General features: G+C 61.0%; 45 protein-coding genes (2 of these 45 only partly in view). 25 read left to right on the forward strand and 20 right to left on the reverse strand.

All coding sequences use genetic code 11. The annotated features are described in order from the left end of the window. The 11 genes from dnaE to ACX9NZ_RS02740 all read left to right on the forward strand — a co-directional run. Nucleotides 1–2,509 carry the 3' portion of a DNA polymerase III subunit alpha gene (dnaE, locus tag ACX9NZ_RS02690; protein WP_407495813.1) on the forward strand. Its footprint begins 1,295 nt before the window's first position, so 2,509 of the gene's 3,804 nt are visible here — the last part of the coding sequence; its start codon lies off the left edge, out of view; the stop codon is at nucleotides 2,507–2,509. 304 nt (nucleotides 2,510–2,813) lie between these two features. After that, on the forward strand, nucleotides 2,814–3,179 hold the full coding sequence (locus tag ACX9NZ_RS02695; protein WP_294159771.1) for a desulfoferrodoxin family protein: 366 nt from the start codon (nucleotides 2,814–2,816) through the stop codon (nucleotides 3,177–3,179). A gap of 196 nt (nucleotides 3,180–3,375) precedes the next feature. Then, nucleotides 3,376–5,343 (forward strand): hypothetical protein, encoded by a 1,968-nt coding sequence (locus ACX9NZ_RS02700; protein ID WP_407495816.1) that lies wholly within the window; start codon nucleotides 3,376–3,378, stop codon nucleotides 5,341–5,343. Nucleotides 5,344–5,422: 79 nt separating this feature from the next. Beyond that, nucleotides 5,423–5,947 (forward strand): crossover junction endodeoxyribonuclease RuvC, encoded by a 525-nt coding sequence (gene ruvC, locus ACX9NZ_RS02705; RefSeq protein ID WP_118653069.1) that lies wholly within the window; start codon nucleotides 5,423–5,425, stop codon nucleotides 5,945–5,947. After that, nucleotides 5,944–6,570 (forward strand): Holliday junction branch migration protein RuvA, encoded by a 627-nt coding sequence (ruvA, locus tag ACX9NZ_RS02710; RefSeq protein WP_294159775.1) that lies wholly within the window; start codon nucleotides 5,944–5,946, stop codon nucleotides 6,568–6,570. Before ruvC ends, ruvA begins: the two co-directional genes overlap by 4 nt. Beyond that, on the forward strand, nucleotides 6,570–7,637 hold the full coding sequence (gene ruvB / locus ACX9NZ_RS02715; RefSeq protein WP_294159839.1) for a Holliday junction branch migration DNA helicase RuvB: 1,068 nt from the start codon (nucleotides 6,570–6,572) through the stop codon (nucleotides 7,635–7,637). Before ruvA ends, ruvB begins: the two co-directional genes overlap by 1 nt. A 65-nt stretch (nucleotides 7,638–7,702) precedes the next feature. Then, entirely contained in the window at nucleotides 7,703–9,370 is a 1,668-nt protein-coding gene (locus ACX9NZ_RS02720; RefSeq protein ID WP_294159776.1) for a formate--tetrahydrofolate ligase, read from the forward strand. A gap of 136 nt (nucleotides 9,371–9,506) precedes the next feature. After that, on the forward strand, nucleotides 9,507–10,370 hold the full coding sequence (gene folD / locus ACX9NZ_RS02725) for a bifunctional methylenetetrahydrofolate dehydrogenase/methenyltetrahydrofolate cyclohydrolase FolD (RefSeq protein WP_118653075.1): 864 nt from the start codon (nucleotides 9,507–9,509) through the stop codon (nucleotides 10,368–10,370). Beyond that, a complete protein-coding gene (locus ACX9NZ_RS02730) occupies nucleotides 10,370–12,022 on the forward strand; it encodes a C69 family dipeptidase (protein ID WP_407495822.1) in 1,653 nt (550 codons plus the stop codon). Before folD ends, ACX9NZ_RS02730 begins: the two co-directional genes overlap by 1 nt. A 101-nt stretch (nucleotides 12,023–12,123) precedes the next feature. After that, complete coding sequence (locus ACX9NZ_RS02735; RefSeq protein WP_118653079.1) at nucleotides 12,124–12,591, forward strand: hypothetical protein; 468 nt, start codon at nucleotides 12,124–12,126, stop codon at nucleotides 12,589–12,591. A 79-nt stretch (nucleotides 12,592–12,670) separates the two neighbouring features. Continuing rightward, on the forward strand, nucleotides 12,671–14,401 hold the full coding sequence (locus ACX9NZ_RS02740; RefSeq protein WP_407495825.1) for an ABC1 kinase family protein: 1,731 nt from the start codon (nucleotides 12,671–12,673) through the stop codon (nucleotides 14,399–14,401). A 209-nt stretch (nucleotides 14,402–14,610) separates the two neighbouring features. On the opposite strand, the gene ACX9NZ_RS02745 is transcribed toward ACX9NZ_RS02740, so the two are convergent. The 3 genes from ACX9NZ_RS02745 to ACX9NZ_RS02755 are packed head-to-tail and all read right to left on the reverse strand — an operon-like array spanning nucleotide 14,611 to nucleotide 18,210. Continuing rightward, complete coding sequence (locus tag ACX9NZ_RS02745; protein ID WP_294159781.1) at nucleotides 14,611–15,465, reverse strand: methyltransferase domain-containing protein; 855 nt, start codon at nucleotides 15,463–15,465, stop codon at nucleotides 14,611–14,613. Nucleotides 15,466–15,468: 3 nt separating this feature from the next. Then, nucleotides 15,469–16,005, reverse strand: coding sequence for a GNAT family N-acetyltransferase (locus tag ACX9NZ_RS02750; RefSeq protein ID WP_118653085.1), 537 nt, complete (start codon nucleotides 16,003–16,005; stop codon nucleotides 15,469–15,471). Nucleotides 16,006–16,053: 48 nt separating this feature from the next. Continuing rightward, nucleotides 16,054–18,210 (reverse strand): methionine--tRNA ligase, encoded by a 2,157-nt coding sequence (locus ACX9NZ_RS02755; protein WP_317440594.1) that lies wholly within the window; start codon nucleotides 18,208–18,210, stop codon nucleotides 16,054–16,056. A 150-nt stretch (nucleotides 18,211–18,360) separates the two neighbouring features. On the opposite strand from ACX9NZ_RS02755, the gene ACX9NZ_RS02760 reads away from it, so the two are divergent. The 5 genes from ACX9NZ_RS02760 to ACX9NZ_RS02780 all read left to right on the forward strand — a co-directional run bounded on the left by ACX9NZ_RS02760 (nucleotide 18,361) and on the right by ACX9NZ_RS02780 (nucleotide 24,824). Then, complete coding sequence (locus ACX9NZ_RS02760) at nucleotides 18,361–19,185, forward strand: DUF3267 domain-containing protein (RefSeq protein WP_118653089.1); 825 nt, start codon at nucleotides 18,361–18,363, stop codon at nucleotides 19,183–19,185. Next, nucleotides 19,182–19,778 (forward strand): epoxyqueuosine reductase QueH, encoded by a 597-nt coding sequence (locus ACX9NZ_RS02765; protein WP_294159789.1) that lies wholly within the window; start codon nucleotides 19,182–19,184, stop codon nucleotides 19,776–19,778. The genes ACX9NZ_RS02760 and ACX9NZ_RS02765 overlap by 4 nt, the downstream gene beginning before the upstream one ends. Nucleotides 19,779–19,867: 89 nt before the next feature. Then, complete coding sequence (gene queA / locus ACX9NZ_RS02770) at nucleotides 19,868–21,094, forward strand: tRNA preQ1(34) S-adenosylmethionine ribosyltransferase-isomerase QueA (protein ID WP_302741846.1); 1,227 nt, start codon at nucleotides 19,868–19,870, stop codon at nucleotides 21,092–21,094. A 639-nt stretch (nucleotides 21,095–21,733) separates the two neighbouring features. Then, nucleotides 21,734–22,996 carry a serine hydroxymethyltransferase gene (glyA, locus tag ACX9NZ_RS02775; protein ID WP_407495832.1) on the forward strand — a complete coding sequence of 421 codons (1,263 nt, stop codon included), beginning with the start codon at nucleotides 21,734–21,736 and terminating at the stop codon, nucleotides 22,994–22,996. A gap of 382 nt (nucleotides 22,997–23,378) precedes the next feature. Next, nucleotides 23,379–24,824 carry an MDR family MFS transporter gene (locus ACX9NZ_RS02780; RefSeq protein WP_118653095.1) on the forward strand — a complete coding sequence of 482 codons (1,446 nt, stop codon included), beginning with the start codon at nucleotides 23,379–23,381 and terminating at the stop codon, nucleotides 24,822–24,824. Between the two features lie 125 nt (nucleotides 24,825–24,949). On the opposite strand, the gene ACX9NZ_RS02785 is transcribed toward ACX9NZ_RS02780, so the two are convergent. The 8 genes from ACX9NZ_RS02785 to ACX9NZ_RS02820 all read right to left on the reverse strand — a co-directional run bounded on the left by ACX9NZ_RS02785 (nucleotide 24,950) and on the right by ACX9NZ_RS02820 (nucleotide 34,309). Next, a complete protein-coding gene (locus tag ACX9NZ_RS02785) occupies nucleotides 24,950–26,854 on the reverse strand; it encodes a heavy metal translocating P-type ATPase (RefSeq protein WP_407495834.1) in 1,905 nt (634 codons plus the stop codon). Between the two features lie 105 nt (nucleotides 26,855–26,959). Next, a complete protein-coding gene (locus ACX9NZ_RS02790; RefSeq protein ID WP_294159796.1) occupies nucleotides 26,960–27,178 on the reverse strand; it encodes a cation transporter in 219 nt (72 codons plus the stop codon). Nucleotides 27,179–27,280: 102 nt separating this feature from the next. Beyond that, nucleotides 27,281–27,616 carry an ArsR/SmtB family transcription factor gene (locus ACX9NZ_RS02795; protein ID WP_294159798.1) on the reverse strand — a complete coding sequence of 112 codons (336 nt, stop codon included), beginning with the start codon at nucleotides 27,614–27,616 and terminating at the stop codon, nucleotides 27,281–27,283. Between the two features lie 318 nt (nucleotides 27,617–27,934). Then, complete coding sequence (locus tag ACX9NZ_RS02800) at nucleotides 27,935–29,101, reverse strand: hypothetical protein (protein WP_407495838.1); 1,167 nt, start codon at nucleotides 29,099–29,101, stop codon at nucleotides 27,935–27,937. Nucleotides 29,102–29,430: 329 nt separating this feature from the next. Beyond that, nucleotides 29,431–29,721, reverse strand: coding sequence for a hypothetical protein (locus ACX9NZ_RS02805; RefSeq protein WP_294159803.1), 291 nt, complete (start codon nucleotides 29,719–29,721; stop codon nucleotides 29,431–29,433). A 219-nt stretch (nucleotides 29,722–29,940) separates the two neighbouring features. After that, nucleotides 29,941–30,672, reverse strand: coding sequence for a D/L-lactic acid transporter LarD (gene larD, locus ACX9NZ_RS02810; RefSeq protein ID WP_407495841.1), 732 nt, complete (start codon nucleotides 30,670–30,672; stop codon nucleotides 29,941–29,943). A 99-nt stretch (nucleotides 30,673–30,771) separates the two neighbouring features. Further along, a complete protein-coding gene (larA, locus tag ACX9NZ_RS02815; protein WP_407495844.1) occupies nucleotides 30,772–33,060 on the reverse strand; it encodes a nickel-dependent lactate racemase in 2,289 nt (762 codons plus the stop codon). A 283-nt stretch (nucleotides 33,061–33,343) separates the two neighbouring features. Then, nucleotides 33,344–34,309 (reverse strand): 3'-5' exonuclease, encoded by a 966-nt coding sequence (locus tag ACX9NZ_RS02820; RefSeq protein ID WP_407495846.1) that lies wholly within the window; start codon nucleotides 34,307–34,309, stop codon nucleotides 33,344–33,346. 446 nt (nucleotides 34,310–34,755) lie between these two features. Between ACX9NZ_RS02820 and ACX9NZ_RS02825 the strand changes: the two genes are divergently transcribed. After that, nucleotides 34,756–35,856: a putative manganese transporter gene (locus tag ACX9NZ_RS02825; protein WP_407495848.1), complete on the forward strand. Its 1,101-nt coding sequence runs from the start codon at nucleotides 34,756–34,758 to the stop codon at nucleotides 35,854–35,856. A gap of 91 nt (nucleotides 35,857–35,947) precedes the next feature. On the opposite strand, the gene ACX9NZ_RS02830 is transcribed toward ACX9NZ_RS02825, so the two are convergent. Further along, the gene (locus tag ACX9NZ_RS02830; protein WP_407495851.1) at nucleotides 35,948–36,535 is read right to left on the reverse strand and encodes a YaiI/YqxD family protein; all 588 of its coding nucleotides are present in this window, start codon (nucleotides 36,533–36,535) and stop codon (nucleotides 35,948–35,950) included. 129 nt (nucleotides 36,536–36,664) lie between these two features. Between ACX9NZ_RS02830 and ACX9NZ_RS02835 the strand changes: the two genes are divergently transcribed. From ACX9NZ_RS02835 to ACX9NZ_RS02855, 5 genes are all read left to right on the forward strand, one after another. Next, nucleotides 36,665–38,185 (forward strand): class I SAM-dependent DNA methyltransferase, encoded by a 1,521-nt coding sequence (locus ACX9NZ_RS02835; protein WP_407495853.1) that lies wholly within the window; start codon nucleotides 36,665–36,667, stop codon nucleotides 38,183–38,185. Then, the gene (locus ACX9NZ_RS02840; RefSeq protein WP_407495855.1) at nucleotides 38,185–39,390 is read left to right on the forward strand and encodes a restriction endonuclease subunit S; all 1,206 of its coding nucleotides are present in this window, start codon (nucleotides 38,185–38,187) and stop codon (nucleotides 39,388–39,390) included. Before ACX9NZ_RS02835 ends, ACX9NZ_RS02840 begins: the two co-directional genes overlap by 1 nt. A 56-nt stretch (nucleotides 39,391–39,446) precedes the next feature. After that, nucleotides 39,447–40,436 (forward strand): site-specific tyrosine recombinase/integron integrase, encoded by a 990-nt coding sequence (gene xerA, locus ACX9NZ_RS02845; protein ID WP_281657405.1) that lies wholly within the window; start codon nucleotides 39,447–39,449, stop codon nucleotides 40,434–40,436. A 181-nt stretch (nucleotides 40,437–40,617) separates the two neighbouring features. Beyond that, the gene (locus tag ACX9NZ_RS02850) at nucleotides 40,618–41,520 is read left to right on the forward strand and encodes a restriction endonuclease subunit S (protein WP_407495858.1); all 903 of its coding nucleotides are present in this window, start codon (nucleotides 40,618–40,620) and stop codon (nucleotides 41,518–41,520) included. Nucleotides 41,521–41,538: 18 nt separating this feature from the next. Further along, a complete protein-coding gene (locus ACX9NZ_RS02855; RefSeq protein ID WP_407495860.1) occupies nucleotides 41,539–44,922 on the forward strand; it encodes a DEAD/DEAH box helicase family protein in 3,384 nt (1,127 codons plus the stop codon). 112 nt (nucleotides 44,923–45,034) lie between these two features. Here ACX9NZ_RS02855 and ACX9NZ_RS02860 read toward each other — a convergent pair whose 3' ends face one another. The 4 genes from ACX9NZ_RS02860 to ACX9NZ_RS02875 all read right to left on the reverse strand — a co-directional run bounded on the left by ACX9NZ_RS02860 (nucleotide 45,035) and on the right by ACX9NZ_RS02875 (nucleotide 49,725). Then, entirely contained in the window at nucleotides 45,035–46,489 is a 1,455-nt protein-coding gene (locus ACX9NZ_RS02860; protein WP_407495863.1) for a family 1 glycosylhydrolase, read from the reverse strand. 126 nt (nucleotides 46,490–46,615) lie between these two features. Beyond that, the gene (locus ACX9NZ_RS02865; protein WP_302741858.1) at nucleotides 46,616–47,995 is read right to left on the reverse strand and encodes a PTS transporter subunit EIIC; all 1,380 of its coding nucleotides are present in this window, start codon (nucleotides 47,993–47,995) and stop codon (nucleotides 46,616–46,618) included. A 175-nt stretch (nucleotides 47,996–48,170) separates the two neighbouring features. Beyond that, complete coding sequence (locus ACX9NZ_RS02870; RefSeq protein ID WP_294122810.1) at nucleotides 48,171–48,998, reverse strand: PRD domain-containing protein; 828 nt, start codon at nucleotides 48,996–48,998, stop codon at nucleotides 48,171–48,173. Nucleotides 48,999–49,455: 457 nt separating this feature from the next. After that, a complete protein-coding gene (locus tag ACX9NZ_RS02875; protein ID WP_294122812.1) occupies nucleotides 49,456–49,725 on the reverse strand; it encodes a hypothetical protein in 270 nt (89 codons plus the stop codon). Nucleotides 49,726–49,983: 258 nt separating this feature from the next. On the opposite strand from ACX9NZ_RS02875, the gene ACX9NZ_RS02880 reads away from it, so the two are divergent. Next, nucleotides 49,984–50,730 (forward strand): DUF1287 domain-containing protein, encoded by a 747-nt coding sequence (locus ACX9NZ_RS02880; protein ID WP_294122814.1) that lies wholly within the window; start codon nucleotides 49,984–49,986, stop codon nucleotides 50,728–50,730. Nucleotides 50,731–50,865: 135 nt separating this feature from the next. On the opposite strand, the gene ACX9NZ_RS02885 is transcribed toward ACX9NZ_RS02880, so the two are convergent. Continuing rightward, nucleotides 50,866–51,633, reverse strand: a complete 768-nt coding sequence (locus tag ACX9NZ_RS02885) for a MerR family transcriptional regulator (protein ID WP_294122815.1) — start codon at nucleotides 51,631–51,633, stop codon at nucleotides 50,866–50,868. A 164-nt stretch (nucleotides 51,634–51,797) separates the two neighbouring features. Here ACX9NZ_RS02885 and ACX9NZ_RS02890 point away from each other — a divergent pair, with 164 nt between their 5' ends. Further along, nucleotides 51,798–52,388, forward strand: a complete 591-nt coding sequence (locus ACX9NZ_RS02890) for a histidine phosphatase family protein (RefSeq protein ID WP_294122816.1) — start codon at nucleotides 51,798–51,800, stop codon at nucleotides 52,386–52,388. 446 nt (nucleotides 52,389–52,834) lie between these two features. Here ACX9NZ_RS02890 and ACX9NZ_RS02895 read toward each other — a convergent pair whose 3' ends face one another. From ACX9NZ_RS02895 to serC, 3 genes are all read right to left on the reverse strand, one after another. Further along, complete coding sequence (locus tag ACX9NZ_RS02895) at nucleotides 52,835–54,076, reverse strand: DUF1015 domain-containing protein (protein WP_302741859.1); 1,242 nt, start codon at nucleotides 54,074–54,076, stop codon at nucleotides 52,835–52,837. Between the two features lie 95 nt (nucleotides 54,077–54,171). After that, nucleotides 54,172–55,335 (reverse strand): phosphoglycerate dehydrogenase, encoded by a 1,164-nt coding sequence (locus ACX9NZ_RS02900; RefSeq protein WP_118653149.1) that lies wholly within the window; start codon nucleotides 55,333–55,335, stop codon nucleotides 54,172–54,174. Nucleotides 55,336–55,513: 178 nt separating this feature from the next. Then, a complete protein-coding gene (gene serC, locus ACX9NZ_RS02905) occupies nucleotides 55,514–56,623 on the reverse strand; it encodes a 3-phosphoserine/phosphohydroxythreonine transaminase (RefSeq protein WP_294122935.1) in 1,110 nt (369 codons plus the stop codon). Nucleotides 56,624–56,805: 182 nt separating this feature from the next. On the opposite strand from serC, the gene ACX9NZ_RS02910 reads away from it, so the two are divergent. After that, nucleotides 56,806–57,671, forward strand: the 5' portion of a protein-coding gene (locus ACX9NZ_RS02910; RefSeq protein ID WP_294159833.1) for a metallophosphoesterase. The gene runs 4 nt beyond the window's last position; the window shows 866 of its 870 coding nt (coding positions 1–866); it begins with the start codon at nucleotides 56,806–56,808; its stop codon lies beyond the right edge, outside the window.

Below are 57,671 nucleotides of genomic sequence, written 5' to 3' on the forward strand. Positions count from 1 at the left end.
CGGCGCGCTCGTCGCCTACGCCATGGACATCACCACCTTCGACCCGCTATCGAACGGCCTCATGTTCGAGAGGTTCCTCTCTCCCGAACGTACCGAGATGCCCGATATCGATATGGACTTCGACGATGAGCGAAGGCTCGAGGTAATCGAGCACGTTCGCCAGCTCTACGGTCCCGAGAAGGTCACCCACGTCATCACGTACTCGACCATCAAGGCAAAGCAGGCCATCAACGACGCTGCGCGCGTGCTCGACTACCCGGTCTATATGGGCCAACGCCTGTCCAAGATGGTGTCGAGCGATCCCGGCGTCAAGCTCAAGCAGGTGCTTGAGAAGCAACCTGGCAAAGAGGACCTGTACAGCCCGGATTTCGTCGAGGCGTATCAGAAGGACGAGGACGCCCGCCGCATCATCGACACGGCGCTGTCCATCGAGGGCCTCACGCGCGGTGAGGGCGTTCATGCATGCGCGGTGCTCATCTGCCGCGACGCGGTGAACGAGCACGTGCCCACCAAGCTCGATACCAAGGGCGGTGTGGAGATCACCCAGTACGAGGGCCATACGGTTGCGGACATGGGCCTGCTCAAGATGGACTTCCTGGGCCTGCGCACCCTCACGGTCATCTCCAAGGCCAAGGCCAACATCAAGAAGAACTTCGGCATCGACATCGACGTGGACGCCATTCCCTTCGACGACCCCAAGATCTTCGAGCTCATGTGCGCGGGCCGCACCGCCGGCGTGTTCCAGGTCGAGTCCGCGGGCATGACCGCGACCATCAAGAACATGAAGCCGACCGAGTACAAGCACGTGGTCGCTCTAATCGCCCTGTACCGCCCGGGCCCTCTGGGCGCGGGCATGGTCGCGAGCTACATCAACCGCATGAACGGCAAGGAGGCGGCGGTCTCCTACGACCCTCGCCTTGACGGCATTTTGGGCGAGACCTACGGCACGATGGTCTACCAGGAGCAGGTCATGCTCATCTCGGTCGAGATGTGCGGCTTCTCCAAGGGCGAGAGTGACTCCCGTATCCGTAAACCCGTGGCCAAAAAGAAGATCAAGATGCTCACCGACCAGGTGTTCAAGTGGTCCGATGGCGAGGAGGAGACCATCTACGACCACTGGATGAACGGCGCGGTGCGCAACGATTACAAACGAGAGACAGCCCAAAAGATCTGGGACGACGTCCTTGAGTTCGCGTCCTACGCGTTCAACAAGTCCCACTCCGCGGGCTATGCCATCCTCGTCATGCAAACCGCCTGGCTCAAGGCCCATTACCCCAACGAGTACATGGCGGCGGTGCTCACCTCCTACACCGGCAAGACCGACAAGATTGTGCATTACGTCTCGGCGTGTCGCCACGACGGCATCGCGGTCCTGCCTCCGGACATCAACGAATCCGGCACCGAGTTCACGGCGACCGCCGAGGGAGTGCGCTTTGGCCTCGCGGGCATCCGCGGCGTGGGCGAGGGTGTGACCGAGGCGATCATCGCCGAGCGCGAGAAGGGTGGACCTTTCAAGAACCTGCACGATTTCGTCGAGCGCGTGGATTCGAGCCAGGCGAATCGCCGCGTGATCGAGGCCCTCATCAAGGGCGGCGCCTTCGATTCGACGGGGTATCCGCGCCGTCAGCTCATGCACTTCGTCGACCGCGAGAACCCCGAGAACATCATTGACGCCGCGGTGAAGCGCCAAAAGGACCGCGCGGCGGGTCAGACGTCGCTGTTCGATGTCTTCGGTGACGTCGAGGGGTCGGGCTTCGAGGTCATCGTCCCAGAGCCCGACGGACAGGAGTGGGACCGCCACATGAAGCTCTCCTTCGAGAGGGAAGTCTTGGGCATCTACGTTTCCGACCATCCGCTGCGTCCGTACGAGTACGCGTTGGCGAAGGCGCGCGAGTTCACCCTTTCGCAGATCGACACGGGTTTTGAGACCATGGGCCCCACGGGCAACGCCGTGAACCAGGAGATTCCCGAGGGTAAACCGTACTGGTGGGCGGGCATGGTGTCGAGCGTGGGCAAGCGTGTGACCAAGAACGGCGACCCCATGGCGATTGTTCAGCTCGAGGACATGGAGGGTGAGGCGACGGTCGTCATCTTCCCCAAGACGTACAAGCAATGCGAAGGGTATCTCTACGGCGAGGTGGACCCTGAGACGGGAGCGCAGCTCTCCGACGCCTTCATTCGTGTGAAGGGTAAGCTCGAACGCTCCGACCGCGGCGATCAAATCATCGCGCAGGAGATCGAGCCGCTCGTGCTGAACGACGAGAGCAATCGTCCCAAGGTGTTCGAGATCATGATTCCGAGTGCCCGGTTCTCGCAGTCCAACATGGCGCGTTTGGCGACAGTGCTGAGCACCAATCCCGGTGGAGACCGCGTCGAGCTCTTCATCGAGCAGGGCGACGGGCAGACCATGCGGGCCGAGATTCCCACGCGAGTCAATGCGCGCTCGATTCCGCTTATTGCCGAGGTCAAGGGCATCGTGGGCAACAAGGGCCGCGTAACGGTGATCTAGTCCCAGCCGCCGCCGGAGTCCGCGAGCGCCCGGCTCTTATCCGGCGCTCGGGCAGTCCTGCGCAAGACGGAGCGTCCACTGGACGCTCCTTTGCGTGCGGAACTCGCGGCGGACAAGAGCCGGGCGCTCGCGGACTCCGGCGGCCTGCGCTTTCGATGCGTTCGCACCTCTATTCTGAGTTGATTGTCCCGGGGGTGCGGGACGATATGCCCCGCACTCACGGGACGACGCGTTACGTTGGAGCATATTTGGGCATACTATCCTTTGATTGCATCTGCAACGAAGTCTGAAAGGATCTACTGATATGGCAACGTTTTTCAAGAATGATGAGACGGGCAAGTTCCTCGCCGCCATCGATGCCGACATGGTCGCGCCCGCGGGGTATACCGAGGTCGTCGCGAACTCGGTGGACGCCGCCACTGAGAAGCACGTCCCTGTAATCGATGTGCAGCGTGAGGGCCATGTCCTTAACGTGACCGTGGGCGAGGTCGAGCATCCCATGGAGGCCGAGCACTACATCGAGTGGATTGCGCTCGAGGCCGCCGGTCGCTTGGAGGTTCACTACCTCAAGCCCGGCCAGGCTCCCACCACCTTCTTCGCCGGCGGGGCCAAGACCGGTATCGCTTACGCCTATTGCAACCTTCACGGCCTGTGGAAGGCTGAGTTCTAAGGACTCGCTCTCTTAGTCGTCAGTTTGATGCAGGGGCCTGGCCCTCATGGTGCATCGCCGTCCGTCGGATGGGGGCACTGAGGGGGCCAGGTCCTTTGTCGTACGGCTGCGAACTTCCAAGAGGGTATACTCGGTTGCACGCAATGTCCCGACACGCAGTCGGGGAACTCACGAACAAGAAAGATGGATTTCGCAGATGAAACTCGCACTTGCGCAGATACACGCTCGTCTCGGCGACTTGGATGGCATCTGCGCGCGCGTTGAGCAACAGCTCGCCATCGCCCATGAGGCGGGCGCGGACCTGCTCTGCCTGCCTTCGCCGCTCTTTTGCGGCGTCACGCCTGGCACACTCGTCGAGAGCGCTGACTTCGAGCACGATCTGCTATGCGTCCTGCAACGCCTCGCCCGCGTCGCCGACGACTTGGGAATGGCGTGCCTGGCGCCCGCCGTTCTCGCACTCGAGTCGGGTCAGCTGTTCGAGATTTTCATGCTGAGGAAGGGCCGCGTCGTTCCCTTGCGCCTCACGATGGTACGGCATCAGGAGATTCTGCCCGTATCGCCATGGAGCCCCCCGATCTTCGAAGTTGCCGGCACGAGGATAGCCGCCACCTTCGATGCCGCGCGCGACCTCGATTCCATTCCAAACGGGTGCGATATGGTCATCTTCTTCCCGGTGAATGGCTTTGACATGACCGATCCATCTACCACGGCCGTCGCCTCGGTGTCGCAGGGCGGTTTTCGTTCCGAGGTCGAGCGGGCGGGTGTTTGGTTCGCCTGCATGGAGCCCCTGGGTGGCTATGATGACGCCGTGTACACCGGCGGTTCCTTCGTCATGGATGACGGTGGCCGTGTGGTCGCGCAGGCCCCCTGTTTCGAGGAAGCCCTCCTTGTCCAGGAGGTGCGGCGCGGGGTGATGGTGGATGCGGCGGCACTGCACGATTTGCCCATGTACCGCCGGGAGATCTGGTTATGGGAGGCCCTTCGCCTGCATGTGCGCGACGCCGTCGCCGCCCATGGGTTTGGACGCGTGATCGTGCCTCTTGCCGGCGATCTTCCGAGTAGCCTGCTCGCCGTTTTGGCGGTCGATGCGCTGGGGCCGCGCAACGTCCTCGGCTTGCTTGTTGGCCATGAAGACGCCCTGACCTCTGCACAGGAGGTGGCCGAAGCCGAGCGCTCTGCCCTTGCGCGCGAGGTCGCCACGGGACTCCACATGCGCCTTCTCGAACGGACCGCCCCGAGCGCGACGCTTCTTGTCGATCGTGACGTTCCGGCTCCTGACGACTCGGGCATGCGCCGCGGCATCGACGCCCTTTTGTTGGCGGATACGGCCCGTGAGCTCTCTGCCCTCGTGCTCGCTCCCTTCACCAAGACCGATTACGCCCTGCGCGCGAACACGCTCGCAACGCTTCAACCATGTTGCCTCGCGCCTTTTGGCGACGTATATCTCTCCGCGCTCGAGTGGGTTGCCAAATTCCATGCGCGGGTCTCATCTGCACTTCCCAATCGGCTGATGGGATCCGAGGCGGTCTCCCATGTCCAAGCCACGATTGTGCGCGACGCGATTGGCCAGCTCAACATAGACGAGGCACTTGATCAGCGTGCCCGGCATCTGCTGGAGTCGATCGATTCGGCTCAAATCGATGCGACGCTCGAGGCGCACGTCGATCGCAACGCGGCCATCGATGCCCTGCCCCTCTCGACGATTTCTCCCGAGGCATCCGCTCTGCTGCTTATGCTTGTGCGCCACAATGAATCCGGTCGCCGGATGCTGCCACCTGCGCCCATCGTCTCGGCACGTGGGTTCACCGAACGACTTTGGCCTGTGCAGCTTGCCTGGTCCGACATGGGTACGCGTGGTGAGGAGCGCCTGCGCGCCTCAGATTTTGCCGAAGCGGAGTACCGTCGTATGGAGTGGAAGGGCTCGGAGCGCAGCGAGCAGGCGCGTGGCGAGATTTTCGGAATGCTCGGCGAGATGTTGGGGCTCACGCCCGAGCAACAGGCAGAGCTCATGAGTGAGGAAAGCCAGGAGCGCATGCGCGAAGAGCTGCGTGAAATGGAGGGCAATCTGCGCGAGCTGTTCCGACGCATGGCGGAATCTGGAGAGGGCTCCGAAGGGCCCGGCGCGTCACCCACCAGCGGGTTCAGCTTCTTCTCCTTGAACTGAGGCTGCGCGAGTTTTTAGCGTACTGCCGTGTCTGCTCATGTTATAGTAGAACAAACGTTCGAACAGCGGGAGGGGGCGCATGGTCATCTTGGGGATCGATCCGGGCTTGGCGAATACCGGCTGGGGCATCATCGAGGAGCGCCGAGGTGAGGTGCGGTGTCGTGCCTATGGCTGCATCGAGACCTCTTCCGGGTCGGATTTGGCAGCCCGCCTCCGTCGCATCGCCGATGAGCTGACGGCCGTTGTCGACCGTTATCACCCCCAGCAGGCGGCTGTTGAGGGAATATACTTCGGGGCCAACGTCCGTTCCGCCATCCCGACCGCCCATGCACGCGGTGCCGCCCTCGTGGCCTGCTCGCTTTGCGGGGTTGAGGTGGGGGAGTACACCCCTATGCAAATCAAACAGGCGGTGGTTGGCACCGGATCGGCAGATAAAGCCCAGGTGACCTACATGGTCCGTACGCTTTTGCACCTCGATCACGATCCCAAGCCCGATCACGCCGCCGATGCACTCGCGTGCGCCGTGTGCCATGCGCATCTGCAACGCACTCAAGTGCTGACCGGCGGCGTGTTCGCTCAACAGAAGGGAAACCCGTACGCATGATTTCTCAACTTCATGGCAGCGTGCTCGAGGCCACGCCGAGCATGGTCGTCATCGATGTCAACGGCGTGGGATTCGAGCTCGGCATCTCCGGCACGACCGCCGCGGCTCTGCCCGGGGTGGGCGGGGACGTTCGCCTGTACACGCGCATGGTCGTGCGCGAAGACTCCTGCACGCTCTTCGGCTTTGCCTCCAAGGACGAGCGGACGATGTTCGACAAGCTCGTCGCGGTGAGCGGCGTGGGCGCTAAGCTCGCGCTCGCCGTGCTCTCCAAATTCAGCGTCCCGCAGTTGTACACACTGGTCATGACCGAGGACGACAAGGGCATGGCGACGGTGCCCGGCGTGGGGAAAAAGACCGCGCAACGACTGATTCTCGAGCTCAAGGGCGTGTTCTCCAAAGACCGTAGCCTCGCCGGCTCAGAGGTGCCCGGATCCATCCCACTTCCACTCGAGCTCGCCGCCCCGGCGGCCACCTCTCCTATGGACGACGCCACCTCTGCACTTCTATCGATGGGCTTTACGCCTTCGGAAGTCTCCTTGGCGTTAGGCGGGTATGATGGCAGGGATATGCGCGTCGAGGATCTGCTGGCCGCGGCGCTCAAACGCCTTGGAATGGATGCATGATGTGGGAAGTGGATGAATCGACCGATCTATGGGCCGATGCGCCGGCGGCGCGGAATGCCCATGGGGAGGGTGAGCGCTTCGTGACGGGTGAGCTCACCTCCGATGATCTCGATGTCGAGCGCAGCCTGCGTCCGCAGCGTCTCGATGACTATTGCGGGCAGGAGCACATCAAGCAGAGTCTGAAGATTCTCATCAAGGCGGCTCAAACACGCGGCGAGAGTCTTGACCACGTGATATTCTCCGGTCCCCCCGGCTTGGGAAAGACCACGTTGGCGGCGGTCGTCGCGAATGAGATGGGCGCGCAGATCAAGACGACTTCCGGACCCGCCATCGCCCGTACGGGTGATCTTGCGGCGATTCTCACCAACCTGCAGCCGGGTGACGTGCTGTTCATCGACGAGATCCATCGCCTTAACCGTCAGGTCGAGGAGATCTTGTATCCGGCGATGGAGGACTTCTCCCTCGATATCGTGATTGGCAAAGGTCCGGCAGCTCGGTCCATTCGTCTGGACATCCCGCACTTCACCCTCGTGGGCGCCACCACACGCTCGGGCATGCTCACGGGTCCCCTTCGCGACCGCTTTGGCATTTCGTTCAGGCTCGATTACTACGGCATTGAGGATCTTGCCGATATTGTGTGTCGCTCCGCGTCTATCTTGGCCGTGGACATCGACCGTGAGTCCGCAAAGGAGATCGCCTCACGCTCCCGCGGCACGCCGCGCTTGGCGAATCGCCTGCTCAAGCGCGTGCGCGATTACGCTCAGGTGCGGGGAGGCGGGAGCATCGACCTCGCTATTGCGCAAGAGGCCATGGCGTTTTTCGAGATTGACGAGCTCGGTCTCGACTGGATGGACATCCGCATTCTCGAGATGCTCTGCAAAACGTTTCGCGGTCGTGCCGTGGGCTTGTCCACTTTGGCGAGTGCCACGGGAGAGGACGCCAACACGCTTGAGGACGTCTATGAGCCTTATCTGCTGCAATGCGGCCTGATTGTCCGCACTCCGCAGGGACGCATGGCAACGCCCGTTGCCTTTGAGCATCTGGGCCTGGAGACGATTGCCTTGTGACGCTTCTGAGCTTCATGCCCGTGCTATGCTGAACAAGTTATTCCTCGTGCAGAAGGGACCTTGCCATGTTGACCGACATCGAGATTGCCCATTCCGTTGAACCGTGGCCCATCCAGCAGGTCGCCGAGGCCGCTGGGGTGGATCCTAAGCACCTCATCCCGTACGGCTTCGACAAGGCAAAGGTCGACTATTCGCTGCTGAACGAGCCTTCCGACCACGAGGCCAAGCTCGTGCTCGTGACCGCCATCAACCCCACGCCCGCGGGCGAGGGCAAGACCACCACGACCATCGGCCTGGCCGATGCCCTGCGCCGTCGCGGCGTCAAGAGCGCCATGGCCCTGCGAGAGCCCTCGCTCGGCCCCGTGTTCGGCGTGAAGGGCGGTGCCGCCGGCGGCGGTTACGCGCAGGTCGTTCCCATGGAGGACATCAACCTGCACTTCACGGGCGACTTCCACGCCATCGGCGCGGCCAACAACCTGCTCGCCGCCATGCTCGACAACCACATCCAGCAGGGCAACGCCCTTGGCATCGACGTCAAGCGCATCACCTGGAAACGCGCGGTCGACATGAACGACCGCCAGCTCCGCCACGTGATCGACGGCATCGGCGGTAAAGCCCAGGGTGTTCCGCGTGAGGATGGTTTCGATATCACCGTCGCGTCCGAGGTCATGGCGATCCTGTGCCTGTCCACCTCCATCTCCGACCTCAAGCAGCGCCTCGGCGAGATTGTGGTGGGCTACACCTACACCGGCGAGCCCGTGCGAGCCAGCCAGCTCAAGGCTCAGGGTGCCATGGCGGCCCTGCTCAAGGACGCGCTCAAACCCAACCTCGTGCAGACGCTCGAGCACACGCCCGCGTTCGTCCATGGTGGTCCGTTTGCCAACATCGCGCACGGTTGCAACTCCGTGATGGCCACCCGCATGGCCATGCGCTTCGGCGATATCGCCATTACCGAGGCGGGCTTTGGCGCCGATCTTGGCGCCGAGAAGTTCCTCGACATCAAGTGTCGCATGACGGGCATTCGTCCGAGTGCCGTTGTGGTGGTTGCCACTGCGCGTGCCCTCAAGTACAACGGCGGCGTTGCCAAGGCCGACCTCAACACCGAGAATCTCGATGCCCTGAGCGCCGGTATGCCCAACCTGCTGCGTCACGTCGACAACATCCAGAACGTCTATGGGCTGCCCTGCGTGGTCGCCATCAACCGCTTCCCGTCCGACACCGAGGCGGAGCTCGCGCTCATCGCGGAGGAGTGCGAGAAGCTCGGTGTGAACGTTCGCCTGTCCGAGGTGTGGGCCAAGGGCGGCGAGGGTGCCCTCGATCTCGCCGACGAGGTGCTGCGCCTGGTCGAGGAGCCGAGCGAGTTCCGCTTCGCCTACGAGGATGGCGCCGATGTCGCCGGTGCCCTCGAGGCGATCGCCACCAAGGTCTACCATGCCGACGGCGTTGACTTCACGCCCGCTGCCAAGCGCCAGCTCGCGGAACTGCGCGACAACGGCTTCGGCAACCTGCCGGTGTGCGTGGCCAAGACCCAGTATTCCTTCACCGATCAGGCGGCGATCCTCGGCGCGCCTGAGGGCTTCCGCATTACGGTGCGCGAGCTCAAGGTGAGCGCCGGTGCGCATTTCGTCGTGGCGCTTACGGGCAATGTCCTCACCATGCCCGGCCTGCCCAAGGTCCCTGCAGCCGAGAATATCGATGTTGACGACAACGGCGTGATTTCCGGCCTGTTCTAGTGGATGTATGAGGTGACGCGTGCCAAAGGGGGACGTATCCCTTTGGCACGCATGCCATTGGGGGACGTACCCTTTTGGCGCGCGCCCCTTGGCATGCGCGCGGTCCGATTATTCGATCTAAGAGAAAGCGACTTCATTGGCGACGATTATCGATGGTAAGAAACTTGCTGCCGACGTGCGCAACCGCGCGGCAGCCGAGGTTGAGGGCCTGACCAAGCAGGGGGTTGCCTGCGGTCTTGCCGTGGTGCTCGTGGGAGACGACCAAGGCTCCGCCACGTACGTACGTGCCAAGCTTCGCGACTGCGAGCAGTGCGGCATCCCGTCGCGGGACTTCAAGCTTCCCGAGCAAACGACGCAAGAGGAGCTCATGGATCTCGTCGTGCGCCTCAACGCCGATCCGGATATCGCCGGCATCCTCGTGCAGATGCCGCTGCCGAGTCACTTGGACGCGGAGGCGGTCGTCGCCGCAATCGATCCAAAAAAGGACGTCGACGGCTTTCATCCGGAGAACCTCGGCAGGCTCGTGCGCGGTCTTACCGGCTTGCGTCCTTGTACGCCCGCGGGCATCATGGAGATGCTCGAGGCATATGGCATAGACCCGTCGGGCAAGAACGCCGTGATCGTGGGCCGCTCGTCTATCGTTGGCAAGCCCATGTCGCTCATGCTGCTCGCCAAGAACGCCACCATCTCCGTGGCCCACTCGCACACCGACCCCCGCGAGCTCGCACGGATTTGCCAGAGCGCCGACATCTTGGTCGCCGCGTGCGGCATTCCCAAGATGATCAAGGGGCCGTGGATCAAACCCGGCGCCGCCGTCATTGACGTGGGTATGGACCGCGATGATGCCGGCAGGCTCTGCGGTGACGTCGATTTCGACTCCGCCGAGCTCGTGGCAGGTGCCATCACCCCCGTTCCGGGGGGCGTGGGCCCTATGACGCGCGCCATGCTCATGAGCAATGTGGTGCTCGCCGCAAAACTACAACATGGTTTGGAGGACTAATGGCTTGTACAACTATTCTGGTCGGCAAAAACGCGAGCTACGACGGTTCGACCATCATCGCACGTAACGAGGACTCGCCGAACGGACAGTTCGAGCCCAAGAAGATGAAGGTCGTGCATCCCGAGGAGCAGCCCAAGACGTATACGAGTGTGCTTTCCCACCTCAGCTTCGAACTCCCGGATAATCCGATGCGCTACTCGAGCGTCCCGGATGCGCTTCCGGGACATGGCATCTGGGCAGCTGCGGGCTTCAACACCGCCAACGTGGGCATGAGCGCCACCGAGACGATCACGAGTAACGAGCGCGTGCTCGGTGCCGATCCACTTGTCGAGTACATCCCCGCTCAGGGCACCGAGGGCGAGGAAGGCTACGTTCCCGCCGTTCCCGGTGGCCTGGGTGAAGAGGATTTCGTCACCGTGGTCCTGCCGTACGTTCGCACCGCCCGTGAGGGCGTGCAGCGTCTGGGTTCCCTGCTCGAGCAGTATGGCACCTACGAGATGAACGGTATCGCGTTTTCTGACGAGGATGAGATCTGGTGGCTCGAGACCATTGGTGGTCACCACTGGATCGCCAAGCGTGTGCCCGATGACGCCTACGTCACCATGCCCAACCAGCTCGGTATCGACTATTTCGATCTTCTCGATGCTGAGGGCGAGCAAGTCGAGCACATGGCCAGCCCCGACCTTCGCCAGTGGATGTCCGAGAACCACCTGAACCTCACGAACGCGAATCGCCTTGAGCCCGAGGACATTCTCGACGAGGAGTATTTCGATGAGGATCTCGAAGACTTGGATGAGGACGAGGCGGACGCCTATGAGGAGTACGTCGCCGACCTCATGGACCTCATCGCCGACGTGCGCGAAGGTATGATCTCCGGCGAGATCTTCAATCCACGCGAGGCTTTTGGCTCCCATTCAGATTCCGACCATGTCTACAACACGCCGCGCGCCTGGTACATGCAACGCTGCCTCAATCCTCGCGACGGCTGGGATGGTCCGGATGCGCCGTTCAGCCCGGAGTCGGATGATATTCCGTGGAGCCGCGTGCCCGAGCGCAAAGTCACTATAGAGGACGTCAAGTACGTTCTTTCCGCCCACTTCCAGGGCACGCCGTACGACTGCTACGGTTCCAAGGGAACTCCTGCGAGCCGCAACGCCTATCGTCCAATCGGCATCAATCGCAATAGCCAGCTTGCTGTCTTGCAGATTCGTCCGTACGTGGCGGAGCCTCTGCGCTGCATCCAATGGATGGCCTTCGGTTCGAACGTGTTTAATGCCCTGGTCGCGCTGTACGCAAATGTGGATGAGTTCCCCGCGTATCTCTCCAACACCACGGAGCGTGTGACCACGGAGAATTTCTACTGGGCAAATCGCGTTATCGCCGCCTTGGCCGACGCACGCTTCCACGAGACGTCCGCCAAGGTCGAGTCGTACCAAGAGAAGGTCGGCGCACTTGGTCACAGGATGCTTCGCGAGACAGACCGAGCCATGTCTGACCTCGCAAACGCCGATATCCCCGCCTCCCTTGCCCGTGCGAATGAGGACCTTTGTGAGACTCTCAAGGGCGAGACTGAGAAGCTCCTCGCGACCGTGCTCTATACCACGAGCTGTGCGATGAAGAACGGTTTCGCGATGTCCGACAACGAGCGTTAGCTTTTCGCACGCCAAAGGGTTTGTCCCCTTTGGCGTGTTTTGGGTACAAGGGATTCATCTGGATGCGTCCATGCGCACAAAAGAGGAGCAAGGAGGCTCTCATGGCTATCAAGTTCGAGGAGCTCATTAATGGAATGGTCAATGTCGGTTTTGGCGCCGCCGCCGTCACGGCCGAGAAGGGCAAGGAGATCTTCGAGGATCTGAACGCCCGTGGTGAAGAGGTGCTACGCGACCTTAACTCGCGCGGTGAGCACGTTCGCCATGATAGAGAGACTCCCGATTTCGCGCGCTCCATGTCCGATATTTTCGAGCAGGCCGGCGGCACCTTCTCCGATGTCACCGAGCGTCTGAGCGAGCGGGGTGCAACGGCAGCGGAGCGCGTGCTTGACGAGCTGATTCTCGCTCGCGTGCGTCTGTTGACCAAGACCGAGCGCGTCGAGTTCATGGCGCATGTGCGTGACCTCATCGACTCGGTCGACGACGATACGGTGACCGTCGAGGTCGAGGACGCTGTCGTCGTCGACGCCGACGAAGCCGATCTAGGCGCGGACGAGGCTCGAGACGCGTAATAGGCGAGAAACCGATATGGCGAGCGAAGTGGAACAAGAACGGGATGCCCGCGGGCCCGCTGCGACCAAGGCGGCGGGTATGCCGCTGAGTCCCGACGACACGGTCAACCTGGAGGGCGTTGAGGAGGCACTGAGGACTTCTTGGCGCGCCCCCCGTGCGGTCGACCTGTTCCCCGAGGAGCCTGAGGCCATGGCCCCCTCGGAGGAATTCAAGCTTTCCTCCGAGGGGCGTCGCAAGCGCATTGGCGAGATTCTCGGCATAGTGCGGAAATACGAGGCATGGCACAATATCACGCCGCGCCGTTTGCGCTGCATGCTCGAGGACCTTGGTCCCATGTTCGTCAAGATGGGGCAGATTCTGGCGAATCGCTCGGAGATCCTACCGCAGGAATACTGCGACGAGCTTCGCCGCTTGCGCTCGAATGTCGAGCCGGTGCCGTTTGCCGTGGTGCATGATTGCCTCGTCGCCGAGTACGGTCGCCCCCTTAACGAGGTCTTCTCCCATATCGACCGCAGGCCCCTGGGCAGTGCCTCGCTCGCACAGGTGCATCGTGCCACGCTCGTGACTGGCGAAGACGTTGCCATCAAGGTGCAGCGTCCCGGTGCCCAACAGGTGATGGCCCAAGATATCGACATCATGCGTTCGATTGTGCGCCATGCGTCGCGCTTTGTGAAAACCGACCAGTTCGTCGACCTCAAGGGCGTGGTCGAGGAGTTGTGGCAGTCGTTTCGCGAGGAGACGAATTTCCTCATGGAGGCCCGCAACCTCGATGACTTCCATCGCTTTCACGAGGGTTCGTCGTCCATATCCTGCCCGCGTTCCTACCTTTCGTACTGCACCGAGCACATCGTGGTCATGGATTATGTGGACGGCATCTCCATCGCCGATCCCGATCTCCTTGTCCGGGCGGGCTATAGCCTCGAAAAGGTCGGGGCGTCCATTGTGGACGATTACGCCACGCAGGTGCTCGAGGACGGTTTTTTCCATGCGGACCCCCATGCGGGGAACATCATCGTGAAAGACGGGGTCGTCTACTTCATCGACCTCGGCATGGTCGGTCGTATGTCGAGCCATGACCGCGGAATCGTCAAGGATATGATCTACGCCGTTGCGTCGGGTGACGTCCCTAAGCTCAAGGATTCGCTCATGCGTTTCGCGGTGACGCGCGGGGACTCATCGGAGCTCGATCACTCGACCTTCTTGACGGACCTCGATTTCATCGTCGCCGATTTCGCCAGTCTGGATTTGAAGGACCTGGACATCGGCGAGTTCCTCACGTCGCTCATCAGCTTGGCGCGCAAGAACGACGTGGAATTGCCCAGCGTGGTGACGATGTTCGCACGTGGCATGGTGACGCTTGAGGGGTTGCTCACCGAGTACATGCCCGATGTGAACATGATCGAGATCATCACCGACCACATTCGACATGAAAAGAGCTCGTACCGTCGTGCGCAGGAGGCTGCCGAGGAGCTCGCGGGAGCCTCCTATCGGGCACTCAAGGGTCATCTCGAAATGGCGGAGCAGCTCGGCTTGGCGTCGCGTATGCTCACCCGCGGCCAGCTCAAGATGAACATGCAGGTCCTTGGCAGTGAGCAGGTGCTGCGCCGTGTGGGCGGCATCGTCGACCGCATGTCGATGGCAATTGTGATCGCCGGACTGTTCATTGGCTCGTCGGTGGTTTATTACGCCAAGATCGAGCCGGTCATTTTCGGCATTCCCGTCATCGGCTTTTTTGGGTATACGAGCGCGTTGGTTTTGGCCCTCGGTTTGGGCCGCGAGATTTGGCGCAACGGCCACGCCAAGAAGTGATGCGCGGGACTGCCGCCCGGGGTGGCGGGCATACAGTTCCCTGCTCGGACAGTCCTGCTCGCGCGAAGGCCCCACTGGGGCCTTCGGCTCGTGCGGAACTCGCAAGGGACTGTATGCCCGCCACCCCGGGCGGCAGCAACCGACTTGACGGAAGGGGCGTTTGGGCTGCTAAACGCCTTTTGTATCCCCTAAGGTTGCGTTGTTGGGGCCTACCTCGTCTCCTGCCCATGTGGACGGGCGCAGAGGACTTCGGCATCGACGGTGATGTTCGTCAGCTTGTCGAGCTCGAGTTCATCGGGGTCCATGCCGAAGGTTACGGGGCTCATGCGAACGAGGTCACGCGCGAGTTCGGGTGAAACGTAGCTCGTTTGCGTTACGCGTGCGCGGGTTGTCAGTTCCATATGGCGGGACAGGTGCTCGGCGACACCATGGTCCTGCATTGCGGAGTGAGCAAGTCTATCGCAGGCGAGATCGCGCAGCTCGTGCATATGGTCTGGTCCGGGTATGACTTTTACGAGCATTCCGTCGTGTTTGAGAATGCGCTGGAATTCGGTGTAATTTGCCGGCGTGAACACATTCAGGACAACATCGACGGAATGATTTCGGATCGGCATGTTCGCCAGGTCTGCCACAAGCCAGCGCTCGGCACCACCGCCACGAGCGGCGCAGCGGATGGCGTCCTTGACGATATCAATGCCGATGCATGTGCCGCAGAATCTCGATGAGATGGCTTTAAGATACGAGCCCTCCCCGCACCCCGCATCGATGATAATCGGGTCGTCAGGCAGGTCGAGATTCTCAAGCGTCTGAATAAGCGCTTCGTTCAGGATGCGATAGACCTCGGCCTCCATGACGCGTTGACGACTGGTGAAGAACGCCTCGTCGTACCCCTTGAGGGGTCCTTGCTGGGGGATAAGGTTGAGAAATCCCTTGGATGAGATCGCAAAGTCGTGGCCACGCGCACAGCGCAGCGAACACGTTATTGCGTGCAGGCGCTCATGGCAGAGGGGGCATTGCAGGAGCGATGCGATATCGAGGTGCTTTTGGATGCCGGGGCGTGCCATGGGCTATAGCAGTTTCTCGAACGCGATGCGCAGCGGGTCGGCTTCGCCCTCATAGGGGAGTGTGATGACGCCGCAGCGCGTATATCCGCATTTGGTTGCAAGCCCCTGCAACGGGAGGTTCCTCTCGTGCGTGTCGATGCGCAGGCTTTTCATGCCGTGCTCGCGCGCGATGCATTCACCCTCGGCAAACATGGAGGTCATGACGCCGCAGTGCGCTGCCTGCGCGCGTACCGCACAGCGGTGGATGACGCCGTAGGTGGGGGAGTTGGAGGAGGATTCGGTCAGCCATGCGCCATCGATGGCGTCGTAGGTCTTCTCGCCGTCAAACGAGAGTGCCATGACGCCCAACACTGTGCCGCCCTCATCGACAGCGACATATGAGGCACCGTGAGCCATATCGTCTTCGATATCGATGCGATCCGGATACTCGCCCTGCCATTGTGGGATATCGAGCGCGGCCAGGGCAGCCTTGCCGTCCTCGAGGGCGCGCTCGGCCGCCTCGACGTCTTGCGGGAGCGTTTGGCGTATGGTGAATGCCATGGGGGTCCTTTCGAGTGTGGACACGGGCGCGGCGCACACCTCGACGGTTTAATACTGGCTCGGGTGCTTCTCGAAGAAGTCGAAGCGCGGCGGCAGCACCTTGATGGCGTGCGTACCCGCCTGTTCGCCCAGCTCGGCTACGAGCTCGTCGCAGGTCTCGAAGATGTGCTCCCAGCTAAAGAAGACCTCTGGTGCGATGGCAAAGTGCTCGCAGATCTTCTCGCAGCCCGAGGGCACGATGCCGTGCATGAGGACGGTGGCGGCGCGCAGCTCGTGGAAGGCGTCAACGAGTGCTTGCGTCATGAGTTTATCGTCCTCGGCGTTCTTCGCCGCCTTGCTCGCGTCGCTCCAGCGCTTGTTCGCGGCGCGGAGGAACTCGTCGCACACGCCGAGGGCGTGGTGCAGCTCGAAGGTGTGCATGGCCTGCTCGAAGGCGAGGATGGCCTGCTCGGTTTCGGCGGAGACCTTCGCGCTGGGCGCTCCGGCGGGGATGCAGCCGGTGCGGTAGGGGGATTCGTCGCCCTCCTTGACGGCGACGCCGTAGAAGGCGGACCGTGCCAATCGGTTGAAGACGCCCGTGAGCATCGCGCCTTCCTTGAGGACGGGGTCGATCACGCGCTTGTCGTTGCAGGCGAGGATCTCGGTGCCGTCTTTATCCTTGCCGCTCACGCGCGTGTCGAAGGCCTTGGGGCTAAAGCTGACGGGCTTTTCTCCTAGGCCAAGTGACAGCCAGTGGGCGCGGAGCTGCTCGGGCGTGTAGTGCTCGAGCATCTCGTGGGCCAGCGGGGGCGGGGTCTGGGAGCTCGAGCTCGCCTTCTTGCCCATGTAGAGGATGTGGTAGTTGGCCGCGACGCAGGACTGCTGCATGTTCCAGTCGAGCGCCTCCCACATGCCGGATTGTGCGATGCAGTAGAAGTAGATGTTGTCCTGGCCGATGAACTGGTACGCGCGCGCGTCCTCGCTCGCCCACCAATCGCGCCAGTCGAGGCTGGCATGCGTGTACTCGGGCTCCGCCATGATCATCGCGGGGGCATCACCAACGAGCTCGGCATCGGAGACGGCGCATTCGGCGAGGCCGGAGGGGTCCGCGCCCGCGGCCTCGAGTTTGGCGGCGTCGCGCGCGAGCACCGCGCGGGTGAAGCTGATGGGCGCCCATAGGCTCTCTGGCCAGACCCAGCAGGTGAGGTCGGTGCAGCCGCAATCGTTGGGGACGGGCACGCCCCACTCGACGTTTCCCGTGATGCGGAAGGGGACGAGCGCCTTGCCGGAGCGGAAGCGCACGCCGCCGGCGTTGAGCATCTCATGGGCCTCATCTCGCTCGCGCCAGCTGGGAAACGCGACGGTGAAGGAGCTCTTGTTGCCCTCGGGCTCGATGACGGTGTGGGCGGGCAGCCCTCCCTCGATGGCGTCGAATGCCTCGCGGAACTTGTTCTGGATGTAGAGCTGAGCCGGATTGAGCCACTCCTCCATGGTCTTGGAGACCACCGAGCGCACCGTGGGGTCGTGCTCGAGCTGTTTGGTGTACGTCTTCAGGTACTCAAGGTGCTCGGGAAGATCGAAATAGAGGTTGTCGACGGGGACGAGTTCAGGCGTCTCGCCGGTGAGCGCGCTCTTGGGGGCGATGAGCTCCTCGGGCTCGAACTGGTGGCCGAGGTCGCACTCGTCCGCATAGGCCTTTTCGGACTTGCATCCCTGGATGGGGCAGCGGCCGAGCACTTGGCGGCCGTTGAGGAACTGGCCCGCCTTCCTGTCGTAGAACTGCTTGGTCGAGCGCTTCTCCAGCGCGCCTTTCTCATGTAGGCGACGGATGATCTCGCTGGTCACGCGCTCGTGGATGTGCACGGCGGGCTCCAGCGCGCTGCCGGCGTACAGGTCGCAAGACACGCCAAAGCTGGCAAGGTCGGCTTCCTGGCTGTCATGGTTCTCGCGCACGTAGTCTGAGATGTGCTTCTTGTAGTCGTCGGCCTCTTGGCGTTTGCGGAAGCCCTCCATGATGGGGGAGCCGTAGCAGTCGGTGCCCGAGACGAAGATCACGTTCTCGCGACCCAGGCGGTCGCGAAGGAACCGGGCGTAGAAGTCGGCGGGCACGAACACGCCGCCCACGTGGCCGAAGTGCAGACCCTTGTTGCCGTAGGGCATGCCGGCAGTGACGACGGCGCGCTTGGGCCAGGCGGGACGATCGGCGCGGGTGAGCTGTGTAGTCATGGCTATCCTTCTTTCGGCTGTGTTCTCAGTCGTTGGCGTGCGTCTGCGTTCGGGCGAGGCGAGGACGTAGACGTGGAGTCAAGTAGTCGCCACCCGGTGTAACCTCACATTATCGCACAGGTGTCCGCACGAGGCGTTACACTTAGGAACATGAGAAGAATTGGAGACATACACGTATTTGAGGACGATGCGTTTCTTCGCTTCATGCGCAGGGCGTCGGGCTTTACGGTGCTGGCGGGTATCGCCGCTGCTGTGGTCTGGGGCCTCGGCATGAGCGCCCTGCACCGCGTCCTGGGTGCTCCCGTGGTGCCTTTCGAGCTCGGTGCCATGTTCGGTGCCTGGGGCAATGGCGTCTTGGGGGTGGAAGGCGGGCAGAAGTTCCAGTTGTGGTGGTGGATCCTGCTCGTATTGGTTCCCCTTGCCTCCCTTGGTCTGCACGAGCTTGTGCACGCGTTCTTTTTCAGCCAATTTGCTCCACCCGGTTCTCGGGTGACCTTTGGGTCCAACTGGGAGATGGGCATGATTTACGCGAGTGCCGAAGGGATTATGTATACGCGAGACCAATACCTGGTGATCGCGCTTGCCCCGAGCATCGTCGTTTCTCTGCTGCTTATGGTCTTGGGCATGGGGCTCAGATGGCCCTTGTGGACCGTCATTGTGGTGACGGTACATTTGACAGGCTGCTCAGGCGACTGGGGCTATGTGCGTGCAATCAGGAACGATCCCGCCATCGCGTATTGCGAGGATACCTCGTACGGCGTCGCGTTCTATGGGATCGATCACGTTATTTCGCGCCCTACCTTGCACACGCGCGCGGAGGGCAGCGCCGGAGCAAGAGGAGTGGCCAGGGCAGACGAAGCTGCCGGGGTGGCCGGAGCTGCCGGAGCGGATGGGGTAGAGGCTGGCCGTTGTCCCGCTTCGCTTTCGGGAGATGACAGGGGCTTTACCGTTGTCGAGGGAGGACGCCGTTCATGACCGCCCTGCTATTGCATGCCTGCTGCGCCCCGTGCTCACTCGAGCCGGTTCGTTTGCTTGTGGAAGAGGGCTTTGAGCCCACCATCTGCTGGACGAACCCGAACATCCAGCCGCTGACCGAGCATGAGAAGCGGCTTGAGGAGCTGCGCCGCTGGGCTGCTGAGAACGGGTTGCCGCTTATCGAGGCCGGTGACGACCGCGCTCGCTGGGATGCATCGGTCGCGCGCCTGGGCGCCGATCGCGAGCGGCGCTGTCGCGCGTGCTACGCCCTGCGTCTCGCGGAGGCATGTCGGGTGGCCGAGCGCGAGGGCTTCTCGCATATCGCCACCACGCTCGCGGTGTCGCCGTACCAGCTATTCGACACCTGTAATGACGTGTTGGAGAAACTGTCGGCGGCACACGGCCTCACGCCGGTGATCCGCGATTTCCGCCCCTGGTACCCCCAGGCCACGCGGCGCTCCCGCGAATTGGGTATGTATCGGCAGAACTACTGCGGTTGCAGGTTCTCGGCAGCCGAGGCCGCCCTCGACCGCGCGCGCATGCGCGATGAACGAAAAGCGCAGAAGGCGAGGCGCGTCGCATCCCAGGGATAAGGCCCACTGAGCTGCGCTATCATGGACGGCTGTTCGACAACCCGACTGCTCGGCCTTGGCCACGCGGCTCTCATGCGAAAGGCGACTCCATGCGCACCGATGATTTCGATTACAACCTTCCCGACGAGCTGATCGCCCAGGCACCCGCCGAGCCGCGCGACTCCTGCCGTCTGCTGGTGCTCAACCGCGAGCTCGAGGGCGGCGCGCCCCGCGCGGGCGATGCCGTGGCGCTCGAGCACGGCGGCTCCGTGGAACATCGTCACTTTTACGACATCCTCGATTACCTGGAACCCGGGGACCTACTGGTGGCCAATCAGACGCGCGTCATGCCGGCGCGCCTGATCGGCAAGAAGCCCACGGGCGGTGTGGCCGAGACGCTGCTGCTTCGTCGCCGCGAGGACATCGACCCGCTCGGTCATGTGTGGGAGTGCCTGGTGAACCCCGGCAAGCGCCTCAAGCCCGGCAACGTGGTCGAGTATCGCGAGGGCGGCCTCCTCGCGCCGGAGGGCGCGCCCGTCGTGCTCACCGCCGAGATCATCGATTTCGTTGACGATTCCAAGGGCGGGCGCCTAGTGCGCTTTGAGCCCGCAGGCGAGAACGGGGACGGCTCGCCGCGCACGCTCGACGAGGCCATCCACGCGGCGGGACATGTCCCGCTGCCGCCCTATATCACGAGCTACGAGGGCGACCCCGAGAAGTACCAGACCGTGTACGCCATGAGCGAGGAGCACTCCGCCGCCGCGCCCACCGCGGGCCTGCACTTCACGCCCGAGCTCATCCAGCGCATCAAGGACAAGGGCTGCGGCTGGGCTGCGGTCGAGCTCGAGGTGGGCATCGACACCTTCCGCCTAGTCGAGGAGGACGACCCCACCGAGCACGTCATGCATACCGAGCGCTACCACGTGCCCGCCGAGGTCGTGGAGGCGGTGCACGCCGCCAAGGCCGCCGGTCACCGCGTGATCGCCGTGGGGACCACCGCCGTGCGCTCGCTCGAGAGCGCATGGGACGCCGAGGCGCCCGCGAGCCGTCCCGCGTGCACGGCGCGCGGCTTCGAGGGCCGCGCGGACGGCGCCGATGTGTGCGGCAAGGGCGACATCACGGTGCGTGAGGACGCCACCACCAATCTCTACCTCATGCCGGGGTCGACGTTCCATGTGGTCGATGCGCTCATCACGAATTTCCACGTGCCGCGCTCCACGCTCATGATGCTCGTCTCGGCCCTCGCCACGCGCGATCAGGTCATAGATGCCTACGAGGAGGCCGTGCGGGAGGAGTACCGCTTCTTCAGCTTCGGCGATGCGATGCTCATCGAGTAATCTGCTTGAGGCACAGTTCTGTATGCCGTCTACGGATAAAAAGCTACCGTTTGCGGTTGAGTGGCCTCATTCATGAAAGACCAATGGTCGTCGGGGCATAAGCAGGTTGTACTAAAAGAGTCGCAACGTTACCGCGACCGAGACGGGAGGTGTGTCCGATGGGTTTTGAAGATATAGCAGCTTTCGGGCCCGCCGCTTGCGACACCGAGATCGGTTAGATGTGAAAAGCGAGCGTTCGCGCCGTTCTTTAGTTCCACCGGTTGGTTGGTAAGACGATCGAAGAGGGAACGCACCGGCGGGCTCGATGAATTGGATAGCCCCATCCCAGCGGTAAGAGATAGCGGGTGAGTCCACCGTAGGATTTGTAGAGGCGGCGGCATCGCGAGGAGCGGTGCCGCCGCCTTTTGTCATATGCGGGTGCAACCGGGACGGCCTCTGCTCCGTGTTGGGAGCTCTTGTCCAAGGCGGTCATTTGGCATCGGCCTCCCACGGACCCGTGGCGCGGCGGTCGCCTGATTGCCAGTTTGTTGCGGCTTCGCCGCCTGCCGTTGCGGAGGTATCCATCCGGGGGCTTTTGGGTACGGTAGGTCATGTGCATAAACAGTGCCATTGAAGTGTCATTTAAAGATTGGAGCCCCCATGACCGAGTTCCGCATGACGCACCTCGCAGATTCCGACCCGGCCATCGCCCAGGCGATAACCGACGAGCTCTCCCGCCAGCGGGGGACCATCGAGCTCATCGCATCGGAGAACTTCACGAGCCCCGCAGTGCTCGAGGCGGTGGGCAGCGTGCTCACCAACAAATATGCCGAGGGCTATCCCGCGCATCGCTACTACGGTGGGTGCGAGCAGGTCGACGTGGTCGAGGACCTCGCCCGCGAACGCGCCTGCGCCCTGTTCGGCTGCAGGTTCGCCAACGTGCAGCCCCACTGTGGCGCCAACGCGAACCTCGCCGCGTACGCCGCCCTCGTCGAACCGGGCGACACGATCCTGGGCATGAGCCTCGACCAGGGCGGGCACCTTACGCACGGCAGCCCGGTCAACTTCTCGGGCAAGTTGTACAACTTCGTGCCGTACGGCTTGGACCTTAAGACGGAGACCATCGATTACGAGGGGCTCGAGCGCTTGGCCGAGCGCGAGCGCCCTGCGCTCGTCGTCGCGGGCGCCTCGGCGTATCCGCGCGTGATCGATTTCGAGCGCATGGCCGCGATCGCCCATGGCGTGGGCGCGCGCCTCATGGTGGACATGGCCCACATCGCCGGCCTGGTGGCGACCGGCGCCCACCCTTCGCCGTTCCCGCATGCGGACGTCGTGACCTCCACGAGCCACAAGACCCTTCGCGGTCCGCGCGGCGGATTCATCCTCACCAATGACGAGGAGCTCGCCCGCGCCATCGACAAGGCGGTGTTCCCCGGCACGCAGGGAGGCCCGCTCATGCACGTCATCGCGGGAAAGGCCGTGGCGTTTGGCGAGGCGCTGCGCCCCGAGTTCTCGACCTACATCGATCGCGTGGTGGAGAACGCCTCCGCGCTGGGAGAGGGCATGGTCGAGGGCGGTCTGCGCCTCGTGTCCGGAGGCACCGACAACCATCTGTGCCTGGTGGACCTCACGCCCGCAGGCATCTCGGGCAAGGAGGCCGAGACGTTGCTCGACGCGGTCGGCCTCACGGTGAACAAGAACTCGATCCCGGGGGAGACACGTTCGCCGTTCGTGACGAGCGGCATCCGCGCGGGCTCAGCCGCCGCCACCACCCGCGGTTTCACGGCCGAGGAGTTCCGCGAGATCGGCGGCCTGGTCGCGCGCGTGGTGTTCTCCCCGCAGGATGCGCGCGAGCGCATGTGCGTGCGTAAGCGCGTTGAGACCCTGCTGGAGGTGCACCCGCTGTATCCGGGAATGGCGTAGCGCGAGTATGACGATTCTCGTCTGTCAAGGAAAAATCTGTTGACGTTGTCATTTTGCCGGCTGTATGGTTGATTGCATGTTCAATCACTGCCGACATATCTTCTGGCTCGTCGTTCGCCGCGACCTCCACGCGTTCAGTGGGGAGCGGACGTTGGCGGGTGCCAGCCGCACTATGAGGTCGTGCTCGCTGATCTGATGGGCGCGCCGGTGATTCCGGCTGGCGGGGGCACAGCGCCCCGTCGCAGGGAGGGCGCATCGCCCTCCCGATCTCTATAGCTTCACTGCAATCGAATACCGGCATCGACCCCGTTTCCAGCATGTATGGCACGGGTGCGATGCCATGTGTCCCGCATGCACATGCGGGGGAGAGGAGTGCGCGCATATGTCACATGCCGCATCCAAGCCGCGCGTCGATAAAGACGCGGTTGTCATCGTCGGGGTCATCACGCTCGGCGCGTTCGTCTCGCTGTTCAACCAGACCGTCATGGCGCCCGCGCTGCCGGCGCTCATGCGCGAGTTCGGGGTGACCGCCGGTGCCGCCCAGTGGGTCACGACCATCTACATGCTCGTCTCGGGCATCATGGTGCCGATCTCGGGCTACTTCATGGACAAGTACCCCACCCGCAAGCTCTTCTTCCTCTCGATGGGGCTGTTCGTGGCGGGTACGGTGATGTGCGCCCTGTGCCCCAGCTACCTGCTGCTCATCGCCGGCCGCGTCCTGCAGGCCGCCGGCGCCGGCATCCTCATGCCGCTCGTGGGCACCGTGCCCCTGCTCGTGTTCCCCGTCGAGCTGCGCGGCACCGCCATGGGTGTCGCCGGCATCGTGATGGCGGCCGGCCCGGCCGTGGGCCCGGTGCTGGGAGGCCTGGTCATCGACGCCTGGGGCTGGAGGCCCATGTTCCTCATCATCGCCGCCCTCGCCGGCGCGATCCTGCTGCTCGGCATCCCGCTCATGAGGAACGTCGGCGCCCTCAAGAACCCGCGCCTCGACATCGCTTCCGTCGTGATGTCCACGATCGCCTTCGGCGGCCTGCTCCTCGGCTTCTCCAGCGCCTCCGATGCCGGCTGGATGAGCCCCATGGTGATCGTTCCCGCCGTCATCGGCCTGATCGCCCTCGTCCTGTTCATTCGCAGGCAGCTGTCCCTCGAGGTGCCCATGCTCGAGTTGCGCTGCCTCAAGACGCGCAACTTCCTCGTCGCCGCGCTCATGGTCACGCTCATCAATGCCGCGGTCGCCGGCACCAACGTGATCTTGCCGCTGCTTGTCCAAAACGGCATGGGCGCCTCCGCGACCACGACGGGCATGGTCATGCTTCCCGCCTCGATCGCGGGCATCATCCTGTCGCCCATCTCGGGCATGCTGTTCGACCGCATGGGGCCGCGCCTGGTCACGGTGGGCGGTATGGCGGTCATCGTCGGCTCTCTGCTCGGGTTCGGCGTGATGGGCACCGGCCTGACGGTCGTCATGGCCGCCACCTTGTGCGCCCTGCAGGCGTGTGGCCAGGGCCTCGCCAACATGCCGGTGAACACCTGGGGCGTCAACGCGCTGCCCGATGAGCTCATCGCGCACGGCAACGCCATCGCCAACACGGGGCGCCAGGTCTTCGGCGCGATCTCGACCGCGCTGCTGGTCACCGTGATGTCGTCCGTTCAGGCCAATGCCCTGGCCGGTGGCGCGAGCACAGCGGCGGCGACGGTCGCCGGCGCGGGCGCGGCGTACTTCGGCTGCGCGGCGATCGCCCTCGTGGGCCTGGTCATAGCCGTGCTCTTCGTGCGCGAGAATAAGCGCGGGACCGCTGCCCCGGCGCGCGTGAACAAGGTCAAGTAGGGCTGAATCGGCCAGGCTTGTCGCAAAGAATAAGGGCCCGTTCCTGCGAACGGGCCCTTTCTCATGCCGATCGGCGCTTTGGTTTGCGCGCTTCGATGGTGGGTCGGCGGCCATCGGGGACCGCGCTAATCCCGTTTGACGCTCATCGCGCGCATGGCGTTGAGGATGGCGATCACCGCGACGCCCACGTCGCCGAAGACCGCGAGCCACATGTTCGCGATGCCGACGGCAGCCAACGCGAGGATGAGCACCTTGACGCCGATGGCGAACACGATGTTCTGATGCACGATGCGCATGGTCTTGCGCGCCACGCGGATGGCGCGGGCGATGTTGCTCGGCTTGTCGTCCATGAGGACGATGTCCGCGGCCTCGATGGCGGCGTCCGAGCCCATGGCGCCCATGGCGATGCCCACGTCGGCACGGGTGAGCACCGGGGCGTCGTTGATGCCGTCGCCCACGAAGGCGAGGTTGCCGCGAGCGGTTTCGAGGATGCGCTCGACCTGCTCGACCTTGTCGCCGGGGAGCAGCTGGGCGTGATACTCGTCAAGGCCGAGCTGCTTCGCCACGGCGTGCGCCACCTCGTCGCGGTCGCCGGTGAGCATGATGCAGCGCTCGACGCCCGCAGCGTGCAGGTCGGAGATGGCCTGCTCGGCGTCATCCTTCACGACGTCGGCGATGACGATGTGCCCGGCGTACGAGCCGTCGATGGCGACATGCAGGATGGTGCCGGTGATCTTGCAGTCGTTCCAGCTCACATCATGGGCGGCCATGAGCTTGTCGTTGCCCACGAGCACCTCGCGACCATCGATGGTGGCCGCGACGCCGTGGCCCGATTCCTCGGCCGCCTGCGCGATGCGCGTCTGGTCGATGTCGCCGTTGTAGGCCTCCTTGATGGAGACGGCGATCGGATGGTCGGAGAACGCTTCCGCGTACGCCGCCATGGACAGCACGTAATCGGGGTCGACGCCGTCCTGGGCGTGGATGGCGACCACGTTGAAGGTGCCGGATGTGAGGGTGCCGGTCTTGTCGAACACGACGGTGTCGACCTCCGACAGCGCCTCGAGGTAGTTGGAGCCCTTGACGAGGATGCCGAGCTTGGACGCCCCGCCGATGCCGCCGAAGAACGACAGCGGCACGCTGATGACCAGGGCGCACGGGCAGCTCACCACGAGGAAGGTGAGTCCGCGCAGGATCCAATCGGGCCACGTCCCCATGCCCATCAGCGGCGGGATGATGGCGATCGCCAGCGCCGCGAAGGTGACGATGGGCGTGTAGACGCGTGCGAATCGCGTGATGAAGTTCTCGGTGTGCGCCTTTTTCTCGCTCGCGTTCTCCACGAGTTCGAGGATGCGGCTCACGGTCGAGGCGCCGAAGAGCTTGGTGGTGCGGACGCGCAGGACGCCCGTCATGTTGATGCAGCCGGAGATGACCTCCGCGCCCTCCTCCACGTGGCGCGGCACCGATTCGCCGGTGAGGGCGGCGGTGTCGAGCTGGGAGGCTCCATCGACGACGATGCCGTCGATGGGAACACGCTCACCGGGCTTGATCACGATGATGTCGCCTATCTGCACCTCGTCGGGATCGACCTGCGTCAGCGACCCATCGCGCTCGATGTTCGCGTAGTCGGGCGCGATGTCCATCATGGCCGCGATGGATTTGCGGCTCTTGCCCACGGCATAGCTCTGGAACAGCTCGCCGACCTGGTAGAACAACATGACGGCCGCGCCCTCCGCCATATGCGGCTCGGTGTCGGGGAAGAAGATCATGGCGAACGCGCCGATGGTGGCGACGGTCATGAGGAAGCTCTCGTCGAAGGCCTCGCCGCGACGGATGTTGCGCCACGCCTTGAGAGGTACGTCGTGCCCGGCGATGAGGTAGGGGATGAGGTAGAGCGTGAAGCTCGCGTACAGCGCGCCGGGCTCTCCGAAGATGCCCGCGAGTACGCCTAACTCGTCGAGGGCCATGACGGTGAAGAAGATGGCGAGCGCGAGGAGGATACGCTTGAGCCACTTCTTTTGCTTCTTGTTCATGTGAAAAACCACTCCAATCGGCGGTGCCGCCAGCATGTGGGGATGGGGTGCGAACCAAACTCGTCCAGGTCTTTGTCGCGATGCCTCGTTAGGGCGTGATGCCGATTAGCGCAGGATCTCGCAGTCGGGCTCGACCTCGGCGGTGAGCTTGACCACGGCGTCGAGGACGTTGTCGAAGTCCTCGTCGGCGGCCTCGAGGGTGAGCTTCTGGGTGAGGAAGTTGATCTTGGCGTCCTGGACGCCGTCGAGCTTCTTGATGGCGTCCTCGAGCTTGCCGGCGCAGACGGCGCAGTCGATCTCGTCGAGTTTGAAAACCTTACGCATGATGGGTTCCTTTCGGTTGGTTTGGAAATTGCCGGTGGTGGTGCCCGCCTCGATTTGGGCTTGCGCCTCGATTTGGGGATAGCCCCTGCATCGAGGCGAGGGTCACTCGCAGATGTGGGTGAGGCCTTGGTCCAGGATGGTCAGGACGTGGTCGTCGGCGAGCGAGTAGTGGATGTTGCGGCCGTCGCGCCTGAACTTGACCAGATGCGCCTGCTTGAGGATGCGCAGCTGGTGGGAGACGGCGGACTGCGACGCGCCGAGGGCCTCTGCGATCTCGTTGACGCTCAGCTCGTCGGTCATGAGCGTGTACAAGATCTTGATGCGCGTGGTGTCGCTGAAGACCTTGAAGAGATCGGCAAGGTCGTAGAGCAGCTCCTCCTCAGGGAGGACTTCGCCCTCTTCGCGAGCGCCCGGCTTGGCGGCATGGTCGTCTGCCATGATATTCAATGCACCTTCTTTCATATGAACAGATACTCATATATCTACTACAGATGATTATATGAACGTATGCTCATATGTCAAGAAGACCATTGCAAATGGCTGAGAATAACCAACGTCAATCTTGTGTTGACCGATTCATCTCGTCTTTTGCCTACGTGCGCGAACTGGATGAGCTTTTTCGTATTGTTTTGAAGAACTCGAAAGTAGCCGGAGGGCATAGCCGAGTGAATCCTGTGCTTTTAAGGGCAGCAAAGCGTCCAATACTCACCGGTTTCAGAAATCGATACGAAAAAGTTCATTGAGCTCGAGGTGGGTTTAGCGGCCTGTCCCTAACGGGCGGTATTCGTAGTAGGGCCAAGCGCCGAAAAGCGCATCGCGCATCTCTATTTCTCTCTGGGCCAATCGCGGTGTGGGGTTCGGGAGCTTTATGCTCAAGGTGTCGGAGAGGCGCCGTGCGAGCAGGTTGAAACGCGTGCGGTCCGAGATCTGCTTATAGGAGATGCGAATCACCTCGATACCCATGCTTTCCAATGCGAGTGCCCGGTCGTCATCGGCCTGAGCCCGATCGCGGCTGTTGTGAGCCATTTCACCTTGGCACTCTACGATGACCATGGGATGATCGGATGTGGCCTCCCACACTATGTCGCCGTACGCGTTTTTTAGTCCGCAAATTCTCTGGGCATTATCATCAAGCTTGATTTCAAGGTTGTTTTTAAACCCCGCGAACCCAAGACCTCCTACCCGCCGGGGCGACCCAATGAGGATGGAGGTTTTCGCCTCGAAGGGGGAGGCGACTTTCCCGGTCACGTATCGCATTGCCTTTGCTAGCCGGTTTCGCCCGCGCATTCCCTTCCCGGCATCGAGGATATGGTGGATGTCATCGATTTCGAGGAGGGGCTTTCTGACCCATAAATCGGTTGGTTTCCCCTGGGCGCTGGTGATGCGTCGCCAGGAATCGAGCCGCTCGAATTCGCCCTGTTTTACCGACTGACAGATAGCGTCGTCCATTTCTTTACTGGGGGAGTAGAGCGAAAACAAGCCGGTGAATTCGTATATCAGCAATGCGGTGTCGATGGGATCAAGATGGGTTGAGAGCATCAACAGCGTAAGGAGCGGAGATGTGACGGCGACGTCGAACGGTGTGTCGACAATCGCCCCTGCGGGCAGGTCCTTACTCCATAGATGCTGTTTCACAAGTGTTGAGGTCAGGCGGTCGTGGCCGAAGCTCAGCGCATGGATGGGGATGTCGATGATGCGTGTCGCGACGGGGCTTTGGCGGAGCCGCCCGCGGCCATAGGGAGTATCGAAGTCGGGGATCGGTGGAAGGGCATAAAAATAGCGGGGCGGTGTCCTGTAGTACCGCAGTGCGGATATGTCGCAGAGAACCTTTGTCATGGCGGACAGGATAAGGGACGCTCGCCTGTGGTGCAATAGATTCCCCTGAACGGTAGTCATTGCAAAATCAACGGTATCTACCTGCATGTTTGTTGCAGGCAATTGTCAGAAATGCGACTGATTTATGCCGGATGTTGTCAGTCGGTCCTTCGGATTTGGGGCAGATGCACGGCATGGACTGGCTGTCCGTCGGACGATTGCCGAACTTCGAGTGAAGTGCGGGTGTTTTGGGTTTGAGCCGTGGTCGCGGGAGGCGCCGCGGACGGTCTCGCGGAGCTTTTTCGTACTAATCCGGGGTTCGGCCGAGTATAGGTGAGCCTAAGCGCTTGATTTCGCAGGAAAAATATAAATGGTATGGGGTTCTATAGCGCAAAACGTCAATCCGATACGAAAAAGCTCAACAAGGAGCAGCGGTCCTAGGCTTCGGGGGTATCGAGCTCCGTCGGCAGGGGAATCGAGCGCTTTGCGGCGACGGGCATGAGTATCAGTCCCACGATGGGCCAGAGGAAATTGCTCAGCAGCGATGCGTTTTGGGCGTGGCCGAACGCCATGAGGATGAGGTCGGTTGCGACGTCGGCTATCGCGGACGGGATGCACGTGATCCCTATGAGCACGATGCCGAGTATGAGGCCCGCGAAGGAGGCCTTCTTGACCGCCTTGCGCGACGCGTCGTCCAGGCCGTTCCAATACCGCTTCGGGGCATTCATGGCATCCTCGATTCTCCGGGGCTTGAGGGACGTCGCTATTCTACCCATGGGGGCGGGATGCCATGGGGGCGTGCCATATCGAACCGGGGCGCCCTGCGCGCCGTTCGACGGGTGACGGGCAGCGCGGCGCCGGCCGGCGGGCGACCGGAATCGAGTCGCCCGCCCGGGGTCGATGCGGCCGTCGGGAGGCATCGCGGGGCGGGCGCGGGAGCGCTTCCGCTAGAACGAGATGCCCAGCACGGAGGTGACGAACAGCGCGGCGGCGATGGCGCCGGCGAACGGCGCGATGCCGGGCACCACCAGGCCGTAGAGCCAGTTGTTATCGACCTTGCCGCGAATGGGGAGCAACTGGTAGGCGATGCGGGGGCCGAGGTCGCGCGCCTGGTTCATGGCGAAGCCCGTCACGCCTCCGAGCCCCATGCCCACGGCCCAAACAAGCAGGCCCACGCCGATGCCCAGGCCGAGCAGGTCGTCGCCCGCATGGGCCGCGATGCACAGGATGCCGGTGAGGAACACGAAGGTGTCGAACGCCTCGATGCAGAAATTACGCACCAGGTTGTAGGACTCGGGCGTGGGGTTGGTCGAGAAGATGTTGCGGATGGCGACGCCATCGACCTCGCCTTCGGAGGCGCGGAAGTCATCTGCGTAGATAAGCCATGCGATGCATGCGCCTGCAACGCCGCCCAGCATCTCGGCGATGGCGAAGGGCGCCACGCTGCTCCAGGGGATGAGGCCAACGATCGCCTGGCAAAGGGCCATGGCGGGGTTCATGCACACGCCGCCAAAGATGAACAGGCACACGCTGATGCCAAACGACCAGGTGGTGATCGCGAACATGTGGCCGGAGTCGCGGTACTTGCTGCCCTTGAGCGTGACGTCGCAATGGACGCCGACGCCGAAGACGATCATGAGGGCGGTTGAGGCGAACTCGGCGAGGATGGGGGTGATCATGTGGTTCCTTTCGATGGTCGTTTCGTCTGAGGCGATCGTTGCCGCCGTGTGTCGTGCTGGTCTGTCGGCGGCGGCGATCTTATTTGGCGGGCCGAGTCGTCAGCGCTGAACGACAACGCCGAGCCCATCGGGGATGATGGCGAAGCGCGCGTTCGGCCCCTTGAGCTCGCGGGCCAGCTGCACGGCCTCGTCGACGGTGCTTGCGGGCGTCATGTGCATGGCTCGAATCATGTCGTGGTCGCATAGGTCGCTCACGAGGATGACCGGATGATGGGCGAGGATGCGCGCGAAGATTTGGGCGGTCCACTGGTCGGGCAGCGTCTGGTCCTTGGGGCGGTCGATGCAGGAGCGTTCGAACGCGGCGGGGTCGTTTTCCGCGATGTTCTTGAAGAAGCCCTCTCCGCCGTGGCCGTCGGCGCATCCCGCGACCGCGATGATGACGCCGCCTTCGTCGAGCGTTGCTTCAGCGGCGGTCATGCCCTTGACGGCCTGGTAGATGTTCTGGTCGAGCGGGTAGCCGCCGTTGGTGGTGATGGCAACGTCGCAGTCCACGGCGCTCACGCCGGCGAGCCCGCGCACAAAATCGCAGCCCGCCTCGTGCGCCGCATGGATGTCGCCCGCGAACGCTCCGATGACATGGTGCTCTCCGTCCAGCACGACGTTCAGGATGAAGGCGAGGCCCGCCATTTCGGCGGCGGCCATCATGTCGTCGTGCACGCGGTTGCCTTCGATGATGCCCGCTCGCGACCGCGGGTCGTGCACGAACTGCCCGTTGTGGTTGTACATGATGGTCTTGTAGGAGGCCACGCCCGGCAGCACCGACTTGCGAGACCCCGAGAAGCCGGCGAAGAAATGTGGCTCGATGAAGCCCTCGGCGAGCAGCAGGTCGGCTTCGGCGGCGATACGGTTGATGATGCACTCGCCACCGGAGGGCAGGGTCCCGATTGCGACCATCGCCTCGTCGTCGGTGGCGACGTGCATCACGATCTCCTCTTCGGCGACGATGCGTTCGCCATACTTGTCCACGAGCTCCTCATGTGTGGACGCACGGTGCATTCCGGTCGCCACGAGGATGCGCACGCGCGGCAGCGCGGTGACGTCGTCGCCCACATGCGCCCACGAGTTTTGCGTGGTGAAGGCGCAGAGGATGCCGGCGTCTCGCACAGCCGCGCGGCCGTCGTCGGTGACGTCGCCGAAGGGATAGGCGAAGGCCTGGGTCCCGCCCACGATCTCCTGCGCGTGCTTGAGATCCGCCGCGATCTCATCGCGGCTCATGGCGCTGATGATGCCGCCGTGCCCCACGTTGCCGCCGGGCTTGTGCATCCCAAAGGAGTGGGACTCGAAGGCGACGTAAGGGCTGCGGTGGTCGATGACCTTTTGGGCGGCGTCGGCGTCGCTGGCGATGACGAACGAAGTCGCGGGCACTTGATACTTTTCGAGCAGGGGCACACCGACGTTTAGGAAGCCCATCTCGCCGTCATCAAACGTGAGGACGACGCTCTTCGCCGGAAGGCTGTGCTTCCCCTCGATGAAGGCCTTCACCTCGGGATACGACGGGAAGTAGAAATCGTTTTCCTTGAGGTAAGAGAGCTGCTGCTCAAACGCGGTGCTGGCGATGAAGTTGCCGTTGAGGTCCGCCGGTGGGTTTGCGGGGTCGTATACGTAGTGGTACATGAGGATGGGCACGCCGCCCTGCATGGCCTCCATCGACTCGACAACATGCACGGTGCGCACTGCCTTTGCGGTATGACCGGACGAGTCCGACACGCGATAGGTCACTTTGTACGTGCCGGGTTTGGAGGTGTCGACCTTGCCCGAGGTTTTAATCTTGGCGTTGAGCAAGCCGTCGGCGGGCTCGGCGGCATGGGCACCCGCCTCGAGGTATTCCTCTCCCTTGAGCACATAGGTGTCTTTGGATCCGTTGAGGCCGATGACGATCTCGCCGGCGCCGCCGTCGGCCGTGCTGTCTTCTATGACGGGCGCGCTGCCGGGCTTATCCTGCGAGGGGTTGCCGCCTTTGGACATGGCTCGGAAGAGGGCCGTCCCTCCCATGCCGACAAGCGCGATGAGGACGAGCACCGCGGCGATTCCTGCGATGCACGTGCGCGAATTGCGCGGGGTTCGGCTGGAACGCGGGGTCCGGCTGGAGCGCGGGACCTGGCCGCGGCGCGAGGTCTGGTCGTAGCGCGGGGCCTGGCCGAGGCGCGAGGCTTGACGGGAGCTTGTCGCTCGATTGGGGTGCGGTGCTCGGCGCATGTGCGGCTTGGCAGGGGCCTGCGGATGATGCGCGACCTGGGGGCGAGCCGTGCCTCGTTGACGAGCGGGTTGCTGCGGATGGCGCGCGCCCTGAGGGCGGGGTGCGTGTCGGTTGCGATCGCTGGGGTTCACGTCGGCCTCCTGCGGACGATGGGCGTCATGGCGTCGAGTGTAACGCGAAAACGCTCCGAGAATAGGAGCGTTTTCTGCGAGTCGTCTTATTAAATTGTCACGCAGTTGTTGGTGGCGGAGCTTTTTCGTACTGATTTTGAGAAACCCGGAGTATGGGAGGTCTTGCGAACAACAAAACCGCAGGTTGCGGCAAGGCGCAAGGAGTACGTACTCGGCAAATCGGGAAAACAGTACGAAAAAGCTCGACCTTTCAACGGGGCCACCGCTCGGGCGCAGTACGACCCTACTTGAGGAACATGTTCTTGAGGTTAAACTCTGCCTGCACGGTGCGCAGCATGAGGTCCGTGTCGTCGAGGCCCAGGTGCAGCTCGTTCTCGTCGGCGGCAAGCGTCCCGCGGCGACGTGCCCAGTTCTGCAAGCTCGCCGGCGCGCTCTCGCGCGGGAGGGTGCGGACCTCGCCGTCGACGGAGCGGCAGATGTGGCGCGAGTCGATGACGATGATCTTGCCCGCGCGGCGCGCCTCGGCGTAACCGGGCAGGTGCAGCATGAACCAGCTGTCCTCGAAGGCTGCGTTGTGCGCCATGATGGGGTAGCGCTTCATGAGTTTGAGCAGTTCCTTCTGCAGCTTCACGTCCTCGCGGAAGGGCGTCTTGCCGTCGAGGTCGGACCACTGGATATGGTGGATGTCGGCCAGCGGCACACCCGTCTCGCGGTACATATCGGGGATGCCGCAGTAGAACGCCTGCGGGTCGTGCGGCACGGCGTCGCTGGTGAGCTCCATGATCTCCCAGCCCACGTTGATGATGTAGCCGCGCTCGGGTGCGCGCCCAGTGGTCTCGATGTCGATGCCGAGCACCGTGCCCTTGATGGGCTTGCGCACGTAGGCGACGGAGTAGGCGTCGCGGTCGCCGCGGACCTCGCGAGCAACGGCGCTGGCGGCACGGCCCTGCATCTTGCCGATGCCGGCGCACAGGTCGGCGTCCGTTAGGTTGCGCGCGAGCAGCGGGCTCGAGAGGTTGCGCAAGCGCGCCTCGCTGATCTGATCGCACAGCTCACGGTTCTGATCGGCCAGCGTGAGGATGACGCCGAAATCGAAGCCAGGCTCCTCGTTTGTGCGCCATTCGTCGAGCAGCGCCTTCATGGCCTCCTCGCCGCGCTGGCGCTCGGATTCCATGGCGTCGTAGTCGCCGTAGATGAACATGGGGATGAAGGGCTGCATCGAGTATTCGAGTGCCTGCTGTGCGTTCATGGGAAGAGCTCCTATCGTTAAGAATTCGGCCGCGCGGCGGTGCTCGTCGGAGTTTTTTGGCGGGCCCGTGCGCGGTCGAAGAACGTTCGAACACGAGTATAGAGGGTCTCGGCGGGGCTGAAGTGTTTGAGGTGTGAAACTTATTTAGTGACAATTCGGATGCGGCCAACGTGGCCGAGACGATATCCATCGGAACGAACTAGTTCCCGATCGCCGAGCGGCGGATCCAGATCTGCATATGTGTCGCCCGACTGCGGAAGGCCGTGGCCGGGCGACTTTTTGTTGTCTGGAAGGACTGCTGTTCGTTACGAGTTATCCAAAGGCAACTTTTAGTATACTGGTCCACTCGCATATCGTGCGTTTGCCAAGTGGTGCGCGGGGTATGTAAACAGCTACGCCTCGGGGCGCTGGGCCCCGCTGGATGTTTCCGTTGAGGAGAGTCGGCCGTGGATCTGCTGCTGCATTTCATAGAGCATGCGCTCGAGGACACCCTTGTGCTCGTGCCGTTCCTGTTCGTGACCTATATTGCGCTCGAGGCGCTCGAACATGCCGCGGGCGCCCGTGCGAACGCGGTGGTTCGCCGCGCGGGCGCTGCCGGACCGGTTGCTGGCGCGCTGCTGGGCGTGGTCCCGCAGTGTGGCTTTTCGGCCATGGCGGCCACGCTCTATGCCGGTCGCGTGGTGACGCTTGGCACGCTCGTGGCGGTGTTTCTCTCCACGTCCGATGAGATGCTGCCCATGTTGGTGGCCGAGCGGGTCGACGCGGGGTTGCTGTTCCGTGTGCTGGGGCTGAAGGTGCTGGTCGCGCTTATCACGGGCGTGCTTGCCGACCTCGCCATCCGCGCGCTGCGCAAAAACGCCCGCGTGCACGCGTTCTTGCGTCGCACGGTGTTCTCGGTGCGTCGCGACGGTGTGGAGGCCGACGTGGTGGACCAGATGGCCGAGGGCGGGGAGACCGCCGAGCACATTTGCCGTCTGTGCGAGCAGGATCATTGCGGTTGCGGCCACGATCATGTACATGTGCATGGAGACGAGCACGGCCATGAGCACGGCTATGAGCACGGTCATGAGGATGCCGACGGTCACGTGGCGGGTTGCGACCATGGTCACGGCCACGGCCACGGCCACAGCCACGCCGGCGGGCGCTTCGGAATCGTCGGGTCGATCGTGATGAGCGCCGTCTCGCACACCGTGCAGGTGAGTCTTTTCATTTTCCTGGTGACGTTCGCGCTGGTGCTCGTTCTGGAAACGGTGGGTGAGGATGCCTTGGCCGCGTTCCTCTCGGGCAACCAGCTACTCGCGGTGTTCGCCTCGGCGCTGGTGGGCCTGGTGCCCAACTGCTCGGCGAGCGTGGTCATCACGCAGCTTTACTTGGAGGGCGTGCTGGGCTTCGCGCCGCTCATGGCCGGCCTGCTCACGTCTGCCGGCGTGGGGTACCTGGTGCTGTTCCGTACCAACCGCCACCCGCGCGAGAACGTCGTGATCGTGGTTGGACTGTTCTTGGTTGCATGCGTTTGGGGTCTGGTGTTCGCAGCGCTGGGGTTGTAAGGCGCCGTCTGGTGCGTTTGTAAGGGGGCCTCGGTGCCAGAGCGGTACCGAGGCCTCTTTGTGTTTGAGGCGGGCGTGAAGGGGGGTGTGGTTAGCTGTTGAGAGCCTCGCGCAGGAGCTGGGCGAGGCTGCGCTGGAAGCGCTCGCGGTCGTCGTCGGTGAAGGCGGCCGGCCCCTGTGTGCGTCCTCCCGCGCGGCGGACCTTCTTCTCCTCGTGGCGGATGAACAGCTGCATATCGATGGTGGCCTTGTTGTAGATGTGCCCGCGCACGCCGATGGCGGCAGCTCCGCGACCGAGCACCATGCTGGCAAGGCCGATGTCCTGCGTGACCACCACGTCGCTGGGCTCCAGGCGCTCGATGATGGCAAAGTCCGCGCTGTCGGCGCCGCATGAGACGTCGAGGGTCTCGGCCCAGAATCCCGGGTGCGTCGCGTCGCGCCCGCGGGCGTGTTCGGCGTCGCGCGGATCGTCGCGGCGGATGCGGCGGGCGAGGTTTTGCGTGGAGTTTCCGGCGATGAGCACGGGGATGCGCGCCGAACGTGCACAGGCGAGCGCCTCACGTGTGACCGGGCACGCGTCGGCGTCGATGATGAGGGTGGGGAAGCTGCATGAGGTGCGGTCTTCATTATTCACTTCGAGCGTATCGGCAAGAGCCTCGTCAGATTGATGTGCCGTCATGCTTCCTTCTCCGTTCTCGATCGTTCGAGCATTTATATCTTATCAACGGAATGTGCCCGCTCTTTATTTGCCGAAAGACAGACGGTACTCTTAGCTGAGTGATAAACCCTTGATGGAAGGACCGGCAAGGTGATTACCGGAGCAGCCAAAAATAAGGTTGATGCTATCTGGCAGAAGATGTGGGAGGGCGGCATCACCAACCCGCTCGACGTTATCAGTAACTTGACGTACCTCATGTTCATGCGCTCTCTCGATGAGAAAGAACTCGAGATGGAGCGGCTGGAGAATATGCTTGGGGTGGAGCAGCCTCATATTTTCCCTGAGACCTTCGCGAACGATCGTGGCGAAAAAATTGCAGGTAAGGAGATTCGCTGGGGTTCTTTCAAGGACAAACGTGCCGAGGATATGTACCACGTCGTCGACCGCTTCGCTTTCCCGTTCATCAAAACGCTGGGTGGCTCGACTGCGTTTTCCAAGACCATGGAGAACGCTACGTTTGGATTCCCGGCAGGCAAGCCCGCGCTTTTGGAGAAGGCGGTTACCGGCGTTGAAGAGCTGTTGGCTGATTACGATGAGCATATCGGTGACCTGGGAGATTTGTACGAATACATGCTCTCCAAGCTCAGCACTGCGGGCACGAACGGTCAGTTCCGCACGCCAAAACATATTCGCGATCTGATGGTGCAGCTTATCGATCCCAAGGCGGGAGAGCTTGTATGCGATCCGGCATGCGGAACAGCGGGCTTCTTGATTTCGGCGGCCGAGCATATTCGCAAATGCTATGGAAGCGAAATGACCGCCGATCAGTGGGATGCGTTTGCCGGAACAAATGGGGCTACGCCGCAGTTCAACGGTTTTGAAATCGATCAAACGATGCTACGCATTAGCGCTATGAACCTCATGCTCCATGGCGTCGATTCGCCCGATGTGCGATACCTCGACAGCATTTCACAGAAGAACGCGATCAGTTCAAAGTACGATGTCATTTTGGCGAATCCGCCGTTCACGGGCTCCGTTGACGTGGAGGATATCGATAAGGGCCTCCGCGCCATTGTGGAGACCAAACAGACTGAGCTTTTGTTCGTTGCTCTGTTCTTGCGCATGCTCAAGCTCGGTGGCCGCTGCGTATGCATCGTCCCCAATGGAGTTTTGTTCCGCTCGAACTCGAAGGCGTATCGTCAGCTGCGCCAGCAGCTCGTGGAAGATCATAAGCTTGAGGCGATCATCTACCTACCGAGCGGCGTGTTCAAGCCGTACTCCGGTGTGAGCACGGCGATTCTGGTATTCACCAAGACAAACGCCGGCGGTACAGATAACGTGTGGCTCTACAACATGGAGGCGGACGGCTATACGCTCGATGACAAGCGCGATCCGGATGAGAAGAACAACGATATCCCTGATATTATCGAGCGCTGGGCGAACCTTGGTGACGAGTCTGAGCGCGAGCGTACTGAGAAGAGCTTCCTTGTTCCCAAGCAGGAAATTGTCGACAACGAGTACGACTTCAGCTTCAACAAGTACACCAAAACCGAGTACGAGCGTATTGAGTACCCTCCTACAAGCGAGATTCTCGCCGAGCTGGATGAGCTGAATGCCCAGTTTGCTGCCGGCCTGGCTGAGCTTCACAAGATGCTTGAAGGTGATCTCTAATGCCCGCGAACAAACCCCCGTTTGACGGGGAGTGGGTGAGGCTTAAGGGGCGCGTCGAATACGTGCGAGGAGTGACATATAAAGCTGCCGTCGATCTTCATGAGGAACTGGACCGTGGTAGTTACATTCTGCTCCGAGCAAACAATATCCAGGACGGCAGGCTGTCGTTCGATGATGTTCAATACGTTGATAAATCGAAGGTCAAGCCAAAGCAGCTCTTGCGAAAGGGCGATATTTTAATCTGCGCTTCGAGTGGCAGTAAGAGCCTGGTTGGAAAAGCCGCTCTTGTAGAAAATGATATGCCTATTACATTTGGTGCTTTTTGTTGTGCGCTTCGTCCAAAAACCGGTGAGTCGGAATACCTCGGCCATTATTTCCAGAGCCGGCAGTACCGAAAAGCAATTGAAAGGGCTTGCTCTGGTTCGAATATCAATAATTTGAAGGCTGCAAGTTTCGAATCTCTTATTGTTCCGTTGTATTCGAAAACCGACATGCTATCGGTTGTCGGCGTGCTCGATGCTTTGGTTGCCCAGAAGAGGGAGGCGGAGTCTCAGCTAGAATTGCTCGACACCCTCGTCAAATCCCGGTTTGTCGAGATGTTCGGCGATCCCGCAGAAAATACAATGAACTGGGATTTGATTGGTTTGGCGTCGCTCGGCAGCTGCAAGAACGGCATGAATTTCAAATCAAAAGAAAGCGGAATCGAATTGCCCTGTCTGGGTGTTGGCGATTTCAAGGATCGTTCATTTATTAATGGCGTTTCCGAGATGGGGCGCGTCCATCTAGATGCTATGCCTGCAGAGGGTTATTTCCTCAAGGATGGAGACATCGTTTTCGTTCGTTCGAACGGTAACAAGAAGCTCGTTGGTCGATGTTTGGCAGTTTTCCCTAATGGAGAGAAGGCTGTATATAGCGGATTTTGTATTCGCTTGCGCGTTGAGTCTGATCGTGTAAGGATTCCCTACCTGATATGGGCGTTGAGGCATCCGTCAATGCGGCGTCAGTTGTTCGGCAGGGGTGCCAATGTTCAGAATCTCAATCAAAAGCTGATGGCAAAAGTAAAGATACCAGCACCTCCGTTGTCCGAGCAGGATCGTTTTTTGACCTTCGTCGCCGAGGTCGACAAATCGAGGTTTATCGTTCAGCAGAAGATCGAGAAGTTGCAGACTCTCTACGATAGCCTTGCTCAGGAGTATTTTGGCTAAGCAGTTCGTTGCTGCATCCTTACCGCATGTGTTCACGTGCGGTAAGGAGTGTCCTTATGAATGAGAAGGTGCTTGTCATCAAGGAGATCGAGCGACTTATGTCGCCGATTCTTAGCAACGATCAACTGGGAAAACTACATTCAGTGCTCGATCATTGCCTGCTTGATGCGGGCGATTTTCCTTTGAGGAACACCCAGTTTTCTACTAACGGTGAGACGATAGACGCGTTTTTGTCTGCAAAGTCTGTCGAGGGCTGCTCCATTAGAACCATTCGGTATTACTCGCAGGCACTCGAACGTTTCTCCAGAGCTATTGGTAAATCCTTTATCGAGGTTACGACCGATGATGTGCGTGGGTATCTGACGGCGTGTCAGAAGAGCGGCCGGGTGAGTAATGTCACCGTGGACAATATCCGGCGGATAATATCGAGCTTCTTCTCTTGGCTTGAGATCGAGGACATCGTTTACAAGAGCCCCGTCAGGAGAATCAAAAAGATTCGATCGCTCAAAGCGGTAAAGCCCATCATCACCGATGAGTCGATGGAAGCCTTGAGGGACGGATGCAAAACGGCTAGAGATCTTGCAATCGTTGACCTTTTGACCTCAACGGGAATGCGCGTCGGTGAGCTTGTGAAGCTCAACAGGTGGGATATCGATCTGACAAATCGAGAGTGTGTGGTTAAGGGCAAGGGCAACAAGGAACGTAAGGTCTATTTCGATGCGCGAGCCAAGATTCATCTGAGCGCTTACCTTGAGCAGCGAATCGACGAAAACGACGCGCTATTTGTATCGCTCAATTATCCCTATAAGCGACTTGAAATCAGTGGTGTTGAGACGCGGTTGCGTGAGCTTGGGAGGTCGGCGATTGGGGAACGCGTGCATCCGCACAAGTTTCGGCGGACCCTTGCGACGAAAGCGATTGATAAGGGGATGCCGATCGAGCAGGTACAGGTGCTGTTGGGGCACAGCAAAATTGAGACAACACTTTGCTACGCCATGGTCGATCAGCAAAACGTGAAGCGATCGCACCACAAGTACATCGGCTGACGAACCCCCGTTTGATGGCGAGTGGGTTAAACTCGGAGAGCTTATATCAAAGGCACCGATTGAGCGCTGCGGTGATGCGAAATATCCCGTCTACTCGATGACCATGCGTGACGGAATCGTTGAGCAGGCTGGACGTTTTAAGAAGGCAATAGCGTCGAAGGATACTAGCTCATACAAGGTGGTGAAGAAGAATCAGCTCGTTGTGGGATTTCCGATTGATGAGGGCGTGATTTACGTCCAGAATCATGATGCTCCGGGGATTATGAGTCCCGCGTATAACGTTTGGAATATCGATCTCGGTCGGGTCGATCCCTCATACCTTGAATTTGCGTTGCATAGTCCAAGAAGCATGGCTTACTACGCAGACAAGATGCGAGGAACCACGGCGAGAAGGAGGACATTGACCGCCGATGGACTTCGTGAGATGAAAATTCTCCTGCCATCTGCTGATGGGCAGATTAGGGTTGTGAATACGCTTGACGAAGTCAGATCACTAATCGAGGGGGCAAACGGCCAGATCGCCATGCTCGACACCCTCGTCAAATCCCGGTTTGTCGAGATGTTCGGCGATCCGATTTCCAATTCGAAGGGCTTGGAAACTCAGCAAGGTTCAGCTTTGTTTAAGATTGTCAATGGCAAAACGAAGCCGATGGACGAGCGTTATGAAACCGGGTTTCCTGCATATGGAGGCAATGGCGTCTCTTGGTATTCACAGGATAGCTTGGTCGATTTTCCGACGATTGTCGTCGGGAGAGTCGGACGGCATTGCGGTAACGTTCACCTGGTAAACGATCCTTGTTGGGTTACGGACAACGCCATGTACATCAAACGGTTCCACAGCAATGAGCTCGACCTGATTTATCTTGATGAGCTAATGCGAGTGGTTGGCTTTAACCGCTATGCCGACCGAGGAGACCTCTGGAAAATCACTCAACAGCCCTTTATGGAGTTCAATTACCCCATGCCTCCTCTTGCCCAACAACAAGAGCTTGCTGCCTTTGTTCGTCAAGTCGACAAATCGAGGTTTAACTTGCTAAAGGCATATGGGTCTATAATTGCGTTGTTTCGCGTGTTATTCCCCTGAACAGCGAGTGAGAACGCCATGAACTTCGGATTCCTAAAGCGTGCCGACGGGTATTACGACCTCTTTGCCGATGCTTGTATCGAGGCCGAGAAGATCTACGCGACTTCTCCCGCGCTCTGCGCGGTTGGTTGTCGCAAGGCGCTCGAGCTGTCTGTTAAATGGGTTTATGCAATCGATAATTCCATTAGCATGCCGTACCGCGACAACCTCTCGTCGCTTTTGCATGAGCAGTCGTTTAGGGAGTGTGTTGATGAGCGTGTTTGGCGCAGGCTCATCGGCATAAACAAACTCGGAAATCTCTCTGTTCACACGGAGCGCCGTGTCGCCGCCGAGGATGCGATCCTGTCGCTGAGGTCCCTCTTTGATTTCGTCGACTGGATCGATTATTGCTACGGCCCGGAATATGAGAATCGTCGCTTCGATGAGGAGAAGATTCCAAAGAAGGGCGTTCAGCTCACCCTTCAGCAGGTTAAGGCCATCAAGGCGCGCGAAGAGTTGATTTCTCAAAAGGACGAAGAGATCAAGCGTCTTGAGGCGCAACTAAAGGCGATGAGTGCCCAGGCCACCGTCGATAAAGCCGCCCACATCGAGACGCGATCGTTCAATCCAGAGGAGATCAGCGAGTACAAGACGCGCAAGCATTACATCGACTGGGATCTTGCCCTCGCCGGCTGGAAGATTGACGAGAACGCGCTCGAAGAGCGCGAGGTCACAGGGATGCCCCGAGAGAAGGATTCCGATTCCGGTACGGGTTATATCGACTATCTGCTCTTGGGAAAGGACAATCGCCCTCTTGCCATTGTCGAGGCAAAGAGGACTATGTATTCCCCGCAGAAGGGCATCCAGCAGGCGCGCCTGTATGCTCGATGCCTGGAAAACGAGTACGGCTATAGGCCTCCGATCTTTCTTACGAATGGATTCGAGACTTTTTTCTTAGACGACGATTCCGCTCCGATGCGAAAGGTGAGCGGCTTCTTCTCTCAAGATGAGCTGCAGAGGATAATCAATCGCCGGAGTGGTGCGGTCAAGCCGAGTACGCTGCGGGTGAATGAGACCATTGCCGGCGGTGGCAAACGCTACTACCAGGTAGAGGCCATCGAGCGCGTGTGCGCCAATATCGAATCAGGCCATCGTAAGAGTCTGCTTGTCATGGCCACCGGAACGGGGAAGACCCGTGTTTCGGCTGCCTTGACGGACGTCCTCATGCGTTCCGGGCTCGTTAAGAACGTCTTGTTCCTTGCGGATCGCGTGGCGCTTGTTCGTCAGGCCAAAAGCGGGTACCAGGATTATCTGCCTAATGAAACGCTGTGCAATCTTGTATCCAACAAGGATGATCGCAACGCCCGCATCGTGTTTTCCACATACCCAACCATCCTCAATGCGATTGACAAGGAGCGCAATGAGGATGGCAACCTTATGTTCACTCCCGCGCATTTTGATCTCATTATTGTTGATGAGGCACATCGCTCCATTTTCAAAAAGTATCGAGCGATCTTCGACTACTTTGATTCACTTGTTGTTGGCCTTACTGCTACGCCGGCGAACGAGGTCGATCGCAACACGTACGACTTTTTTGAGGTCGAGCGCGGGGTGCCCACCTACGTGTATGAGTACAACACCGCCACAGAGGTCGATCATGTTCTCGTGCCGTATTTCGGCATCGAGACCCATACGAGTTTCATGGATGACGGCATAACGTACGACGATTTGTCCGAGGAGGATCGCGAGACGCTCGAGGAAGACTTCGAGGAGACGGGGCAAGATGTGCCCGAAAAGATCGAGTCGCGCGAGATCAACCAATGGGTGTTTAACGAGTCTACGGTGGATGGCGTGTTGGAAACCCTCATGGAGAAGGGTATCAAGGTAAATGGCGGTCAAACGCTCGGGAAGACCGTCATCTTTGCGCAGAGCCAAAAACACGCTCGTTTCATCGTTGAGCGCTTTGGAAAGCTATATCCAAATCTCCCGGGGGACTATATAAAGACGGTGCTGCATTCGGATGATTATTCGCACACCGTAATCGATGATTTCGAGGTCAAACCGTTGCCGGTTATCGCCGTGTCGGTCGATATGATGGACACTGGCGTCGATGTGCCCGAAATCGTTAATCTCGTCTTCTTCAAGAAGGTGCGCTCGAAGATCAAGTTCTGGCAGATGATTGGCCGCGGGACTCGCCTGCGTGAGGGCCTTGAGGTCGTTGATCCTCTGAATGGCCCACATGTGGACAAAGAGCGCTTCTTCATTTTTGACTGGTGCAAGAACTTCGAGTTTTTCCGAGAGCATCTGAATGTTTCAGAGGGTAAGATCGCCCTGTCTTTGACGGAGCAGGTTTTTCAGCGTCAAGCTGAACTGGCCATGTTGATGCAGGAGAGCGCATTTGCCGCTGATGGCTATCAAAGCCTGCGCCAGGAGCTTGTAGATGCCATGCGAGGCCAGGTTGTGGCGTTGAACGATGAGTTGTTTTCTGTTCGCAGGCATCGCCGCGAGGTGGAGAAGTATCGCCGCGTTGAGTCATTTCGGTTGCTAACCCCAACATCATTTGCCGAGCTCAAGTCACCGATCTCAATGCTTGTGGTAAATGACGAGGCAGATGTTGACGCCTTGAGATTCGATGCGCTTATGTACGGCTACATGATTGCCGCCTGCCAGGGCGGGAAAACCGCTGGCTATAAGTCTCGGCTGATTTCGATTGCTGCTTGCTTGCAAAAGGTGACAACCATCCCCCAGGTCAAGGACAAGCTGCCCCTGATCGACGAGGTCTTTGACGGGCAGATTCTCGACGATGCAAATCTTCTGGATATGGAGGGCATCCGCAAGGAGCTGCGTGGCCTCATTCGATTTATCGTAGCTGGTAGAAGCAGACGTGATGTCATTACTCATCTTGATGATCCGGTTACGCGGGTCGTTTATGGCGTTGAGGCGGATATTGGTGAGGACTTTGAGGACTACAAGCTGAAGGTCGAGCGCTATCTCAAGGACTATGCCGACACGTTGGTGATTCATAAGTTGCGCAGCAACCAACCCATGACGGAATTTGAGTTCGAGCAGCTTGAGCGGATCTTCACGCACGATCTTGGCAATGCGGAAGATTATGCCAAGGCTTATGGCGATACGCCGTTTGGGCTTTTGGTTCGCAGGCTGGTTCATCTCGATCACGATGCTGCCATGGCTGCTTTTGCGAACTTCCTGAACGACCAGAGCCTCAATGAGCAGCAGATTTCCTTCGTGAAGCGTGTGGTGAATTACGTGGTAGAGAACGGCTATATGGAGCCGGTTGCCTTGACGCAGCCCCCGTTTGATCGGCCGCAATCCTTTATTCGCATGTTCAATTCTCAGCAACAGCTTGATTTGATGGCGGTCATCAAGGGGATTAAGCGGAATGCGGAACAGCCCGCCGCGTAAGGCATTTTGTTCGATGCCGATTTAGACGGTCATGGGAATGGGTGGGGTCCGGGCATTTCGGACCCCACCCATTCGTGTTGCATTTTCGGGTGCCGTGAGGACGTCGATGGGTTTAATCCAGGTCTTCGCCGTTGGATGCGATGACCTTCTTGTACCAATAGAAGCTGTCCTTGCGGTAACGGTCATAGGTTCCGTTGCCGTAGTCATCTGCATCGACGTACACGAATCCATAGCGCTTGACCATCTCGGCGAGCGAGGCGGACGGAAGGTCGATGCAGCCCCAGGTGGTGTAGCCCATGAGATCGACGCCGTCTGCAACCGCCTCGCGCATGGCGCGGATGTGCTCTCGGAGATAGTCGATGCGGTAGGCGTCGTGGACCGTTCCATCCGACTCCAGGGTGTCTGCCGCTCCCAGACCGTTCTCAACGATGAAGATCGGCATCTGGTACCGGTCGTAAATGCGGTTGAGCGTGATGCGCAGTCCCTCGGGATCGATGCCCCAGCCCCAGTCGTTCGTCTTGATATACGGGTTGCGCAGGTTCTTGATCAGGTCTCCGGGGTTCTCCCGTTTATCCTCATCTCCGCTTACCACATAGGTCATGTAATAGCTGAAGGCAAGGAAATCGACCGTGCTTGACCTCAGGATATCCTCGTAACCGTCGACGAAGTCGATATCGATGCCCGCCTCGTTGAAATAGCGCAGCACGCGCTTGGAGTAGGCACCGCGCGCCATGACGTCGTAGGGATTCAGGTTGAGCTGGTCTTCGAGCACCGTGACAGCAACATCAGTCGGCTTGCAAGTGTACGGGTAGCACTCGAGTCGGGCGATCATGCAGCCGATTTTGCACTGCGGGGCGACGTCGTGCGCGTAGGCGATGGTTTTGGCCGAGGCGAGGAACTGATGGTGCATGATCTGGTGGGCTAAAGAGAGGCGGTCTTTCTTAGAGCGGTACACCAGCGAGCCGCCGCCCATGTACGGAGAGCACAGGGCCATGTTAATCTCGTTGAAGGTGATCCAATACGTGACCTCGTCTTTATATTCATCGATCAGCGTTCGCGAGAACTTGACGAACAGGTCGATGAGCTCTGGCGACTCCCAGCCGTTGTATTCGTCGGTGAGCGCAATGGGCACCTCGTGGTGGATCATGGTCACCAGGGGCTCAATGCCGTACTTATGGCATTCGGCAAACACATCGTGGTAGAACTGGATGCCCTCAGGGTTGGGGCGCTCCTCCTTGCCCGTGGGGAACAGGCGCGTCCACGAGATGGACATACGGAATGTCTTGAAGCCCATTTCGGCCAAGAGCGCGATGTCCTCTTTGTAATGGCTGACGAACTCGCTGCCGCGCCGATACGGGAAGTTCATCGCGCCATCGTCTTTGCGGGCGTTCTCAAAGCGTCCCTGGGTGATCTCCATGGTCATGCGGCCGTCGGGACGCTCGTCTTTGGGGACGAAGTCGATGAAGTCCAGATGGGACAGGCCGCGGCCATGGAGGTTGTAGCCGCCCTCAAATTGAGCGGAGCTGGTGGCGCCGCCCCAGAGGAATGTGCTGGGAAATACGTTCATATGTGCTCTCCTTTTGATAAAACCGGTTTGCGGGTGCAGCCGTGCGGTGCGTTTTGGCCGAACAGCTGCGGGGTGGCGCGCTGCAGCAGGGCGGCGCGCCGCGACTGTGCGGAAACGGGCGGTGCGCTACAGCTGAGTCGAAGCGGTGTCGCTAGATCCGTCGGTGTCCTTGGTCATGACGAACGAGTACGCAAAGGCGGTTACAAAGGCGATGAGCAGGGAGATCCCCATGAACATCAGGTTACTCGTGCCGTCGATGTAGCCCGGGATGCTGAACAGACCGGGCTGTGCAAAGACAAAGCATTTCACGCCGAACAGCATGTAGGCGGCACCTCCGGCGGCACCGCCGAGGATGGCACCGATGAGCGGCTGCTTGTACTTGACATCGATGCCGTACAGGGCGGGTTCGGTGATGCCGAGCAGGCCGATGGCGCCGTTGGAGAACGCGGCGGAGCGCATCTTGCCCTTGAGTTTGAAGGATGCGCCGATGGTTGCGCCGGCGACGGCGATGTTGTTCACAAAGAAGCCTGGCATAAGCACGTCGAATCCAGTGGTGGCGAGATTCTGGAGAATGACGGGGAAGGTGGCGGAGTGCATGCCTGCCATGATGATGAAGGGCAGCAGGCCGCCGAACAGCGCGCCGGCGATCGGGCCCATGGTGGCAAACCCGGCGTTGATGCCCTGGCTCAGCAGGATGCCCGCGTAGTTACCGAGCGGAGCTACCACGGCGAGCAAGACGGGCATGAAGATTGCAAAGGAGATCGTTCCCGAGAGGACGATCTTGAGATTTGCGGGGATACAACGATCGACGGCCTTGTACAGGTACGAGAACGCGATGACACATAGGATGGTGGGCAGAACCGAAGAGGCGTAGCTATATGCCGGAACCTGGAAGAACAGGAATTGGATGGAGGCTCCAGCGGTCTGGTTCAGGAATGTGGGATACAGCAGGCAACCGGCGATCATGAGTCCGAAGACCTGATTGAGCCCAAAGCGCTTGGCCGTCGTCATGCCCACGAGGAACGGGAGGAAGTAGAACGGGGCGTCGCCGACGGCGTTCAGCACGGTGGCGACTCCGCTGTCACCAGCGATGAGCCCAAAGGTCGTGAGGATGAGGACGAGGCTCTTGATCATGCCGCCCGTGCAGAACGCGGGAAGAACGGGGAGGAAAATCGAGGATAGCGTCTCAAGGATCATCGAGGAGATGGGGGCCTTCTCGCCCGTAGGCTGCTCGTCGTCATCATCGATGACGTCTTTTTCCTTAAAACCTGTGATGCTGCAGAACTCACGGTAGACGTCGGGCACGTGGGTGCCAATGACGAGCTGGATTTGATTGCCCATCTCTTTGACTTGCAGGACGCCCTCGATAGCCTCGAGCTGCTCGCGGTCGATGATGCTTTTGTCTTTCACGATGAGACGCAGGCGCGTGATGCAGCAAAAGACGTCTTGGATATTATCGGTCGAGATGATCTGCAAAATATCATTGCAGAGTTGTTCGTATTTCATGTCGAACTCCTTGCAGTTCAGTGACCTAATTGGTCGTGCTGGTGATGCTGCAAAGGTTATGCCTGGGACGGTCGACTGCGCGAACACCCAGTAACAGTCCTTCGACATGCGCCGTGTTGGCGCGTGGTTCCTTGATCGGGTTCGTGGTGCGGCGCGATGCGGATTGCATGGGTCGCTACGAGCAGATCCTGCTGATGTGGATGATGATGTACAGCGTCTCATCATCGGAGAGCTTGCGCCCCCATGAGCTGAATATGTGGCGGGCGATCGCGTCTGCACATGATGCGCCCTGGGGGAATTGCTCGCGCATGCTCGTGAGCATGCTGGCATCCAAGCCCGCGGCTTCCAAGTTGTCGCCGATGCGCAGCCGCTTGAATAGATACAGCATGTGCGTTGCGTAGCGAGAAAAGGCGAATGACGTGCGGTCGACGGCGATTCCGAAAGAGCCCTCGATGATCTCTGTCACATCTTCGAGCATGCGGTCGTCTGCGGTGGTTTCGGATGCGCGTATCTCCTCGGTTGACATCTGCGCGTTCACGAGATTGAGGGCGATGCCGGCTGCTTCTTCGCGGGGAAGCCCAACGCCGAACTCCTTTTCGATGCGACGGACGGCGAAAGAGCCAAGTCTGTATTCGTCTGGATAGCTCTGTTGGACGTCATACGCCATGGGCATTCGAATGTACATCTGCTTTCGAGCTCGTTCCACCGCATAGGCGATGTGGTCGGCGAGAATGAACGTGAGGTTCGGGGACAGTTCATAGGGAAGCTGGTTCCGTACGACGTCGACTATTTTTGCCGCGAACTCGAGAACTTCTTCTGGTAGGTCGCCAGCTGCGGAAAGATAGCGACTTCCGACATCGTAGAAGGTTCGAGATATCTCCGACAGCTTGAGATCACGAGGCAACTCGCCAAAGCCCAAGCCTCGACCCATGGCGATGAGCTCATTACCGTCGTCATCTATGCAGGTGACGACATTATTGTTGATCTTCTTGATCGCTCGCATTATTACACCTCCTTTCTGTCTGCCCGTGATGACGGGCGCGAATCAGTGAGCTGGAACCACGCTCATAAAGAAAAACTCTTCGACGCAACCGTAAGAAGACCCTTGGCCTCCACGGTTATGCCTCGAAGAGTAACAGCCCGTGCATCTTTGAATTGTCAGCTGCCTGGTTATGCTCCTCACGGATTACAGCCCAAGAACAACCGTATTGTAAGGGATTGAAAATGGAAGATTTCAAGTGAATTCATTTTAATCAGTGAGTGGAAGTTATCTATCGATGGGCGGCGTTGGCGATTTGACGGAGATGCTCCGTGGGCAGCAAGATGGTCAAGTTGCCGCTGCGTGTGACGTTTCTCTATGGTTGTAGCTGCAACCAGCTTTTCCATCGCCCGCCGATGCCTCTCCGCCCGCTCTGCGATGGACCGCGCGATAGCTTCCTGGCTCTGCATATACGACACCTTCATCGGCGACGTGGCGCCGGATTCTCCTTAAGGGCGAGCCAAGAGACGGCGATGAAGAGCCCCGCAACGAGGAGAATCGCGAATTTGATCAAATTGAGGGCGCCGTGCCCCAATGCGATGAGGAGTCTCTTGCGAAGGATCCGCCGTTCCGCTGCGGGGTGCTTTCGATATTCGATGTACACCCAGGCGAAGAATAGCGATATGTCGACCCCGAATGCGATGAGCCCGAAGGTCATCTGCTCCACCAACACCTGTACGCTCTCGTCCATAAGCGACCCTCTAGCGATGCCCTGAGCGGCGTGCACGCCAGATGCGATTCGCCGTGAACGTGACAATGAAAGATATCAGGAAGATTCTCATCATGTACCTCCCGCGCAAAATGGTCCCTTGGGATAATGGTACTGGTTCGCCCGGACGCAATTCGATGCTGGCTGCTAAGGGCGGGCGACTCTTGGTTGTCCGCAGCGCGTGGGTTTGCTCGCTACGCGAGCCTGTCGTCGGTCGTGGAGATGGGACGGAGGGTAGAAATGGGTAAGAGACGTGGCGGAACCCGCAAGGCCTGTGTCCTGGTTGCCGTGATGGCCTGCGTGCTTGCCGTGGTGGGATTGGGCCTCATCGCTACGGGGCGCCTGTGCATCACGTCGGCCCGACGTCCCGCGGATCGGTATGGGCAAGATTGCTGTTCAGACGGGGGAGGCGCCGCGGGCATCGCTCTTAGCGGCGCCGTGGACTCTCCCGACGTCGATTTCGATGGCATTCCGGACGACGAGGATATTCTCGCCGCCGCCCTCTCGTACATCGGGACGCGACCGCATTACAAGAGCGCCTATTACGCTTCCGGATATCCCGATGACGAGTTCGGCGTCTGCACCGACGTCGTCGCCATTGCATGTCGGGATGCCGGCTATGACCTGCAACGGCTGGTGGCTGCCGACATCGTCCACCGTCCGGACGCCTACGGCATCGCCGCCCCGGATCCGGCGATCGATTTTCGCCGCACCCCGAACCTCGAGGTGTTCTTGGGTGCCCATGCCCTGAGTCTTACCAATGATGTGCGGGAGATCGACCAGTGGTGCGGTGGCGATATCGTACTGTACGAAGGGCATGTCGGTATCGTGTCCGATCGCCGCAACGTGCAGGGGATCCCGTATCTCATCCACCATGCGAGCCCGTTCCAGCTGTGCTATGAGGAGGACGGGCTGGAGCGCTATGGACGCATCATCGGGCATTACCGCATGAAGCCCGCATGCCTCGACCTGCTCGAGCGGGCGTGACGGAACGTGTTCAGCTTGAGCGCGCGTTCCGTCCGGGCCACAGCGGCGCATCGATGTTCTGTCGGCGGGGCGCCCCGCACAGGGGGAACTTCGCCGTAACGCGTCGAGCTGCCGCACACCGGGCCGCCCCCGCTCCTACCTCGCGTGCGCGGTGATCGCACCGTGCAGCCAGGTGGCGCACCCGGCGACGTTCCCGTCGTAGTATGCGGTGAAGCGCTCGTCGGCGACGTACATCTCGGCCAGGCCGCGATGCGCTTCGGGCGTGTAGAAGTTCCAGGTGAATCCGAGCCACTCGCGGTGCATGGAGCAGATGCGCTCGCCTTCTTGGCCCGTCGGGTCGGCGCCCGCGGTCACGGCGGCCTCGAGCGCCTCGTTGATGGCCCGTCCCAACTCCTGGAAGCGCTCGAATTCCCCCTCGCTCAGATTGAGCATCTTGCGGTTCGCCTCGTCTGCCGCGGCGTCTCCCCAGCGCTCGCGAACCTCCTTGCCGTACTCGTGCTCGTTGTCCTCGATGAGGCCCCGCTTCATGCCCTCGAATTTGGCCTTGTCGCTCATGGGCGTTCCTTTCTCGATGTGTGCGATGGTGGTTTCGACGGTGCGGATGAGCGCCTCGAGGCGCGCATGCTCCGTCTTGAGCGTTTCGAGATGATGGGCGAGCGCGCGGCGGCGCTCATCTTCGGTGGCGCTCAGGGCGCGTGGGATCTCGGCCGTGCCTACGCCCATGTGGCGCAAGAGCAGGATCTCCTGCAGGCGGTCGATGTCCGCCGGCGTGTAGCGGCGGTACCCGTTGGGGCCCCTCGTGGGCTTCAGCAGCCCCTCTTCCTCGTAGAAACGCAATGTGCGGGTCGATACTCCCGCGATCTTGGAGACCTCTCCGATGCCGTATGTTTCCCGTAAGTCCATGTCGGCCTCCTCGACGTCGATCGTCCGTAGGATAAACCTTTCCGCAACATTAAGGTCAAGGACGGGCTTGGCCGGCATTCGCCGTCGATTGATACAATCGGAACACATAGATGTAAACAAATGCGACGCCCGCCCGCGCGACGGGGCGCCAAAGGGGGGTATTGATGCACGGCGACCTGTATCTTGTCCGACACGGCAAGACCATGTTCAACGAGAAGCGAGTGATCCAAGGTTGGTGCGATGCGCCTCTCACGCGCGAGGGCGAGGAGCAGGCGGAGCGCATCGGCAGGTATTTCGAGCGCGAGGGAATCACGTTCGACCATGCGTACACTTCCACGCTGACCCGCACACAGCAGACTATCGAGCGCATCGTGGGTATGAGCTATGAGCGCGTCGAGGACCTGCGCGAATGGGGGTTCGGCGCGTTTGAGGGGGAGCGCGTGAGCCTTATGCCGCCGTTCCCGTGGGGCGATTTCTATGTCCCCTTCGGTGGTGAGGCGCAGATGGACGTGCGCCGTCGTGTGAGCGATGCGCTTGCGCAAATCATGGCGCGTCCCGGCCATGAGCGCGTGTTGGCGGTGAGCCACGGGTCGGCATGTCGCGAGTTCCTGACCCGATGGGTGCCCGACGGCGGGTTCGATCATGGGAAGGTGCCCGGCAACTGCAGCATCATGCATTTTGCGTTCAGCGAGGGGATGTTCGAGCTGATTGAGGTCATCGAGCAGGATCGGCTGAGGGTACTGCTCGGGGAGTAGGCGCCTCGCGTCTCGGATGCGTCTTTTCGGCAGCACCGGTTGCGCGCTTTGCGCGTGGGCTTTCAAGTGGCGCGCGGCAAGACCGCCCGGCTCCATGGGAGCCGGGCGGTCTTGCATAAAATGGTATGAATCGCAGTGGTGAATGAATATATTTTAAGGCCGAGGGCTTGGCGCCCCATACGATTCCGGTCAGGTGGTCAAAATACCCTGTTTGTGCGTTGAACCTCAAGAAGACTCAAGACAAAACCCCAGGATTGCGCAATCTCCGGGTCGTGCTCGCGCACGCGAGTGCCGGTCTGGTTCATAAGATGAGAGCAAAGTCCCAGGATTCACATGTGCGGCCGAGTATGCATCGCTGGAAACGAGGTCATGTTGGCGCACAACTAGGGTATTTTGACCATCATCGTGAAAATGCACGGAACCAAGGGCCGGAAAGCGGCTTTGAGCTACTTCGCGATGCGGTGGATGAACAGGCCGCTGCGCAGTTTGGGTTCGAACCAGGTCGATTTGGGCGGCATGACCTCGCCGGCGTCCGCGATGGTGAGCAGCTGGTCGATGCCGGTGGCGCACAGCGTGAACGCTATGCCGTTCTTGCCCGCCCGGGCCTCAAGCTCATCGGTTCCGCGAATGCCGCCCACGAATGAGATGCGGGGGTCGGTACGAGGATCGTCGATGCCCAAAATGGGCGCGAGGATGTGGTCCTGCAGGATGGAGACGTCGAGGGAGGCGACGGCGCTCACGGCGTCGCGCATGTCCCCGTGCAGCTCATACCAGGTGCCGTCGGTGAACATGCCGAACACCCCGCGCTCGCTCGGCTCGACCGGCCCCGTTGCCTCGATGATTCCAAAGCCCGTGCCGCTCAGAGCCTCGAGCAACTCGTGTGTATCGAGACCGTTGCGGTCGGCGACCACGCGATTGTACGGCAGGATGGTGAGCTGGCTCGCCGGGAACAGGACGGAGAGGAAGTAATTGAAGGGTTCTTTACCGGTGTACATGCCCTCCGCCTTGGCCTGCTCGCGCATGCGCTGGGCAACTTTCACCGCGCTTGCGGCGCGATGGTGGCCGTCGGCGATGTAGGCGCATGGAATCTGGCCGAGCATGGCGTGGAGCGCATCCACGGCGTCGCGACGCGCGACCTCCCACACGGTCTGGCGCACCCCGGCCTCGTCGGTGAAATCGTACAGGGGCGTTGAGGTTTTGGCGGCGCCCACGATCATGTCCAGCACGGGCTGGTCGCGGTAGGTGAGGAAGATGGGCCCAGTTTGGCAGCCGAGGGCCTCGATGTGCTCGATACGATCGCGCTCCTTGTCTTCGCGCGTGAGCTCGTGGCGCTTGATGACGCCCTGCTCGTAATCGTCGACGGCGCAAACGCATGCGATGCCGGTTTGGACGCGGCCCTCCCAGGCGAGTTGGTAGATGTAGTACGCGAGGTTCTTGTCCTCGACGAACGTCCCGTCCTCGATGCGCTCGCGCAGCAGCTCCGCCCCGCGCGCGTAGACCTCGGGGGCGTACATGTCGTGTTCAGGGTCGAATTGCGTTTCGGGGCGGTCGATGTTCAGGAACGACAGGGGGTGTCCCGCCACATACGCCGCCGCCTCGGCGCGGTCGAACACGTCATACGGCAGCGCGGCGACCTCCGCCGCATGCTCGGGAACGGGGCGGATGCAGGGAAATGGGAGGGCCTTCATGGGGCCTCCTTTCAGATGACGAGGCGTGACTGCCCACTATTGTACGCGCCCGGCGGGCTCGACGGCGGCCGCTCTAAGCGGGGGCGCCGTCGAGCCTACTTGATCACGCGGACGCGGTACATGCCGGAGATGTCCTTGAGGGCATCGATGGTTACGCTGTCGAGGTGCTCATCGGTGTCGAACATCGTGTAGGCGTTCTCGCCGGCACTCTCGTTGACCATGCGCTGCACGTTGGCGTTGTCCTTCGCGAGAATGGCGGTGATTTGGCCGATCATGTTCGGGACGTTGGCGTGCAGGCATGCGATGCGGCTCGCCGCGCGGGCCTTTCCCATGGAGCAGGACGGGTAGTTCACCGAATGCGCGATGTTGCCGTTTTCCAGGTAGTCCTTGAGCTCCGAAATCGCCATGTCGGCGCAATTTGCCTCCGCCTCGGCGGTGCCGGCGCCGGAGTGCGTGGTAATGAAGGTGCGGGGCATCTTCACCGTTTTGGGCGTGGCGAAGTCGCAGGCGAACCAGGCGAGCTTCCCGGATTCGAGCGCCGCGGCGACTGCGTCCTCGTCGATAATGGTCTCGCGGGCGAAGTTGATGAGCACGGCGCCTGGGGCGAGCAGGGCGAGTTGCTCGGTGGAGATCATGCCAATGGTGTCTGCCTTGGACGGCACGTGCAAGGTGAGATAGTCGCAGCCGCGACAGAGGTCCTCGAGCGTGCCCACGCGCTGGACTTCGCGGTTTAAGGCCCACGCGTGCTCGACGGAGATGAACGGGTCGTAGCCGTAGACGTCCATGCCGAGCTCGACGCAGGCATTGGCGACCTTGGACCCCACGTTGCCGAGGCCCACGACGCCGATGCGCTTGCCGCGTACCTCGCGCCCGACAAACGCCTTTTTCGCCTTTTCGGCATCGACCATGATGTTGGGATCCTCGGCGTTGTCACGCACCCACTGCATGGCCTGCACGATGCCGCGACTCGACATGATCATCATGGCAATGACGATTTCCTTGACGGCGTTTGAGTTGGCACCAGGGGAGTTGAACACCACCACGCCGCGGCGCGCGTACTCCTCGACGGGGATGTTGTTCACGCCCGCGCCGCAGCGACCGATGGCACGGATACCCTCGGGCAGCTCGTAGCCATGCAGGTCGGTGGAACGCATGAGGATCGCGTCGGCGTCCTTGGCGTCCTCGACGAATTCGTATCCCGCGCCGAAGTCGACGCTGCCGTCCTTGGTGATGTCGTCGATGGTTTTGATGTATCTCATGAATGCCTCACATTCCCGCTGACCGGTCCTTGCGAGGCCCGGTGCTCGGACAGTCTTGCTGGTGCGCATGACGCGTTTCGCGGCCTTCGGCTCGTGCGGAACTCGCGGCGGACCTCACGGGAGCCGGCCTGACGTTCCACACGCGATGCGGTGGCGCAATGGGAGAGGGGCGGTGCCCCTAGATAGATCGCGACGGCAATTTCCTCTCGAATTCCTTCATGCACGTCACGAGGGCCCCCACGGAGTCCATGGTCACCGCGTTGTAGATGCTGGCGCGCATGCCGCCCACCAGGCGGTGTCCCTTCACGCCCTCGATGCCCCGTTCGCGCGCGAAGGAGATGAAGGCGGCGTCGAGGTCTACGTCGTTGGTGCGGAAGGTGACGTTGCAGATGGAGCGGCTGTCGCGTTGGGCCGTGCCGTGGAAGAGCTCGCTTTCATCGAGCGTGTGGTAGAGGAGCTCTGCCTTGGCGCGGTTGCGCTGTGCCATGGCGACGAGCCCGTCGGTCTCCTCGATCCAGCGGAAGACCTTGCCGCATAGGTAGATGCCGAAGGTGTTGGGCGTGTTATACATGGAGCCTTTACTCGCCTGCAGCTTGTAACCCATGTAGGTGGGGCAGATGTCGGTGCGCGCGGGGCCGCCCTCGATGAGGTCCTCGCGAACGATCACCACGGTCACGCCGGAGGGGCCGGCGTTCTTTTGGGCACCGGCGTAGATGAGGCCGTAGCGCTCGATGTCGAGCGGCATGGACAGGAAGCAGCTCGATACGTCAGCCACGAGGGGCGTCGACCCGCAGTCGGGCAGCTCGTGGAACTGCGTGCCGAAGATCGTGTTGTTCTGGCAGATGTGGACGTAGTCGAGGTCGCCCGCGGCGGCGCGTTCCTTTACGGGTGTGAGGTCGGGGATGCGGTCGAAGTTCGTGTCCTCGCTGCTGGCGAGAACCTCTGCCTGGCCGTACTTGCATCCTTCCTTCCAGGCGAGTTTGGAGAAGTTACCGCTCACGACGTAGCCCGCATGGCCACGGCGCATGAGGTTCAGCGGTACGCCCGCGAACTGCAGGGTCGCGCCGCCCTGCAGGAACAGCACACGGTAGTTCGAGGGGATGACGAGCAGTCGGCGCAGGGTCGCCTCGGCTTCGTCGATGACGGCCTGATAGACGGGGGAGCGGTGGCTCATCTCGAGCACAGACATGCCGCTGCCCGCGAAGTCGAGCAGCTCGGATTGAGCTTCGCGCAGCACGCGCTCGGGGAGCGCGGCGGGACCGGCGGAGAAGTTGTGCACGCGTGCCATGGCTGTCCTTTGGGGAGTCGTTTGGATAATGCGATGTACTTTATCACTCTAAAGCATGCGGCGCATGGGGGCGCTTTCCATATTCAATTGTTTACACGGCCGCGACACGGGAGTTTGAGATGTGCGCCTGAGGGGAATACAATAACCCTAACGTTCAAGTTGACCTTGAAGGGAAGACTGCATTGGCGACGTATGTGACATCGGACGCGCACGGACATGCGCGGGCACTCGACCGCGCTTTGGAATTGGCGCAGCCTGGATCGAATGATGCCGTCTTCGTCCTGGGGGACATGGTCGATCGTGGCCCCGATCCCCTGGGCGTGGTGCGCATCGTGCGCTCTCTGCCCAATACGCACGTGCTTATGGGCAACCACGAAGCGATGCTTCTTGAGACGATTCTCACGGGTGACGAGTCGGACATGATGGCGTGGCACATGAATGGCGGTTTCGTCACATCTGAGCAGCTCGACGCGCTTGCGCGCGACGCGTACGTCGATGTCATGGATTGGTTCGCGGCATTGCCGACGTTCGCGGTCGTGGAGGTTGACGATGCACGGCGCTCCGTGGCTCCCGGTGCCCGTCGCTCGCACGTGTTGTGTCACGCGGGCATCGACGCTTCACGGTTGAGGGAGTCGCTTGCCGCGATGGGCGTGGCGGCCGATACGCAGGGAGGCTATGGCGGAGCCACGCCACGCAACCTACTCGATGCTATGGTTCAACAACGGGTTGACGACCTTCTGTGGATACGCCGTGAGTTCTGGTCGGAACCCACGGGACTGGTCGGTTGCGACGGACGGGGCCCCGTGGTCATTGCCGGACACACGCCCTCGGTGCTTTTGGGTCGATACGCGACGCTCATGTGCGGTGATGGCGTGGATGAAGCCCTGCGCGGCGTGATGGTGGAGGTTGGGCCCTCGCGCGACACGGGTGGTGTGGCCGATCGCATCTGCATCGACTGTTCTGCCGCCACCGGGTATCCGAGCGGCCGCGTGGGCATTATGCGCCTCGAGGACCGCCGCGTGTGGCTCGCGGACATCGAAGAAGGGGA

The sequence above is a fragment of the Collinsella sp. BM28 genome, from assembly GCF_054551995.1.

Excerpts from the sequence above, each read along its gene's own strand:
- ACX9NZ_RS02695 (WP_294159771.1), top strand. The coding sequence starts at position 2,814 with ATGGCAACGTTTTTCAAGAATGATGAGACGGGCAAGTTCCTCGCCGCC.
- ACX9NZ_RS02700 (WP_407495816.1), top strand. The coding sequence starts at position 3,376 with ATGAAACTCGCACTTGCGCAGATACACGCTCGTCTCGGCGACTTGGAT.
- ruvC (WP_118653069.1), top strand. The coding sequence starts at position 5,423 with ATGGTCATCTTGGGGATCGATCCGGGCTTGGCGAATACCGGCTGGGGC.
- ruvA (WP_294159775.1), top strand. The coding sequence starts at position 5,944 with ATGATTTCTCAACTTCATGGCAGCGTGCTCGAGGCCACGCCGAGCATG.
- ruvB (WP_294159839.1), top strand. The coding sequence starts at position 6,570 with ATGTGGGAAGTGGATGAATCGACCGATCTATGGGCCGATGCGCCGGCG.
- ACX9NZ_RS02720 (WP_294159776.1), top strand. The coding sequence starts at position 7,703 with ATGTTGACCGACATCGAGATTGCCCATTCCGTTGAACCGTGGCCCATC.
- ACX9NZ_RS02730 (WP_407495822.1), top strand. The coding sequence starts at position 10,370 with ATGGCTTGTACAACTATTCTGGTCGGCAAAAACGCGAGCTACGACGGT.
- ACX9NZ_RS02735 (WP_118653079.1), top strand. The coding sequence starts at position 12,124 with ATGGCTATCAAGTTCGAGGAGCTCATTAATGGAATGGTCAATGTCGGT.
- ACX9NZ_RS02740 (WP_407495825.1), top strand. The coding sequence starts at position 12,671 with ATGCCGCTGAGTCCCGACGACACGGTCAACCTGGAGGGCGTTGAGGAG.
- ACX9NZ_RS02745 (WP_294159781.1), bottom strand. The coding sequence starts at position 15,465 with ATGGCACGCCCCGGCATCCAAAAGCACCTCGATATCGCATCGCTCCTG.
- ACX9NZ_RS02750 (WP_118653085.1), bottom strand. The coding sequence starts at position 16,005 with ATGGCATTCACCATACGCCAAACGCTCCCGCAAGACGTCGAGGCGGCC.
- ACX9NZ_RS02755 (WP_317440594.1), bottom strand. The coding sequence starts at position 18,210 with ATGACTACACAGCTCACCCGCGCCGATCGTCCCGCCTGGCCCAAGCGC.
- ACX9NZ_RS02760 (WP_118653089.1), top strand. The coding sequence starts at position 18,361 with ATGAGAAGAATTGGAGACATACACGTATTTGAGGACGATGCGTTTCTT.
- ACX9NZ_RS02765 (WP_294159789.1), top strand. The coding sequence starts at position 19,182 with ATGACCGCCCTGCTATTGCATGCCTGCTGCGCCCCGTGCTCACTCGAG.
- queA (WP_302741846.1), top strand. The coding sequence starts at position 19,868 with ATGCGCACCGATGATTTCGATTACAACCTTCCCGACGAGCTGATCGCC.
- glyA (WP_407495832.1), top strand. The coding sequence starts at position 21,734 with ATGACCGAGTTCCGCATGACGCACCTCGCAGATTCCGACCCGGCCATC.
- ACX9NZ_RS02780 (WP_118653095.1), top strand. The coding sequence starts at position 23,379 with ATGTCACATGCCGCATCCAAGCCGCGCGTCGATAAAGACGCGGTTGTC.
- ACX9NZ_RS02785 (WP_407495834.1), bottom strand. The coding sequence starts at position 26,854 with ATGAACAAGAAGCAAAAGAAGTGGCTCAAGCGTATCCTCCTCGCGCTC.
- ACX9NZ_RS02790 (WP_294159796.1), bottom strand. The coding sequence starts at position 27,178 with ATGCGTAAGGTTTTCAAACTCGACGAGATCGACTGCGCCGTCTGCGCC.
- ACX9NZ_RS02795 (WP_294159798.1), bottom strand. The coding sequence starts at position 27,616 with ATGGCAGACGACCATGCCGCCAAGCCGGGCGCTCGCGAAGAGGGCGAA.
- ACX9NZ_RS02800 (WP_407495838.1), bottom strand. The coding sequence starts at position 29,101 with ATGCAGGTAGATACCGTTGATTTTGCAATGACTACCGTTCAGGGGAAT.
- ACX9NZ_RS02805 (WP_294159803.1), bottom strand. The coding sequence starts at position 29,721 with ATGAATGCCCCGAAGCGGTATTGGAACGGCCTGGACGACGCGTCGCGC.
- larD (WP_407495841.1), bottom strand. The coding sequence starts at position 30,672 with ATGATCACCCCCATCCTCGCCGAGTTCGCCTCAACCGCCCTCATGATC.
- ACX9NZ_RS02820 (WP_407495846.1), bottom strand. The coding sequence starts at position 34,309 with ATGAACGCACAGCAGGCACTCGAATACTCGATGCAGCCCTTCATCCCC.
- ACX9NZ_RS02830 (WP_407495851.1), bottom strand. The coding sequence starts at position 36,535 with ATGACGGCACATCAATCTGACGAGGCTCTTGCCGATACGCTCGAAGTG.
- ACX9NZ_RS02840 (WP_407495855.1), top strand. The coding sequence starts at position 38,185 with ATGCCCGCGAACAAACCCCCGTTTGACGGGGAGTGGGTGAGGCTTAAG.
- xerA (WP_281657405.1), top strand. The coding sequence starts at position 39,447 with ATGAATGAGAAGGTGCTTGTCATCAAGGAGATCGAGCGACTTATGTCG.
- ACX9NZ_RS02855 (WP_407495860.1), top strand. The coding sequence starts at position 41,539 with ATGAACTTCGGATTCCTAAAGCGTGCCGACGGGTATTACGACCTCTTT.
- ACX9NZ_RS02860 (WP_407495863.1), bottom strand. The coding sequence starts at position 46,489 with ATGAACGTATTTCCCAGCACATTCCTCTGGGGCGGCGCCACCAGCTCC.
- ACX9NZ_RS02865 (WP_302741858.1), bottom strand. The coding sequence starts at position 47,995 with ATGAAATACGAACAACTCTGCAATGATATTTTGCAGATCATCTCGACC.
- ACX9NZ_RS02870 (WP_294122810.1), bottom strand. The coding sequence starts at position 48,998 with ATGCGAGCGATCAAGAAGATCAACAATAATGTCGTCACCTGCATAGAT.
- ACX9NZ_RS02875 (WP_294122812.1), bottom strand. The coding sequence starts at position 49,725 with ATGGACGAGAGCGTACAGGTGTTGGTGGAGCAGATGACCTTCGGGCTC.
- ACX9NZ_RS02880 (WP_294122814.1), top strand. The coding sequence starts at position 49,984 with ATGGGTAAGAGACGTGGCGGAACCCGCAAGGCCTGTGTCCTGGTTGCC.
- ACX9NZ_RS02885 (WP_294122815.1), bottom strand. The coding sequence starts at position 51,633 with ATGGACTTACGGGAAACATACGGCATCGGAGAGGTCTCCAAGATCGCG.
- ACX9NZ_RS02890 (WP_294122816.1), top strand. The coding sequence starts at position 51,798 with ATGCACGGCGACCTGTATCTTGTCCGACACGGCAAGACCATGTTCAAC.
- ACX9NZ_RS02895 (WP_302741859.1), bottom strand. The coding sequence starts at position 54,076 with ATGAAGGCCCTCCCATTTCCCTGCATCCGCCCCGTTCCCGAGCATGCG.
- ACX9NZ_RS02900 (WP_118653149.1), bottom strand. The coding sequence starts at position 55,335 with ATGAGATACATCAAAACCATCGACGACATCACCAAGGACGGCAGCGTC.
- serC (WP_294122935.1), bottom strand. The coding sequence starts at position 56,623 with ATGGCACGCGTGCACAACTTCTCCGCCGGTCCCGCCGCGCTCCCCGAG.